Annotated in this window: 51 protein-coding genes and 1 pseudogene (2 of these 52 running past the window's edge); 34 read left to right on the forward strand and 18 right to left on the reverse strand. The window is 59.7% G+C overall.

The genetic code is table 11. The features are described 5' to 3' along the window. The 8 genes and pseudogenes from H0Z09_RS15290 to H0Z09_RS15320 form a co-directional block, all read left to right on the forward strand. A protein-coding gene (locus H0Z09_RS15290) for a sulfite exporter TauE/SafE family protein (protein ID WP_186691286.1) crosses the window boundary here: on the forward strand, positions 1-15 show its end. 753 nt of this gene lie to the left of the window's left edge; only the last 15 of its 768 coding nucleotides appear in the window; its start codon lies off the left edge, out of view; it ends in the stop codon at positions 13-15. Between the two features lie 159 nt (positions 16-174). After that, positions 175-723, forward strand: coding sequence for a sugar ABC transporter ATPase (locus H0Z09_RS15295; protein ID WP_186691287.1), 549 nt, complete (start codon positions 175-177; stop codon positions 721-723). Positions 724-971: 248 nt separating this feature from the next. Beyond that, positions 972-2,441, forward strand: a complete 1,470-nt coding sequence (guaB, locus tag H0Z09_RS15300) for an IMP dehydrogenase (RefSeq protein WP_186691288.1) — start codon at positions 972-974, stop codon at positions 2,439-2,441. An 81-nt stretch (positions 2,442-2,522) separates the two neighbouring features. Then, positions 2,523-4,100 (forward strand): glutamine-hydrolyzing GMP synthase, encoded by a 1,578-nt coding sequence (gene guaA, locus H0Z09_RS15305; protein WP_186691289.1) that lies wholly within the window; start codon positions 2,523-2,525, stop codon positions 4,098-4,100. A 243-nt stretch (positions 4,101-4,343) separates the two neighbouring features. Further along, positions 4,344-4,657 (forward strand): annotated as a pseudogene (locus H0Z09_RS27355) (restriction endonuclease); the annotation flags it as partial. A 256-nt stretch (positions 4,658-4,913) separates the two neighbouring features. Beyond that, positions 4,914-5,459, forward strand: coding sequence for a hypothetical protein (locus H0Z09_RS15310; RefSeq protein ID WP_186691290.1), 546 nt, complete (start codon positions 4,914-4,916; stop codon positions 5,457-5,459). Further along, positions 5,452-6,390 carry a hypothetical protein gene (locus tag H0Z09_RS15315; RefSeq protein WP_186691291.1) on the forward strand — a complete coding sequence of 313 codons (939 nt, stop codon included), beginning with the start codon at positions 5,452-5,454 and terminating at the stop codon, positions 6,388-6,390. Before H0Z09_RS15310 ends, H0Z09_RS15315 begins: the two co-directional genes overlap by 8 nt. Continuing rightward, positions 6,387-7,403, forward strand: a complete 1,017-nt coding sequence (locus H0Z09_RS15320) for a beta-ribofuranosylaminobenzene 5'-phosphate synthase family protein (RefSeq protein ID WP_186691292.1) — start codon at positions 6,387-6,389, stop codon at positions 7,401-7,403. Before H0Z09_RS15315 ends, H0Z09_RS15320 begins: the two co-directional genes overlap by 4 nt. 521 nt (positions 7,404-7,924) lie before the next feature. Here the strand turns inward: H0Z09_RS15320 and H0Z09_RS15325 are convergent. From H0Z09_RS15325 to H0Z09_RS15335, 3 genes are all read right to left on the reverse strand, one after another. Continuing rightward, complete coding sequence (locus H0Z09_RS15325) at positions 7,925-10,228, reverse strand: autotransporter outer membrane beta-barrel domain-containing protein (RefSeq protein ID WP_186691293.1); 2,304 nt, start codon at positions 10,226-10,228, stop codon at positions 7,925-7,927. A gap of 468 nt (positions 10,229-10,696) precedes the next feature. Beyond that, positions 10,697-11,536: an alpha/beta hydrolase gene (locus tag H0Z09_RS15330; protein ID WP_186691294.1), complete on the reverse strand. Its 840-nt coding sequence runs from the start codon at positions 11,534-11,536 to the stop codon at positions 10,697-10,699. A 143-nt stretch (positions 11,537-11,679) separates the two neighbouring features. After that, a complete protein-coding gene (locus tag H0Z09_RS15335; protein WP_186691295.1) occupies positions 11,680-13,752 on the reverse strand; it encodes a TerD family protein in 2,073 nt (690 codons plus the stop codon). A 455-nt stretch (positions 13,753-14,207) separates the two neighbouring features. Here H0Z09_RS15335 and H0Z09_RS15340 point away from each other — a divergent pair, with 455 nt between their 5' ends. Continuing rightward, positions 14,208-14,900: a hypothetical protein gene (locus H0Z09_RS15340; protein WP_186691296.1), complete on the forward strand. Its 693-nt coding sequence runs from the start codon at positions 14,208-14,210 to the stop codon at positions 14,898-14,900. Next, complete coding sequence (locus H0Z09_RS15345) at positions 14,893-15,618, forward strand: Fic family protein (RefSeq protein WP_186691297.1); 726 nt, start codon at positions 14,893-14,895, stop codon at positions 15,616-15,618. The genes H0Z09_RS15340 and H0Z09_RS15345 overlap by 8 nt, the downstream gene beginning before the upstream one ends. A gap of 49 nt (positions 15,619-15,667) precedes the next feature. Here the strand turns inward: H0Z09_RS15345 and treR are convergent, their stop codons facing one another. Then, the gene (gene treR / locus H0Z09_RS15350) at positions 15,668-16,372 is read right to left on the reverse strand and encodes a trehalose operon repressor (RefSeq protein WP_076949858.1); all 705 of its coding nucleotides are present in this window, start codon (positions 16,370-16,372) and stop codon (positions 15,668-15,670) included. Between the two features lie 252 nt (positions 16,373-16,624). On the opposite strand from treR, the gene treP reads away from it, so the two are divergent. From treP to H0Z09_RS15375, 5 genes are all read left to right on the forward strand, one after another. Then, positions 16,625-18,067 (forward strand): PTS system trehalose-specific EIIBC component, encoded by a 1,443-nt coding sequence (gene treP, locus H0Z09_RS15355; RefSeq protein ID WP_186691298.1) that lies wholly within the window; start codon positions 16,625-16,627, stop codon positions 18,065-18,067. A gap of 64 nt (positions 18,068-18,131) precedes the next feature. Then, a complete protein-coding gene (treC, locus tag H0Z09_RS15360; RefSeq protein ID WP_186691299.1) occupies positions 18,132-19,778 on the forward strand; it encodes an alpha,alpha-phosphotrehalase in 1,647 nt (548 codons plus the stop codon). A gap of 68 nt (positions 19,779-19,846) precedes the next feature. Next, positions 19,847-21,067 carry a carbohydrate porin gene (locus H0Z09_RS15365; protein ID WP_186691300.1) on the forward strand — a complete coding sequence of 407 codons (1,221 nt, stop codon included), beginning with the start codon at positions 19,847-19,849 and terminating at the stop codon, positions 21,065-21,067. Positions 21,068-21,282: 215 nt separating this feature from the next. Continuing rightward, positions 21,283-23,799, forward strand: a complete 2,517-nt coding sequence (gene ptsP, locus H0Z09_RS15370; protein ID WP_186691301.1) for a phosphoenolpyruvate--protein phosphotransferase — start codon at positions 21,283-21,285, stop codon at positions 23,797-23,799. Positions 23,800-23,801: 2 nt separating this feature from the next. Beyond that, on the forward strand, positions 23,802-24,074 hold the full coding sequence (locus H0Z09_RS15375) for a PTS transporter subunit EIIB (RefSeq protein WP_186691302.1): 273 nt from the start codon (positions 23,802-23,804) through the stop codon (positions 24,072-24,074). A gap of 126 nt (positions 24,075-24,200) precedes the next feature. Here H0Z09_RS15375 and mltF read toward each other — a convergent pair whose 3' ends face one another. Then, complete coding sequence (mltF, locus tag H0Z09_RS15380) at positions 24,201-25,661, reverse strand: membrane-bound lytic murein transglycosylase MltF (protein WP_186691303.1); 1,461 nt, start codon at positions 25,659-25,661, stop codon at positions 24,201-24,203. 286 nt (positions 25,662-25,947) lie between these two features. Between mltF and purL the strand changes: the two genes are divergently transcribed. The 4 genes from purL to H0Z09_RS15400 all read left to right on the forward strand — a co-directional run bounded on the left by purL (position 25,948) and on the right by H0Z09_RS15400 (position 31,587). Further along, positions 25,948-29,844, forward strand: a complete 3,897-nt coding sequence (gene purL, locus H0Z09_RS15385; protein WP_186691304.1) for a phosphoribosylformylglycinamidine synthase — start codon at positions 25,948-25,950, stop codon at positions 29,842-29,844. Between the two features lie 4 nt (positions 29,845-29,848). Then, positions 29,849-30,160, forward strand: coding sequence for an NGG1p interacting factor NIF3 (locus H0Z09_RS15390; RefSeq protein WP_186691305.1), 312 nt, complete (start codon positions 29,849-29,851; stop codon positions 30,158-30,160). A gap of 270 nt (positions 30,161-30,430) precedes the next feature. After that, positions 30,431-30,820 carry a hypothetical protein gene (locus H0Z09_RS27360; RefSeq protein WP_238340254.1) on the forward strand — a complete coding sequence of 130 codons (390 nt, stop codon included), beginning with the start codon at positions 30,431-30,433 and terminating at the stop codon, positions 30,818-30,820. A 488-nt stretch (positions 30,821-31,308) separates the two neighbouring features. Next, positions 31,309-31,587: a DUF6124 family protein gene (locus tag H0Z09_RS15400; protein WP_186691306.1), complete on the forward strand. Its 279-nt coding sequence runs from the start codon at positions 31,309-31,311 to the stop codon at positions 31,585-31,587. Between the two features lie 98 nt (positions 31,588-31,685). Here the strand turns inward: H0Z09_RS15400 and nagE are convergent, their stop codons facing one another. From nagE to H0Z09_RS15435, 7 genes are all read right to left on the reverse strand, one after another. Further along, positions 31,686-33,392 carry an N-acetylglucosamine-specific PTS transporter subunit IIBC gene (gene nagE, locus H0Z09_RS15405; protein ID WP_186691307.1) on the reverse strand — a complete coding sequence of 569 codons (1,707 nt, stop codon included), beginning with the start codon at positions 33,390-33,392 and terminating at the stop codon, positions 31,686-31,688. A gap of 26 nt (positions 33,393-33,418) precedes the next feature. After that, entirely contained in the window at positions 33,419-35,929 is a 2,511-nt protein-coding gene (gene ptsP, locus H0Z09_RS15410; RefSeq protein ID WP_186691308.1) for a phosphoenolpyruvate--protein phosphotransferase, read from the reverse strand. 36 nt (positions 35,930-35,965) lie between these two features. Continuing rightward, complete coding sequence (locus H0Z09_RS15415) at positions 35,966-36,976, reverse strand: SIS domain-containing protein (protein ID WP_186691309.1); 1,011 nt, start codon at positions 36,974-36,976, stop codon at positions 35,966-35,968. After that, a complete protein-coding gene (gene nagA, locus H0Z09_RS15420) occupies positions 36,969-38,075 on the reverse strand; it encodes an N-acetylglucosamine-6-phosphate deacetylase (RefSeq protein ID WP_186691310.1) in 1,107 nt (368 codons plus the stop codon). Before nagA ends, H0Z09_RS15415 begins: the two co-directional genes overlap by 8 nt. A gap of 10 nt (positions 38,076-38,085) precedes the next feature. Then, a complete protein-coding gene (locus tag H0Z09_RS15425) occupies positions 38,086-38,844 on the reverse strand; it encodes a GntR family transcriptional regulator (RefSeq protein WP_186691311.1) in 759 nt (252 codons plus the stop codon). Positions 38,845-39,107: 263 nt separating this feature from the next. Continuing rightward, positions 39,108-39,611: a L,D-transpeptidase family protein gene (locus H0Z09_RS15430; protein WP_186691334.1), complete on the reverse strand. Its 504-nt coding sequence runs from the start codon at positions 39,609-39,611 to the stop codon at positions 39,108-39,110. A gap of 20 nt (positions 39,612-39,631) precedes the next feature. Next, positions 39,632-40,180 carry an NUDIX hydrolase gene (locus H0Z09_RS15435; RefSeq protein ID WP_186691312.1) on the reverse strand — a complete coding sequence of 183 codons (549 nt, stop codon included), beginning with the start codon at positions 40,178-40,180 and terminating at the stop codon, positions 39,632-39,634. 146 nt (positions 40,181-40,326) lie between these two features. Here H0Z09_RS15435 and H0Z09_RS15440 point away from each other — a divergent pair, with 146 nt between their 5' ends. The 5 genes from H0Z09_RS15440 to purT all read left to right on the forward strand — a co-directional run bounded on the left by H0Z09_RS15440 (position 40,327) and on the right by purT (position 43,567). Then, complete coding sequence (locus tag H0Z09_RS15440; protein WP_033898592.1) at positions 40,327-40,929, forward strand: CoA pyrophosphatase; 603 nt, start codon at positions 40,327-40,329, stop codon at positions 40,927-40,929. Positions 40,930-40,965: 36 nt separating this feature from the next. Next, positions 40,966-41,490 carry a gamma carbonic anhydrase family protein gene (locus tag H0Z09_RS15445; protein WP_076949839.1) on the forward strand — a complete coding sequence of 175 codons (525 nt, stop codon included), beginning with the start codon at positions 40,966-40,968 and terminating at the stop codon, positions 41,488-41,490. Beyond that, a complete protein-coding gene (locus tag H0Z09_RS15450; protein WP_186691313.1) occupies positions 41,487-41,702 on the forward strand; it encodes a DUF1289 domain-containing protein in 216 nt (71 codons plus the stop codon). The genes H0Z09_RS15445 and H0Z09_RS15450 overlap by 4 nt, the downstream gene beginning before the upstream one ends. Positions 41,703-41,855: 153 nt before the next feature. Further along, on the forward strand, positions 41,856-42,323 hold the full coding sequence (locus H0Z09_RS15455) for a VUT family protein (RefSeq protein WP_186691314.1): 468 nt from the start codon (positions 41,856-41,858) through the stop codon (positions 42,321-42,323). 62 nt (positions 42,324-42,385) lie between these two features. After that, on the forward strand, positions 42,386-43,567 hold the full coding sequence (gene purT / locus H0Z09_RS15460) for a formate-dependent phosphoribosylglycinamide formyltransferase (RefSeq protein ID WP_186691315.1): 1,182 nt from the start codon (positions 42,386-42,388) through the stop codon (positions 43,565-43,567). A gap of 106 nt (positions 43,568-43,673) precedes the next feature. Here the strand turns inward: purT and H0Z09_RS15465 are convergent, their stop codons facing one another. From H0Z09_RS15465 to ccsA, 3 genes are all read right to left on the reverse strand, one after another. After that, positions 43,674-44,984 (reverse strand): MFS transporter, encoded by a 1,311-nt coding sequence (locus H0Z09_RS15465; protein ID WP_076949835.1) that lies wholly within the window; start codon positions 44,982-44,984, stop codon positions 43,674-43,676. A gap of 275 nt (positions 44,985-45,259) precedes the next feature. Beyond that, positions 45,260-46,498, reverse strand: a complete 1,239-nt coding sequence (locus H0Z09_RS15470; protein WP_186691316.1) for a transporter associated domain-containing protein — start codon at positions 46,496-46,498, stop codon at positions 45,260-45,262. A 12-nt stretch (positions 46,499-46,510) separates the two neighbouring features. Next, positions 46,511-47,314 carry a cytochrome c biogenesis protein CcsA gene (gene ccsA / locus H0Z09_RS15475; RefSeq protein ID WP_186691317.1) on the reverse strand — a complete coding sequence of 268 codons (804 nt, stop codon included), beginning with the start codon at positions 47,312-47,314 and terminating at the stop codon, positions 46,511-46,513. A gap of 259 nt (positions 47,315-47,573) precedes the next feature. Between ccsA and ffh the strand changes: the two genes are divergently transcribed. From ffh to rplS, 5 genes are all read left to right on the forward strand, one after another. Further along, the gene (ffh, locus tag H0Z09_RS15480; protein ID WP_186691318.1) at positions 47,574-48,950 is read left to right on the forward strand and encodes a signal recognition particle protein; all 1,377 of its coding nucleotides are present in this window, start codon (positions 47,574-47,576) and stop codon (positions 48,948-48,950) included. 251 nt (positions 48,951-49,201) lie between these two features. After that, positions 49,202-49,453, forward strand: coding sequence for a 30S ribosomal protein S16 (gene rpsP, locus H0Z09_RS15485; protein WP_003175899.1), 252 nt, complete (start codon positions 49,202-49,204; stop codon positions 49,451-49,453). Between the two features lie 5 nt (positions 49,454-49,458). Next, positions 49,459-49,995: a ribosome maturation factor RimM gene (rimM, locus tag H0Z09_RS15490; protein ID WP_076949830.1), complete on the forward strand. Its 537-nt coding sequence runs from the start codon at positions 49,459-49,461 to the stop codon at positions 49,993-49,995. Next, positions 49,977-50,750, forward strand: coding sequence for a tRNA (guanosine(37)-N1)-methyltransferase TrmD (trmD, locus tag H0Z09_RS15495; protein WP_178115171.1), 774 nt, complete (start codon positions 49,977-49,979; stop codon positions 50,748-50,750). Before rimM ends, trmD begins: the two co-directional genes overlap by 19 nt. A 45-nt stretch (positions 50,751-50,795) precedes the next feature. Further along, the gene (gene rplS, locus H0Z09_RS15500) at positions 50,796-51,146 is read left to right on the forward strand and encodes a 50S ribosomal protein L19 (protein ID WP_003175895.1); all 351 of its coding nucleotides are present in this window, start codon (positions 50,796-50,798) and stop codon (positions 51,144-51,146) included. A 106-nt stretch (positions 51,147-51,252) separates the two neighbouring features. Here rplS and H0Z09_RS15505 read toward each other — a convergent pair whose 3' ends face one another. Continuing rightward, the gene (locus tag H0Z09_RS15505) at positions 51,253-51,636 is read right to left on the reverse strand and encodes a hypothetical protein (protein WP_186691319.1); all 384 of its coding nucleotides are present in this window, start codon (positions 51,634-51,636) and stop codon (positions 51,253-51,255) included. A 190-nt stretch (positions 51,637-51,826) separates the two neighbouring features. Here H0Z09_RS15505 and xerD point away from each other — a divergent pair, with 190 nt between their 5' ends. The 4 genes from xerD (at position 51,827) to thrC (ending at position 56,505) form a co-directional block, all read left to right on the forward strand. After that, on the forward strand, positions 51,827-52,723 hold the full coding sequence (gene xerD / locus H0Z09_RS15510; RefSeq protein ID WP_186691320.1) for a site-specific tyrosine recombinase XerD: 897 nt from the start codon (positions 51,827-51,829) through the stop codon (positions 52,721-52,723). 141 nt (positions 52,724-52,864) lie between these two features. Then, positions 52,865-53,596: a thioredoxin fold domain-containing protein gene (locus H0Z09_RS15515; RefSeq protein WP_076949827.1), complete on the forward strand. Its 732-nt coding sequence runs from the start codon at positions 52,865-52,867 to the stop codon at positions 53,594-53,596. A gap of 128 nt (positions 53,597-53,724) precedes the next feature. Next, entirely contained in the window at positions 53,725-55,029 is a 1,305-nt protein-coding gene (locus tag H0Z09_RS15520) for a homoserine dehydrogenase (protein ID WP_076949826.1), read from the forward strand. A gap of 66 nt (positions 55,030-55,095) precedes the next feature. Further along, positions 55,096-56,505: a threonine synthase gene (thrC, locus tag H0Z09_RS15525; RefSeq protein ID WP_076949825.1), complete on the forward strand. Its 1,410-nt coding sequence runs from the start codon at positions 55,096-55,098 to the stop codon at positions 56,503-56,505. Between the two features lie 87 nt (positions 56,506-56,592). On the opposite strand, the gene H0Z09_RS15530 is transcribed toward thrC, so the two are convergent. Continuing rightward, positions 56,593-56,793, reverse strand: a complete 201-nt coding sequence (locus H0Z09_RS15530) for a hypothetical protein (protein WP_186691321.1) — start codon at positions 56,791-56,793, stop codon at positions 56,593-56,595. Between the two features lie 312 nt (positions 56,794-57,105). Between H0Z09_RS15530 and H0Z09_RS15535 the strand changes: the two genes are divergently transcribed. Next, positions 57,106-57,390 (forward strand): DUF3509 domain-containing protein, encoded by a 285-nt coding sequence (locus tag H0Z09_RS15535; protein WP_076949824.1) that lies wholly within the window; start codon positions 57,106-57,108, stop codon positions 57,388-57,390. 186 nt (positions 57,391-57,576) lie between these two features. On the opposite strand, the gene H0Z09_RS15540 is transcribed toward H0Z09_RS15535, so the two are convergent. Further along, on the reverse strand, positions 57,577-57,671 hold the 3' portion of the coding sequence (locus H0Z09_RS15540; RefSeq protein WP_186691322.1) for a CaiB/BaiF CoA-transferase family protein. It continues 1,105 nt past the right edge of the window; only the last 95 of its 1,200 coding nucleotides appear in the window; its start codon lies beyond the right edge, outside the window; the stop codon is at positions 57,577-57,579.

The raw sequence follows: 57,671 nt of genomic DNA on the forward strand, positions 1-57,671 counted from the left end.
TATTTGAGTGCTTGACCTGATTTTTTCAGGGATTAAGCTGCCAGCCTTCAAGGCCCTATCGCGGGCAAGCCCGCTCCCACATTGATCGCGTTTCTCCTGTAGGAATGCAGTCCAATGTGGGAGCGGGCTTGCTCGCGAAGGCGTCAGACGCCTCACCGCAGGGCTCCAGGTACCATGAACTCCCAAAGCATCCTTGTCCCGAAAATCTCCACCTTGCCCGTCCACGAACCCCGCGCCCGGGCGATCGTGCGCTGGTTGGTGCGCAAGAACATCGTCAAGGAAGAACTCACCACCTGCGGGGGCACCGGCAACCGCATGGGCTATGCCCTGGCCGACGGTGCCCGCGCGGTGGTGCTGCACCCCGAAGCGTTGCCGTTCAACGAGCCGATCAATGGCCTGGAAATCATCTACAAGCGCTGCATCTACACGCCGGCCAAGGGTTTTCTCGAAGAAGCCGGCTGCCCCGAATGCCTGAAAGAGGTCGGCGAAGCGCTGTTCGACAGCCTGGAAGACTGGATGCCCGGCCACACCGACAATTTCACCTGCCCGTTGTGCGGGCATGAAGATGACATCAACGGCTTCCTGTTCCTGCAGGAATGCGGGTTTTCCAACCTTGGATTTATCTTCAACAACTGGGCGGAGGCGGGGTTCAAGCAGAGCTTTATCGATGAATTTGCCGATTGGCTGGACCAGAAGATCGCCTGGGTCAAAGTCGAGCTTTAACCCCTCCTCTCCGTGATCGTTCCCACGCTCCGCGTGGGAATGCCGCCTTGGACGCTCTGCGTCCCGCCTTAAAGTCCTGACGCGGAGCGTCACAGGATGCATTCCCACGCAGAGCGCGGGAACGATCAGGTGGAGCCAGATTTCTCCATCTATCACTATTCCCAAATATGTCAGAGTTTTACATTGAGACCTGAAGGGTGTCTGAGTATAATGGCGCGCTTCCATTTTCCCGCTCGGGAGCCCCCGCGATGCTGCGTATCAGCCAAGAAGCTCTGACATTCGACGACATTCTCCTAGTGCCCGGTTATTCCGAGGTGCTCCCTAACGAAGTCAGTCTCAAGACCCGCCTAACCCGTGGCATCGAGCTGAATATTCCCCTGGTTTCCGCTGCCATGGACACCGTCACCGAAGCCCGTCTGGCCATCGCCATGGCTCAGGAAGGCGGCATCGGCATCATCCACAAGAACATGACCATCGAGCAGCAAGCTGCCGAAGTGCGCAAGGTCAAGCGTTACGAAGCCGGTGTGGTGAAAGATCCAATCACCATCGAAGCCGACGCCACCGTGCGTGACCTGTTCGAACTGACCCGCCTGCACAATATCTCCGGCGTTCCGGTACTGCACGATGGCGACCTGGTCGGCATCGTCACCTCCCGTGACGTGCGTTTCGAGAACCGTCTTGAAGTCACCGTTCGCGAAGTGATGACGCCTAAAGAGCGCCTGGTCACGGTCAAGGAAGGCGCCGACAAGAACGATGTGCGCGAACTGCTGCACAAGCACCGCATCGAGCGCGTGCTGATCGTCGATGACAAATTCGCGCTCAAGGGCATGATGACCGTCAACGACATCGAAAAAGCCAAGGCTTACCCGCTGGCCAGCAAGGATGACCAAGGTCGTCTGCGCGTCGGCGCCGCCGTCGGTACCGGCAAAGACACCGGCGACCGCGTTTCGGCCCTGGTCGCTGCCGGTGTTGACGTGGTGGTGGTCGACACCGCCCACGGTCATTCCAAAGGTGTGATCGACCGCGTGCGCTGGGTCAAGCAGAACTTCCCTGAGGTACAAGTGATCGGCGGCAACATCGCCACCGGCGCCGCCGCCAAGGCCCTGGCCGAAGCTGGCGCGGATGCGGTCAAGGTCGGTATCGGCCCTGGCTCGATCTGCACCACGCGGATCGTCGCCGGTGTAGGTGTGCCGCAAATCAGCGCCATCGCCAACGTCGCCGCGGCCCTTGAAGGCACCGGCGTGCCGTTGATCGCCGATGGTGGCATCCGTTTCTCCGGTGACCTGTCCAAGGCCATCGTGGCCGGTGCCTCCTGCGTGATGATGGGCTCGATGTTCGCCGGTACCGAAGAAGCGCCGGGCGAGATCGAACTGTTCCAGGGCCGTTCGTACAAGGCTTACCGCGGCATGGGTTCGCTGGGCGCCATGTCCCAGGCGCAAGGTTCTTCCGACCGTTACTTCCAGGACTCCTCGGCAGGCGCCGAGAAGCTCGTCCCGGAAGGCATCGAAGGCCGTGTGCCGTACAAGGGCACCCTGAGCGCGATCATCCATCAACTGATGGGCGGCCTGCGCTCCTCGATGGGCTACACCGGCAGCGCCGACATCGAAGAAATGCGCACCAAGCCAGAGTTCGTACGGATCACCGGCGCCGGCATGGCTGAATCCCATGTCCACGACGTGCAGATCACCAAGGAAGCGCCAAACTACCGCGTAGGTTGAAGCTTCCAGCAAAACGTTAAGTAACCGGGGCTGTTCTTTCAGCCCCGAGTTGTTTCTGATTCATTAGACGAGACTGACTTCATGGCCCTCGACATTCACGCCCACCGCATCCTGATCCTCGACTTCGGTTCCCAGTACACCCAACTGATCGCCCGCCGCGTGCGTGAAATCGGCGTGTACTGCGAGCTGCACCCGTTCGACATGGATGACGAAGCGATTCGCGAATTCGCGCCCAAGGGCGTCATCCTCGCCGGCGGCCCCGAGTCCGTGCACGAAGCCGACAGCCCGCGTTGCCCGCAAGCGGTATTCGACCTCGGCGTGCCGGTCTTCGGTATCTGCTACGGCATGCAGACCATGGCCGAGCAACTGGGCGGCAAGGTCGAAGGCTCCGAGCTGCGTGAATTCGGTTACGCCCGTGTCGACGTGGTCGGCAAGAGCCGCCTGCTGGACGGCATCGAAGACCACATCGACGCCGACGGCCTGTTCGGCCTCGACGTGTGGATGAGCCACGGTGACAAGGTCACCAAAATGCCGCAGGACTTCCACATCCTGGCCAGCACCCCGAGCTGCCCGATCGCCGGCATGTTCAGCGACGAGCGTCGTTACTACGGCGTGCAGTTCCACCCGGAAGTGACCCACACCAAGCAAGGCGGGCGCATCCTGTCGCGCTTCATCCTCGACATCTGCGAGTGTGAAGCCCTGTGGACCCCATCGAAAATCGCTGAAGACGCCATCGCCAACGTCCGCGCCCAGGTCGGCACCGACAACGTGCTGCTCGGCCTGTCCGGCGGCGTCGACTCCTCCGTGGTCGCCGCCCTGCTGCACAAAGCCATCGGCGACCAGCTGACCTGCGTCTTCGTCGACAACGGCCTGCTGCGCCTGCACGAAGGCGAGCAAGTGATGGCCATGTTCGCCGAGAACATGGGCGTCAAGGTGATCCGCGCCAACGCCGAAGAGCAGTTCCTCAACAACCTGGCCGGCGAGTCCGACCCGGAGAAGAAGCGCAAGATCATCGGCCGTACCTTCATCGACGTATTCGATGCCCAGGCCAAACACCTGGACAACATCAAGTACCTCGCCCAAGGCACCATCTACCCCGACGTGATCGAATCGGCCGGCGCCAAGAGCGGCAAGGCGCACGTGATCAAGTCCCACCACAACGTGGGCGGCCTGCCCGAGGAAATGAACCTCAAGCTGGTCGAACCGCTGCGCGAACTGTTCAAGGACGAAGTCCGCCGCCTGGGCCTGGAACTGGGCCTGCCGTACGACATGGTCTACCGCCACCCCTTCCCGGGCCCGGGCCTGGGCGTGCGCATCCTCGGTGAAGTGAAAAAGGAATACGCCGACCTGCTGCGTCGCGCCGACCACATCTTCATCGAAGAACTGCGCAAGGCCGACTGGTACCACAAAGTCAGCCAAGCGTTCGTGGTGTTCCAACCGGTGAAATCGGTGGGCGTTGTAGGTGACGGCCGTCGTTACGCGTGGGTTGTGGCCTTGCGTGCGGTGGAAACCATCGACTTCATGACCGCGCGCTGGGCGCACCTGCCTTACGAACTGCTTGAGACCGTTTCCGGTCGCATCATCAATGAGATCGAAGGCATCTCGCGCGTGACGTATGACGTGTCGAGCAAGCCGCCGGCGACGATTGAGTGGGAGTGAGCCTACGTCTGGCATAGACCGGCACGATCTAGCAAAAGATGCCCCAAAGCCCGCGTAACTGCGGGCTTCTTGCATTTTATGGCAGGTTTTGGAATCACCAGGCAACTCCTTTGCATGGTGCAGAGGATGGTAGTATCTAGATGAAATGCAATGCGCTGCTCTCAATGTAATTAGGGGGGATCGAGCTGGTTGCATGGTATTTATTTTCGATTGAGCATTGACTTCCGAATACCTCTGAGAGCACAAGGCAAGAAAGTCTTCCAGTCACGGCCTGACTTGATGACGCAGGGACATAAAAGCTGGGTTTTATATACGAAATGGAAACGCTTGGATACTTGGCCGGAAAGCAAGAACTATGGGCTGAGCTAATTGGATTTCTATCAGTCGTTTGCGCATTGCCACAAATACTAGGAGGGCAGGGGAATTTGGTGCTGATCTATCCGAGGTGGGCAGCATTTCAGGAGGCGCTGCCGGTGTTTGAGTTTTCGCCGAAAATGAGGTTGCTGATGGTGCCGTTTGGCCTAATAAAAGGGCAGGTGCTTGGAGCAACGAATTGAAGAACGCTCGATCTGGGCTGTTTCGGCACGCCCCTTTTTTTCGCTACATGTTTTTATTAGGTATAGATATTTAATATGCTTTGAGTAAAAAAGCAAGACGCTCCAAGAAGTCAGGGCGAGACGCTATCGGTGATGTTCATGCTGTTATATTATTTGCCATATAATAGAGTCGGGCTTCATCAGAAGCATATACTCGTGTTGTTTATCCTAGACTTTATCAACATAAAACCAGCTTTAACATAGTCAAGGAGGATAGATGAGAGATAATGACTGTGGTTTACTATTGGTTGGACTCCATTCGTCTGGTAAGACCACTTTGTCGCAAGCTTTTTCATCGACCGGAGATTATTTGATTTTCGAGCTTGGAGACGGTGTTCGCGAGATTGCGCGTAGACGATCTCAGACGAATTTAGTCCGAATAGCATCGGAAGTTCTTGCAGGGAATGACCCCGTTTTGCTAGCTAAGATGGCCGTAGCAAAAGCTAGAATTTTCAATGGTGTAGTGCCGGTTTTTGTTGGGGCTAGAACAACAGAGGAACGCGACTATCTTGTTAGCTGCTATCCGAGGCTTTTGGTTATAGGCCTAAATACTTCGTCTTCAACTAGGCTTGCTAGATGGAATAAAAGACAGATGATGGTCACTGATAAATGGGAAGAGCGCGAGCAATGGGAGAGGTCCTGGTGTACTGAGTTGCTCGTGGAGGAGTCTTGTTTACAGCTGTCCGGAGAAAATGCAATTCCTGAAATGTGCTCCACAATAAGTGACGAAATTAGAAAAAAATGGGGGGTTAAGGATGTCTAGTAGTCGAGAGTTAAGGTCGAGAAGTACAGCTACTTATATAGTTATTTCTATACTCGTGGGTGCGTTGGGGATCATCGCTACTCTTTGGGGCGGGGCAAGTGTGCCAGATGAAGCGTTCGGTTCTACACCGCTAGTTCAGCGATCAGTGTTTATGTTTTCTTTAGGCACCTCCTTGTTGGCTGCAGGTGTAGTTAGTTTAGGTTTTGCTATAACAAGGCTTTATGATGATAAGGATTCAACGAAAATTCAGGATGGATTGACAAGGTATGAAGATCTTTTGCTGACATTTAAAGAATCCCTTGATGGCGTTGAAACGGTAAGTCGAGGTGCTGCAAAAAGGTGTGTATTTGAGAGTGCAATTAGTCCAGTTTTTCGAAAGGCTCTTGAGGCTGGCTGTCGTCGGGATGCTGCGCGTGTGGATGTTGTTGGTCTTAAGTTGAGCCGATTTCTGACCGAGCAACTTGACTATCTTAAGCAATATTCTACTACCCATCCGGTAGAGGTAAGAATGTTGCTGCAAGAGCCAGACACAAATGAATTTAAATTGTTGTGCCAACTTGAGTCTAAAAATGAAATTGAAGTAAAGAAAGATGTTGCTAAGAGTCTGCGGATGTTGACTAATATGGATGGCTCTGGGGCGGCACTAGACTTTCGTTTTGGAGGTTTGGCAATCTCTGTTAAGTTTTACTCAGGTTTTCAGCCCGTAGCCTTTTTTCGTGTAAACGATACAGTGTCAGTACGACCGCGTATTCGCGCTCATGGGGCTGGAACTCTTTTTTATGAAACATATAAGCAGAGCGAAGGCAGGGAGTATTACGGTCTGTTTACCAATCATTTCGATAATTGTTGGCACGAATCGGAGGCTAAAGTTCCTAAGTCTATTGAGATGTTGCTTGAGCGTGTACGAGATGAAAATGCAGGTAAGATATGAAGGAAGCTAAAGTAAATGCGTTCGGGAGATTGCATTTTGGTTTGGTCAATCTTTCGGAGGTCGGAGAGTACATAAATGGCGGGGCGGGGGCGATGATCTCGCCTCCGGTCTTTTCAGTGACAGCATCTAGTAGCTCTAAATTCATTGTTTTTCCTATTCGATATGAAGGAGAGGTACGTGATTTATGTCGTTGTTTAAATATTACTTCTGGGCTTAATGTTCGTATAGATTTAGATGTGCGCATGTGTCAGCACGTCGGTTTAGGATTTCATACGCAGTTAAGGTTAGCAATCGCGACGGCGATTCTTTTTGCGCTAGATTTAAGTATTGATACTGTGAGCTTATCCAAGACTGTGATGCGTGGAGGAACCTCAGGTATAGGCTCATTAGGTTTTTGGTTTGGAGGCTTATTATTTGATCGTGGTCGAAAAAGAACTGCAGTTGATGACTTGTTTTTGCCATCATCAATGACCAAGGATTATGATGTTTCTCCTCTGGCGTATCATAAAAATAAACTTCCATTCTGTCTGGTAATCGTTAAGCCTGCTTTTTGGGAGAAGATCTATGGTGAAAAAGAAAAAGATTTGTTCGAGAAATTGACACCTATACCAGAAAGCGAGACTCATAAGTGTCGTGCATTAATATTTGGCGATCTGAAGCAGGCGGTTGTTCGTGAGGATTTTAATGGGTTCTGCCAAGCTCTAGATGGTATATCCTTCGTCGGATTCAAGAAGAGAGAGATAGCTTATCGTGGGGAACGCCTCACGGAGATTTTTGAATTAATGAGGAAGTCAGGCTTGAGTGGTGTAGGTATGAGCTCTTGGGGACCCATATGTTTTGGTTTCATACTAAATCAAGAGGACGCTGAAAACGTAGCTCTGCGGCTTAACTGCCACACTTTAATTGAAGATGCATGGGTTGCCGAGTTTGCAACCGGTGCAACGGTTCAGATTGATAATGGGAATGTAGTATCTGTGTTTGAAAAAGCAAATTTTAGAGATTGTGATTTTTAATGCTCTTTTCGACGTTATATTGCACGTTGTTTGGGGTCGCCTAATCATACAAGGTTCTTAGGTCACATAATTTAAGCTAACCTAAAACTGCACCTAAGCCGATGTAGGCCCTTCGGAAAAACCACTATTTTTGCAGATGGATAGCACACCAGTTTATTTTAGTTGCTCGCCAGATAACTGATCGCCTTAGCATGCGCATTTTGCGCAGAGACTTAAGGATGCTCTGAAGTACAGCCTATTTCTCGGCTGCTGAGCAATCGGCGCTTTCAAAAACGGCGTAACAGCTCCATGAACCCCACATTCGGGTTTTGGTCCTGCGTGGTATTTTTCATGTTTTTCGATTCTATCATGTCTATATGCGTCGTTTTGTAAGGCCTTGAGTGGTCGATTGATAAAAGAGCGGGAGTAAGGTTGATCTTCAAATACCTGTTTTATAAGTAGAAAATAAGAGATCGCTTTACCATCAGCCTCAAATAACAAAACCCGCCTTGGCGGGTTTTGTTGTATGACGAAGCCGTTAATCAGAAGTCGTAACGCACATTCGCAGTAAAGGTGTCCGCGTCGAAACCACTGCTGGTCAGGTAGTTGTACATACCGCCCACGGTCCACGCGCCCACGCGGTAGTTCGCGCCCAGTCCCAGCTCATAGCTGTCGCGCGCGGGTGTTGCGCCTGTGGTGGTGAACGGGGTGCCGCCGAGTACGAAGGTGGAGGTGGTGTTGGCCTTGTCGCCGATGAAATCGTGCCAGGCCATCAGCTTGGCTTCGGGTTCCAGGCTGCCCGCGCCTACGTCAAAAGCGGCCGCCAGACGGGCGCCCAGGCCGATTTCGCCGGTTTCATAGCGCTGCTTGCCGACGTTGAGGGCGGCCGAGCTGCCTTTTTCACGGTACGAATCAATCGATACGTTGGCATAGCGCGCACCGACCTGTGGTTCGAGCAGCCACTGCTTGTCGAGCTGGAAGGTGTAGCCTGCCAGTGCGTTGACGCCGAAGATTTCACTGTCGTAGTTGCCCTTGGCGCGGGTGCCGGCGATGTAGCGTTTGGACTCGTTGTCATTCCAGCCATACATCAGCGAGGTGTCGACGAAGAAGTTGTCACGGGCCCAGTTGCCGTACAGGGTCAGTGCATGGCCGCTGACGTCGGTCTTGTTGCCCAGGTCGGATTTGACGTCGCTGGCCAGGTAGCTGTAAGCCAGGCCCACGGTGGTGTCGGTGTTGAGCTTGCCATCGGCACCCACGGCGATGCCGTTGGTGTTGGCGTCGTAGCCGTCGATGCCGTGGCGACTGTCCTGGTTGGCATCGCTGGACAGCGCTTGCAGCCATACCCCTTGTTCTGCCAGGACGTCACCCGAGGACAGGCCGCTACGCGCTTTGCTGGCGCGGCGGTTGATGGCGCTTGCGACCAGGTTTTGGCTGTTGGTGGCGGCGTTGATCGCCCCACGGCTGACATCCGGAGTCAGGGTTTCGGCAAGTTTGGCCAGGTCTTCGCTGGTGGCGGCGTTGGCGAAACGCTGGAATACCGGGTCGCTTTCGTCCATCTGGCCCAGGACCGTGTTTTTGAACGGCTTGATGGCGTTCACCGCGTTGCGCGAACCACGCGCACCCAGCAGGTCCTGTGTGATTACCTCATCGCTGCGGGTGGCAACCAGTGCTTTCACGTCCTGACCTTCAATACCGAAGCTCCTCACCTCAAGCAGCGCCGAGGAGGACACCACGGACAGGTTCTGCGGGTCTTCCCAAGTGCCGGAATTGATGAGGGTGTAGCGGGTGCCCTGGGCCGGCGTGCGGAAGTCGTCGGAGCGAGCCTGCAGTTCGATCTGGCTGCCTGCAGAGAAGTAGGTATTGCCGGTGACTTTCAGGATCGGCGCGTTGGGCAGTGTGTTGTTGTCCAGCAGCAGGCGCAGGCGCGCAGTGGCGCTGTCCATGTCGAGGTCGCCCACAATCGTCGTCTGCGGACGAAGCAGCGTCAGGCGGCCGCCGTCGATATCGACGAAACCGGCGCGGATGGTCGAGCCATCGAACATCGCATCCCCTTGCACCAGCACACCACTCAGGCCCAGCACATCACCCTTTACTTGCCCCCCTTGCCAGTAGAAATACGAAGGGGAGGAATTGTCGTCCGCCGAAATGGCTGCCGTGCCGCCTTCGATCAGGCCGCCTGTCTGCCTGATGGAAAAGAGGCTGGAACCGCCGGAGGTGTCGAGACTGCGAAAGCGGATACCGATGCCTTCGGCGGAGATAGTCCCGCTGTTGTTGACATCGCTCGTGAAGGGAGCGCCTGTCATCTGACCGGTAAAGCGGGCTTTCTCGATATCGATACCCATAGAGTCGATGCCACGCGCGGTGATAGTGCCCGAGTTATTGACGCGCGCCTGGGTCGAGGTGATCAGCATGCCTTCGGCTTTTTCGCCAGTCACAGTGATGTTGCCGTTGTTGTTCACTTCACCCGCGATGGTCGCCAGATATACATCCAACCCGACGACGGCGTTGCCGCTCACCGTAATGTCGCCATTATTTACCAGGTCACCAGCGACGTTGGAATTGAGGGTCATGGCGATGCCGGACGGAAAGTCTGTGGGGTTCGCGGCCGTCAGGTTTATTTTGCCCTGGTTGACCAGGTTGCCCGCCAGGGTCACATTGCGCAGCTCTACACCTGAGTTTTGCGACGTGCCGGTGAAGGTAGCGTTATTGAAGACATCGCCGGAGCTGAGGTATGCCCCTGTGCTCAAGTCGTAGTTGAGGTCGGGCACGGGGGCGGCATGCACGGCGGTAGTGGCAGTTGCGACGGACAGGGCCAACAACGAGCGACGCAGATGGGAAATGTTCAAGGCAGTATCCTTACAGGGCAGAAAACTGACAGGGAACTACCTACGCGTCAGCGTCTTTTTTTGGCTTCCCTGCCAGCTTGTCAGTGAAATGCTGATTCAAGCGCGCTGAAATTTACACGATGCTTGTAGGGCAATTCATCATAAAAATGACCAATGACAGAAAATTAGCCAAAAAATGCGACGCTCCAGCTATTTTTTGAGTCCTTATTGGGTTATCCAGCAATAATCGGAGCTTAGGGGTGCCGTTGCGGTCTCGCCTGGTGAAGCGCTAAGGGGATTGGTTTCTACACAACTTTGTAGTGAGCGGGCTTGTCCCGCGCTGGGTGGCGAAGCCGCCCCCATTAGAGGCTCCGCCGAGTACCAGGTAAACCCAGGTCGCTTGGTTTGGGGCCGCTTCGCAGCCCAGCGCGGGACAAGCCCGCTCACTACAGATGTTCGCAAGCCCTCAAAGTGGATTACCTGTTTTTTCTAGGGGGGAGGGCACCCGGGTGTTTCTGAACGGACCGGCGCGCCGTTGATTTCAGATCGCTCATGCGCCAGCGGCGTTTTAACCCATCTGCTCCACGCCGCTTCCCACCCACTGTCATGGCCTGCTCCGGGTACATGGACGCTTTGGGAGAGGGGCGAGCCCAGCGCCTGTTGGTAGCTGGCAGCTAAACCAGCTGGAATAATCAGGTCCTCTTCCCCGATCATATGACGCTGGGGTATCAAGACGAGTCGATCACGATAGTCCAGCGGATCCAGTGAACCGTCGAGTGGCGACAGCCCTTTCATCGTCGCCCACAGGCGCGGACTGAGATTGCCGGCAAGGGTTTGTACCTGGGTAACATCACTGCGCTGCGCCGCCAACAATAAGGCGAGAACGGCTCCACCTGAATACCCCACCAGTTCAAATTCGCTGTTGCCATATCGCCGTTTCAATTCGTCCAGCGCCTGGCTGAGGCGGGTGACCACTTCCTGGGAAAAACGTCGATGAGTCCAGAGCGCGGGTTGGCAGGCTGCGGTCATCAGGAACTGGCAGGGGCGTGCAAGGTAGGCATTCGGTGTTGGATCACTGACCGCCAGCCGGGGCACTAACAGATTGTGCGGGCTCGGATCCAGGCTGGGTTGAGTGGCCGTCGCCCACGCATGGCCATCGCCCTCCAGGTAGACACGCAGGCGCGTCGTCCTTTCTGCAGTGCGTGGCGCAAGTATGAGGAGCGGAAAGGCATGCCCCGGCAGGACCTCCAATTGTCGGCCGTGTTCGTCAGCCAGTTGTTGCAGTGCCTCGCGCGGCGACTGGCAGGCGATGAGAAGCGCGCTGACCATTATTACTATCGAGGCTTTGTAGAAGCCGGTCAGTGTTCGACGACGGGGAGAGTATCTGCTCGTCATATGCGACCTAGGCAATGGAGGCATCGCCATTGAAGGAAGAAAGAACTGCCATGTTCAATGAGCGCCAAAGGCTGGTATCAAAGAAACCCTGATCGAATCAAATCCGTATCGAACGGTGTTACCCCTTGATCAGGCGCAAACACCGCCTGTGCCTGCTGCGGTGAAGCCACGCGTTCTCCCCGTGCGCGAGCATGTAAATCGAACAGGGTCTCCAGATCCGGCCTTGGTGTATGCACCAAAGCTCGCAGCATCAACGATACCCCACTGAGGTTGTTCTGGACATTGTTCCACCGCGCCGATGAAGTGAGCCCCAAATCGGCCCAGATCATGCGCCGTTCCTGCACATCCATCACGAATGGCAGACAGATCGCTGTGTCGGATGCGATATCGATACGGTCGAATACGGAGCGCGGCTCGAATACTTCACCCGACGCCACATCGGCGCGGGCCATCCAACCCGCGAAGCATTCTGGAAGATCGCAGTACGGTTGTTCGGTGTATGAGTTGATAGAAGTGACGACATAGCGGATACCTTTCTTGACGAGCACATCAAGGTCAAGATCGATGAACTCCGAAGCCCCTTTGGGCGCGTCGACGATGTCGCCGCTGTGGTAGCCGCCGTAACCCTTAAGGTTGTAGTAAGCGACCGTTTCCTTGAACACGAAGTTGGCGTCGAAAAATGCTGAGGACAAGTCGATGTCCGTGCGTCCGTCACCGTTTTTCCACCACAGGAAGAGGCGGATGAAGCGTGTCTCAGGCATAGGCAACCGACTGCCCCGCACCAGCGTACGTAGTGACTTCGATGAGGCACGTTGCGCCAGCGGCACCTTGTATTCGCGGAGTGCTGGATCGATGAAGCAGCGGCCCAGTGGCGGTAGCGACGCAAAGCGCGTGACGAGAGCGTCCTCGCAGATTCTGGCTGCACGCGCCACTACATCGCAAGCGAGCGGTTCGCGTCGATCCTTGATGCCATAGATTTTGGCAAGTGCGCCTTTCGGGGTGAAGGCCCGCAGGGGCAGGGGGCGCGGAGCACGCAGTTGGGCCAGCAACTGCAGCAGGACAGCTGAAGACACTTGCGCTGCAACCGCCTCGAAAGCGTCGAGAACCGACTCGGGTTCCGCCGCACGCCGCAGGGTCGCATCCAGCCGCCGTGCGAATTCGCCAGGACGGCTCTGCAGTATGGGCGTAAGCGCGGCTATGTGACGCTGGGTAAACAATGTCTCGACACGTGACCCAAATGAGGCTGGCGCTTCGTTGCGACGTGCTGCTGTGATGGCCGCTAGCGCTTGTGGGTATTTATCGGCGTAGTCGCCCGGGTGCAGTACCTCAGCCAGGCGTTTCCATCGCTCGGCATGTCGCATCACATCTTCTACAGCGTTGGGTATTTGGTCGAGCAGGCGCAACAGCAGGCGGCGTATTGATCGCTTCATCGCGGTGAAACGTGTCGAAGCGGTCGCCAGTGACACGTCTCCTCCATTCAGCGCGACCGCGAGTCGTAGCACGTCAGTCGCCGTTTCGACGTTTCGCTCAAGGAACGCATCCACCCGTGTATCGCCGGCGACATGCAAGATCAGTGCGCCGCCAACCTGTGCACGGATCTCGCGGAACGGGACGACCTCAGGCAGCAGACGGAACACATCGCTTTTGTACTCGCGGATAAACCAGACGACATCGGCAGCGTCGTTTTCGGAGAGCGAGGTGCGCGCTGAAACCAGCGGCGCGAGCAGTGACTCGAACTCAAAGACGCTTCCCGGTTCGATAACACGGGATATGAAGTTGCCTTCCAGCAATGCAGGTCGAGAGTGTTCAGCGGGTGGTAAACGCCAAAGCGTCAGGTAGTGCATGACGGCGTTAAGGTACAACTCTGCCTCTGAGGCCTTCAGAACCTGCTCTGGAAAGTCAGGATAGAACGGCCGATGGTGTACATGAGCGCCCGTTTCCCGCCGGAGAACGCCGACAATTTCGCGCAGCCAGTGCTTGAGCTCTGCCGCTGACAACGTGCCGATTTGCTCAATCAGAGGCTCTGATAACACGCATCGGAACGCCGTGACTTCCCGGACAGCCGACGCAACCTGAGCGCGCGTGGCACCGCCAGTGCCAGTCGGGACGTGAACTTTGCTACGGCGACGCAGGAACAGATCCTGATTCATGCTTGATTTTCTCCCTGGCCGCCGTCGTGGACGAGCTGCAGCATTGTTCTGCTGATGTAAAAACGCCTGCAAGAAGCAGGCGCGGTGTGGAGAGCGGAACCCCTAGGTCATAGGAGGTTAGAAGGAAGGTGTTCCATAGCCACACGGGCATTCTAGGTTGGGTTGAATCTATTTGTCAGCTCGCTTCGGATCTCAAAGGTAACAAGCTGCTTCGCCAGGAAAATAAGGAACGTTGTGCGACCCGGTGCAAGCAAATGGACTTGCCACAGGCTGTTTCGCGCCCTTTCTTTCAAACTCAGACCCGTACAAACTCTACTTCAAGCCAGGAATGGTTGGAGAATTTCCCGAGCTTGCCCATAATCGAAATGAAGCAAAGCTACCTTATGTTTCTTGATCGAATTAACACGCTGATGCCATTGCTCGCTGTGAGCGGTCGCAATCCTGGAGGCCTATACATGAAGCTGGAAGAACGTATGCAGAGTGCCATTAATGGCGTGCTGGGCAACGTGATCCTGCGCATGGATATCGCGGCGCTTGGAGGGCATTCACAGGTTTCTGTGGCGTTGGATGAGTTGATGCGCAAAGGCGTGATAGTGCGCATGGGCATTGGCATTTATGCGAAAGCTAGTCGTCACCCTGACACAGGCGTTGTTACCCCTGTAGCCGACCTTGAAACACTTGCCGTTGAGGTGTTTCAGCGGCTGGGCGTGAGTGCGTCGGTGCAGGTCGCCAAATCCGGAACCGGGCGTCTGGTCGCGTCAAAGGACGCGAGAATCTGCGTAAAAGGTAGCCGTCGAATTCGACGCAAGCTGTCTCTCGGTGGGCGATCAGTGGTTTACGTCAATGAGCTCCCATCTTCCAGAAAGGCGAAAAGCTCGGTAAGGCGTCATCCGAAAACGGGTGCCTTGATCATTCCGAAGTCGGGACTACGGCGTTACGTAATGGATCTGGCGGACTCATGCCAAGTCGCCTATGTCAGGACTTATGCGGATGAGTGGGCGGAAAATGTTTCTCGGCTGGCAGGGGATGATGTTCGTACCGACGTCATTGAAAACCTGGTTATTGCGCTGAAGAAAGAGAAAAAAGTCACCGGTCTGGAAGCGGTTCACTTGCTGACCAACTACTTGAGGGAAAAGCAGCGTGTTTGATCCATTCAAGGATTTTGACACGAAGGGCTACCTCAGAAACGTCGTGGGTGAAAAAGACCTCAACATCGTCAAGCAGTTAGAACATGATCTGTTCATGGCGAACCTTGCTGACGCGATGGCCTACCTGGCTAAGAAAAGCACGATCACTTACCGCGATTTTCTAAAGGTCCACGCGTTGCTGTTTGGCGATATTTATCCGTGGGCGGGCAGCGACAGAATGACGACGTCTCCTGACTTGGCGATCTCTAAAGCGGGCACCTGTTTCTGTCTCCCTTACGAAGCCAAAAGAGCCGTTGAGGAAGGGCTTCGTTTAGGTCAGAACAAAGCTGTTCTTAAAAAGTCGCCCGGCCTGGTGATGGGCTTTTTCGCTTACGGGCATCCATTCCTTGATGGCAATGGAAGAACGATGCTGGTGGTTCACTCTGTCCTTTGTCATCGCGCAGGGTTTTCAATCAATTGGAGTCGGACGGACAAGACGGCCTACCTGTCTGCCTTGAGTCAAGAGATCGAGAGGCCTGATAAAGGCATTCTGGATGAATACTTAAAAGAGTTTATTGAGCCTGCGCTTGAGCCGGGCGTATGGGAAGCCGCTATTCATTCCGTCCGCGGCTTGAATGGCTTGGTAACGACGGACACGGTCGAGGGACGCTCGGACGATCCCACGATATCCCGAAAATATCAGGAGTTTGATCAGCGGCGGGGCTACACCATCGATTAAAGGACGGATGGCTTCCAAGCCATCTGCCCCTTCACCCAGCGCGCAGACCTCACCGCCGCGCAACATCCGAAAAGTAAAACTTATCCAACGTATGCCGCGACTCGGTGTACTCGAACTGCCGCCCATCCTGCAAGAACGTCTGGTTACTCACCACAATCACATGGCTTTGCCCGTCAAGGTCCAGGTGTGCCTGGTCGTCCTTGCTGCGGGGCAGGGCTTCGATGGTGCGCTGGGCGTAGCTGATCTGCAGTTGCAGGGTCTGTTCGATAAACGCGTAGATCGATTGTTCGGCAATCACGCGGTCAAGGCCGGGAATCACGTCGGCGACGAAGTGGTTGATGTCGAGGATCACGCGTTTGCCGCCGATACGCCGCACGCGCTTGATGCGCGTGATCAGTGCGCCGGGTTCGGCTTCGATGTGTTGCAGCAGTGCGCCTTCGAGCGGCAATTGGGTGAATTCGACCACTTCGGTGTGTACGTCGTCGCCCAGGTCGGCGTGGGTTTCGTGGAAGCTGACGATGCCGCCCAGTTGGAACTCGATCGGGTTGGGTGACAACACGAACGTGCCCTTGCCATGGATCTTTTGCGCAAAGCCGCGCTCTTGCAACTGCTCGATGGCCCGGCGCACGGTACCGCGGCTGGCCTGGTAGCTGTCCATCAGTTCGGTTTCGGAGGGAAGGCGCGTGCCGCGCTGCAGGCGTTCGGTGGTGATGCTGGCAAGCAGATCCGTATAGATCTGGTTGTATTTGCTCATGGCGTTGGCTCTGTGCCCGGCGTGATGAAGGTGTACTGCGCGGTCAAGGCAGGAACCTTAGTGGCACCGTGCAAGTTTGTCCATTAGACCCTTTGATTCATGCGGTTTGCAGCGGTTCGACGGCCTGCAAAATTAAACAATGTGTAACTCGTACAGACGAGTTATTGCTTTAACTCGTCTGTACGAGTACTTTTGCTTTCGGCGTGCTGCCAATGACTGCCCCCAATAAAAAAATCAAAGTGGAAACCAAGCATGAGCCACGACTATCCGACTATCGCCCGCGAGGTCCTCGAGCACCTCGGGGGCCGCGACAACGTTGAGCAAGCTGCCCATTGCGTGACCCGCCTGCGCCTGGCGCTCAAGGACCCGAGCCGGGTCAACGGCAGTGCGTTGAACCAGGTCGACCTGGTCAAGGGTTCGTTCTTTACCGGTGGCCTGTTTCAGGTAGTGATCGGCCCCGGCGAAGTGGAAAAGGTCTACGCCGCCCTGCGCGAGCAGACCGGCCTCGCCGCCGCCACCATCGCAGACGTGAAGAAGAAAGGCGCCGATAAGACCAACGCCATGCAGCGGCTGGTGCGGGTGTTTTCCGATGTGTTCATGCCGATCCTGCCCGCGTTGATCATTGCCGGCCTGTTGATGGGCGTGAACAACCTGATGGGCGCCAAGGGCATGTTCATCGAGGGCCAAACGCTGCTGGAGGCCTACCCGAACCTGGACGGCCTGTGGAGCCTGATCAACCTGATGGCCAACACCTCGTTCGTGTTCCTGCCGGCGCTGGTGGGGTGGTCGGCGGCCAAGCGTTTTGGCGGCAGTGAAATCCTCGGCATCGTGCTGGGCCTGATGCTGGTGCACCCCGATCTGCTCAATGCCTGGAACTACGGCAAGGCCGTGGCCGGCCTCGACGGCCAGAGCCTGCCGTACTTCGATATTTTCGGCTGGTTCCAGATCGAAAAGGTCGGGTATCAGGGGCAGATCCTGCCGATCCTGATGGCGGCCTATGTGATGAGCGTGATCGAGAAATGGCTGCGGGCCAGGGTGCCCAACGCGATCCAGCTGCTTGTGGTGCCGATCACCACCATCGTCGTCAGCGGTGTACTGGCCCTGGCGATCATCGGCCCGGTGACCCGTCACCTCGGCATCCTGATCACTGAAGGCATGGTCACGCTGTTTGACCTGGCGCCGATGGTCGGCGGGGCGCTGTTCGGCCTGCTCTATGCGCCGCTGGTGATCACCGGCATGCATCACATGTTTCTTGCCGTGGACCTGCAGCTTATTTCGACCCAGGGCGGCACCTTTATCTGGCCGATGATCGTCATGTCCAACCTGGCCCAGGGCAGCGCGGCGCTGGCGGTGTTCTATACCAGCCGCAATGCGCGGGACAAAAGCATGGCCTCGACTTCGGCGATCTCGGCGTATTTCGGCATTACGGAGCCGGCGATGTTCGGGGTGAACCTGCGCTTCAAGTTCCCCTTTTATGCGGCGCTGATGGGCTCGGCGTTGGGCAGCGTTTTCCTGTCGCTGAACAAGGTGCAGGCGTCGGCCATCGGCGTCGGGGGGTTGCCTGGGTTTATTTCGATCGTGCCGCAATCCATCGCGGTGTTTGTGATCGGCATGGTCATCGCGATGGTGGTGCCGTTTGTTTTGACCTGTGGGTTGAGCATGAAGATTGTTCGGCCTGGGTACAGGGTCGCCTGATCTGACGCCTTCGCGAGCAAGCCCGCTCCCACATTTGACCGCATTACAAGTTGAAGGAACCCCCATGCAAAACTGGCAACATTCGGTGATCTACCAGATCTACCCCAAAAGCTTCCACAGCCACGCGGGTAACGCCACCGGTGACCTGCTGGGCATCGTGGACAAGCTCGACTACCTGCAATGGCTGGGCGTGGATTGCCTGTGGATCACCCCGTTCCTGCGCTCGCCGCAGCGCGACAACGGCTATGACATCAGCGACTACTACGCCATCGACCCGAGCTACGGGACCATGGCCGACTGCGACCTGCTGATCAGCGAAGCGGCCAAGCGTGGCATCAGGCTGATGCTCGACATCGTGGTCAACCACACGTCCATTGAGCACGAGTGGTTCCAGCAAGCGCGCAGCAGCCTCGACAACCCGTACCGCGACTTCTACATCTGGCGCGACCAGCCGAACAACTGGGAGTCCAAGTTCGGCGGCTCGGCCTGGGAATACGAGGCGCAAACCGGCCAGTACTTCCTGCACCTGTTTGACCACACCCAGGCCGACCTCAATTGGGACAACCCCAAGGTGCGCGCCGAGGTGTTCAAGCTGATGCGCTTCTGGCGCGACAAGGGCGTGGGCGGTTTCCGCCTGGACGTGATCAACCTGATCTCCAAGCCCGCCGATTTCCCCGAAGACAACAGCGACGGCCGCCGCTTCTACACCGATGGCCCCAACGTGCATGCGTACCTGCAGGAGATGCACCGCGAAGTCTTCGAAGGCCACGACCTGATCAACGTCGGCGAGATGTCGTCCACGCGCCTTGAGCACTGCATCCGCTACTCCAATCCGGCGTCGAAAGAGCTGTCGATGACCTTCAACTTTCATCACTTGAAAGTCGACTACCCGAACCTGCAGAAATGGGTGAAGGCCGACTTCGACTTCCTGCAACTCAAGCGGATCTTCTCCGACTGGCAAATGGGCATGCAGGCCGGTGGCGGCTGGAACGCGCTGTTCTGGTGTAACCACGACCAACCGCGGGTGGTCTCGCGCTTCGGCAATGACGGTGAACATCGCGTGGTCTCGGCCAAGATGCTCGCCACCGCGTTGCACTTCCTCCAGGGCACGCCGTTTGTGTACCAGGGCGAAGAGTTGGGCATGACCAATCCGGGCTTTGACAGGATCGAGCAATACCGCGATGTGGAGACCCTGAACATCTTTCGCCTCAAGCGTGATGCGGGCGAATCCGAGGCCTCGAGCATGGCGGCGATCATGCAGAAGTCGCGGGACAACGGGCGAACGCCGATGCAGTGGAATGCCGGGGCCACCGCTGGTTTCAGCACCGGCGAACCCTGGATCGGCATTGCGGCCAATGCCTCGAGCATCAACGTCGAACAGCAACGGGATGACCCGGATTCAGTGCTGCATCACTACCGCGCGTTGATTGCCTTGCGCCGCCATGAACCGCTGATCCAGGAAGGCGTTTATCGGCCACTGCTGCAGGACCATCTGCAGGTCTGGGCGTACCTGCGCGAAGGTCACGGCGAGCGCCTGCTGGTGCTCAATAATTTCTACGGCACGCCCTGTGAAATCCATCTGCCGCACAGCGTCATCAACCCGGCAAGCGAGCAACGCCTGCTGATCAGCAACTACCCCGACTGCCCGGTGCGTACGGGCACGGTGGCGCTGCGCCCTTACGAATCCTTTGTGCTGCACCTCAAGGATTGAGACCTGCTGTAACCCCGTGTGGGAGCACGGGTCGCTTTGAAAAACATAATAAAAAATCGGAGTGCTTTATGAAAACAACAATAAAGCTGGGCCTCGTTGCGTCTTGCCTGAGCCTGCCGTTGGGCGCTCAGGCCCTGGAATTCGCGGGGTATTTGCGCAGCGGTGTGGGGACTTCAACCGGCAGCGGCCCGCAGCAGTGTTTCCAACTGCCGGGGGCGCAAACCAAATACCGTTTGGGCAACGAATGCGAGCAGTACGGCGAGCTGGAACTGCGCCAGGACCTGCTGACCTTCGACGACGGCTCGGTGCTCAGCGTCGACGCCATGGCATCGCTCTATAACAAATACGACCGCCAGTTGAAGTTCCAGGGCGAGAACAACGGTACCGCGCGCATGCCGCAGATGTATGCGCAGTGGTCCAACCTGCCCAGCCTCAATGGCGGCTCGCTGTGGGCCGGGCGGCGTTACTACAAACGCAACGACATCCACATCTCCGACTTCTACTATTGGAACCAGAGCGCCACCGGCGGCGGTATTGAGGATGTGCTGATCGGCGACCTCAAGTACAGCTACGCCATTTCCCGCAAGGACAACCTGTACCAGAAGGAATACGCCACCCGTCACGATTTCAACGTCGCGGGCTTCAAGACCAACCCCGGCGGTGAGCTGGAACTGGGCTTGAGCTACATCGAAAAAGCCGGCGGACGCGACACCAACAGCGGCTGGGCACTCACCGCGCAGCATGAGCAAAAGCCCTTCCTCGGCGGCAAGAACAAGTTCGCCTTGCAGTACGGCGAAGGCCCCGGCACCGGCCTGGGTTACACCGGCAATACCTTCCTGGAGCGCAGCAGCAAAAGTTACCGCGCCGTGGAGTTTTTCGACTGGCAGGTGACGCCGCGGTTTGGTGGGCAAGTGGAGGCGGTGTACCAGAAAGACATTCGTCCGGGCAGTCGGGACCAGACTTGGATGTCCCTCGGTGTACGCCCGGCGTATGCCATCAGCGAGCAGTTCAAACTGGTCGCCGAGCTTGGGCATGACCAAGTCGACGCTACCGGCGGCACGCGCAAGTTGAGCAAAGTTACCTTCGCCCCGACCTGGTCGCCCAAAGGCCCGGAATTCTGGGCGCGGCCGGAAGTGCGTTTGTACTACACCTATGCGACCTGGAACGAAGCGGCCAAGCGCGCGGCGAATGAGTTGGCGGCGGGGTCGGCGTTGTCCGACACCGGCTCCTATGGCACGGCGCGGCATGGGTCGAATGTGGGTGTGCAGGTCGAGTACTGGTGGAAATAAACCTGCGGGTGTACGCGGACCAACTGTGGGAGCGGCGGTGCGACGATTCGTCTTGCTCGCGAAAGCGGTGGGGCAGTGAATACATCTGTCGACTGACCCACCGCCTTCGCGAGCAAGTCGAATCGTCGCACCGCCGCTCCCACAGGTTGATCCTCGTCAACCCAGGGTTTGTATCCAGCCGATAATTTTTACAGAACAAAACAGCAGGTGAAGCCATGACCGCAACTCAACCCCTGGAACTGCTGGCGCCTCTATCCGGTGTGCTGCTGGCGCTGGATAAGGTGCCCGACCCCGTGTTCTCCAGCCGCCTGATCGGCGACGGCCTGTGCATCGACCCCACCTCGCAGACCCTCTGCGCGCCGCTGGCCGGGGTGATCAGCAATATCCAGGACAGTGGGCATGCGCTCAGCATCACCGATGACAACGGCGTCCAGGTGCTGTTGCATATCGGCCTGGACACCGTAAACCTGGCGGGCCAGGGCTTCACGCGGCGGGTGCAGGAAGGCCAGCGGGTGGAAGCCGGGCAAGCGCTGGTCGAATTCGATGCCGACTACGTGGCGCTCAACGCGCGCAGCTTGCTGACCCTGATGCTGGTGGTCAGTGGCGAGCCGTTTACCGTACTGGCAACGGACCTTGTAGAAACCGGTCAGCCACTGATGCAGTTATCCCCGGCATCGTCCGTTGAAGCGCTGGACGAAGAGGAGGGCGATGCGCTGTTCTCCAGGCCTGTGACCCTGCCCAACGCCAACGGTTTGCACGCGCGCCCGGCGGGGGTGTTCGCCCAGGCGGCGAAGGGGTTCACGGCGAGTATTTATCTGCACAAGCAAACCCAGAGCGCCAACGCCAAGTCGCTGGTGGCGATCATGGCGTTGCAAACCGTGCAGGGCGATTCCTTGCAAGTGAGTGCGGTAGGGGAAGACGCCGAGGCGGCGATCAACGTGCTGGCTGCTTTGTTGGCTGAGGGCTGTGGCGAGGCGGTGGCGCGCACGGCGGAGCCGGTCGCAACGGTGTTGTCGACGACGTTGCTGCGCGGCGTGTGTGCATCGCCGGGTTCGGCCTTTGGTCAGGTCGTCCAAGTGACCGAACCCGAGCTGGATATCACTGAAGCGGGGGCCGGTGAAGCGCTCGAACGTGCCGCGTTGGCGCGGGGCCTGCGCACCGCAACCGAAGCGCTGCAAGCCCTGCAACACGAGGCTGCCGGCGGCGCCCAGGCGGATATTTTTCGTGCCCACCAGCAATTGCTCGAAGACCCGACCTTGCTGGACCAGGCCCATGGCCTGCTGGCGGAAGGCAAGAGTGCCGCCTTTGCCTGGAACCGTGCCACGGTCGCCACCGCCAAACTGTTCCAGGGTTCGGGCAATGCGTTGCTTGCCGAACGTGCGGCCGACCTGGCGGACGTCGGCCAGCGCGTGCTGAAACTGATCCTGGGCAGTACGGACAGCGCCTGGGACTTGCCGGAGCGCGCGATACTGATCGCCGAGCAACTGACGCCTTCGCAGACCGCCGGTCTGGATACGCGCAAGGTGCTGGGGTTTGTCACCGTCGGCGGCGGCGCGACCAGCCACGTCGCGATTCTGGCCCGCGCTCTGGGGCTGCCGGCGATCTGCGGTGTTTCGGCCCAGGTCCTGGACTTGGCCAACGGCAAGCAGGTGCTGCTCGACGCCGACAAAGGCGAGCTGCACCTGGACCCGGACCTGGCCGATATCGAGCAACGGGAAGCGGCCCGCCAGCAACAGGCGCTGCGTCACCAGCGCGACGTGGCGCAAGCGTTCTTGCCGGCAACCACCCGCGACGGTCATCACATTGAAGTCACCGCCAACGTTGCCTCGTTGCAGGAAGTGCAGCAGTCGTTGAGCCTCGGCGGCGAAGGCGTCGGCCTGTTGCGTTCGGAGTTTCTCTACCTGGACCGCAACCGCGCGCCGAGCCCCGACGAACAAGCGGCGACTTACACGGCAATCGCCTGCGCCCTGGGCGGTGAGCGCAACCTGGTGGTGCGCACCCTGGATGTCGGTGGCGACAAACCTTTGGCCTACGTGCCGATGGACGCCGAGACCAACCCATTCCTCGGCCTGCGCGGTATTCGCCTGTGCCTGGAGCGCCCGCAACTGCTGCGCGAACAGTTCCGCGCGATCCTTGCCAGTGCCAGCTTTGCGCGACTGCATATCATGCTGCCGATGGTCAGCCTGCTCTCGGAGTTGCACTTGGCGCGCGCAATGCTTGAAGAGGAGGCGCTGGCGCTCGGGCTCACCGAGTTGCCGAAGCTGGGCATCATGATTGAAGTGCCGTCTGCCGCATTGATGGCGGATGTCTTCGCGCCCCATGTGGATTTTTTCTCGATTGGCACCAACGACCTGACCCAATACACCCTGGCCATGGACCGCGACCACCCGCGCCTGGCGAGCCAGGCCGACAGCTTCCACCCGGCGGTGCTGCGGCTGATCGCCACCACCGTCAAGGCCGCCCATGCCCACGGCAAATGGGTGGGCGTGTGCGGTGCGTTGGCATCCGAGACGTTGGCGGTACCGGTGTTGATCGGGTTGGGGGTGGATGAACTCTCGGTCAGCGTACCGTTGATCCCCGCTATCAAGGCTGCCGTGCGTGAGCGGGGCCAGGCCGACTGCCAGGTCATCGCCCGCCAGGTACTGGGCCTGGAAGAAGCCGGTCAGGTACGTGAGGCCTTGCGGCTGTACCACGCCGCCACCGTTGAAACCTTATCTGTCGTGGAGCACTGAGCATGCTAGAGAAATTGCAAAGGGCGTTCTGGAAGGCGCTGACCCCGGATTTGATCGCCGAAGCCGTCGCGGCGCCGGGTGTGTTGTCGGCAGATGTGCTGAGTGCGCTGGGCGGCGCGGGCAACCTCACGTCGCAGCAGCGTGTGGCGCTGACGCGGGTGCGGGTGCAATTGCTGGATGTTGCGAAGTGTGATGCTGTGGCCTTAAAGGCTGCGGGCGTGACGGGGGTAATGGTATTGGCGGGCGGGGTAGTGCATCTGCTCACCGGTCTTTAAACCCAAGCGCGGATCAAAATGTGGGAGCGGGCTTGCTCGCGAAGAGGGAGTGTCAGTCACCGGATGTATCGACTGTTCGGCCGCTTTCGCGAGCAAGCCCGCTCCCACATGGGTTCTGCTGTGTTCTTACAGTTGCGGGGTATCTTCCGGCGGCTTGGTCTTGTCCACACCCGGCACATGCAAGTTGCCTTCGACCACCTGGTTACCCTCCAGCTGCGGCTGGGTCACCCAGGTCAGGATGTCGTAGTACCGCCGGATGTTCGCCACAAAGTGCACCGGCTCGCCGCCGCGCGCGTAGCCGTAGCGGGTCTTGCTGTACCACTGCTTCTGCGACAGGCGCGGCAGCATCTTTTTTACGTCCAGCCATTTGTTCGGGTTCAGGCCCTCACGCTTGGCCAGGGTGCGCGCGTCTTCCAGGTGGCCGGTGCCGACGTTGTAGGCGGCGAGGGCGAACCAGGTGCGATCCGGCTCCTTGATGCTGTCGTCCAGTTCGTCCTTGATCTTGGCCAGGTACTTGGCGCCGCCCATGATGCTTTGCTTGGGGTCCAGACGGTTGGACACGCCCATCGCCTGGGCGGTGTTCTGGGTCAGCATCATCAGGCCGCGCACGCCGGTCTTGGAGGTGACGGCCGGCTGCCACAGCGATTCCTGGTAACCGATGGCGGCCAACAGGCGCCAATCGACCTTTTCTTCCTTGGCATAGGCGCGGAAGTGTTTCTCGTATTTGGGCAAGCGTTGCTGCAGGTGCTGGGCGAAGGTGTACGCGCCCACATAGCCGAGTACATCGACGTGCCCGTAATAGCGGTCTTTCAGGCGCTGCAACGTGCCGTTCTTCTCGACTTTATCCAGGTAACTGTTGATTTCGTTGAGCAGGCTGTTGTCGTCACCGGCCGCCACGGCCCAGCTCTGGTTGCTGGCGTCGCCCAGGTCGAACGCCACGCGCACGTTGGGGAAGTACACCTGGTTCATCGCCACTTCGTTGGAGTCCACCAGGGTCAGGTCGATTTGCCCTTCGTCCACCATGCGCAGCAGATCGACCACCTCAACGGCGTCGGATTCTTCGTATTCAATCGCGGGATTCTGCTTTTTAAGCGCCGCCAACTGTTCGGCGTGGGTGCTGCCCTTGAGCACCATGATCTTCTTGCCCACCAGGTCCGCCGCATTCGTCGGGCGCGATTGGCCGTTGCGGTAGATGATCTGCGGGGTGACTTCCAGATAAGGGTGCGAGAAACGGACCTGCGCCTGGCGCTGTTCGCTGCTGACCAGGCCGGCGGCGGCAAGAACCGGGCCGTTGGGTTTGCCCAACTGGCCGAACAGGTCGTCGAGGTTGTCGGCGGTTTCGATTTCAAGCTTTACCCCCAGGTCATCGGCAAAGCGCTTGACCAGTTCGTATTCGAAACCGGTTTCACCGTTGCGATCCTGGAAATACGTAGCCGGACTGTTCCGGGTGATCACCCGCAATACGCCATCCTCCTTGATTCGCTCGAGCGTGCTGGGTTTATCAACACAGGCGCTGAGCATCAGGAAGAGTCCGGTGGCGATGAGCCATTTGGCGCATCGCGGGCGCAAAGCAGTTGGGGAGAACATCTGCGCAGTATACGCAAACGGCCCACGGCGCCATATCTCGACAGCGCGGGACTTGTCTGCTAGCGCCTGCAAAACTGTGCTGCAGCCCGCAGAAACGCGGCTTGGCGCACGATTGTGACGGTTAAAATAACTGTGCGGAATGCCCCTTATGAGCCTTTGAACGAGGTGTAATCCGGCCAACTGACGTCCGGCGGCGGCCACCGGTAGCGTTTCGGGTGCCGTTGGCGGCGGTTTACGCTAGAATGCACGGCCTCAAAGCACACCCCTTCCCGAGGCTGTCCCGAAGATGTTGATCCTGCGCGGCGCTCCTGCCCTTTCTGCCTTTCGCCACAGCAAACTCCTTGAGCAACTGAGCCAAAAGGTTCCAGCGGTTACAGGCCTGTATGCTGAATTTGCTCACTTCGCCGACGTGGACGGCGTGTTGACCGCCGACGAACAGCAAGTGCTCGCACGCCTTCTGAAGTACGGCCCAAGCGTTCCCGTTCAAGAGCCGACCGGCCGCTTGTTCCTGGTTCTGCCACGGTTCGGCACCATCTCGCCGTGGTCGAGCAAGGCCAGCGACATCGCCCGCAACTGCGGCCTGGCGAGCATCCAGCGCCTGGAGCGTGGTATCGCCTTCTACGTCGCCGGCCAGTTCAGCGAGGCCGACGCCGAGCTGATCGCCAGCAGCCTGCACGACCGCATGACCCAGATCATCGTCAGCCAGCTGGAACAGGCTGCCGGCCTGTTCAGTCACGCCGAGCCCAAGCCGCTTACCGCGATTGACGTGCTCGGCGGTGGCCGCGCCGCCCTCGAGAAGGCCAACACCGAACTGGGCCTGGCCCTGGCCGAAGACGAGATCGACTATCTGGTCACTGCCTTCAATGGCTTGAAGCGCAACCCCCACGACATCGAGCTGATGATGTTTGCGCAGGCGAACTCCGAGCACTGCCGTCACAAGATCTTCAACGCCAGTTGGGACATCGACGGCCAGAGCCAGGAAAAAAGCCTGTTCGGCATGATCAAGAACACCTACGTGATGCACAGCGAAGGCGTTCTGTCGGCTTACAAAGACAACGCCTCGGTCATCGTCGGCAGCGTCGCCGGCCGTTTCTTCCCGGACCCTGAGACCCGCCAGTACGGCGCGGTGCAAGAGCCCGTGCACATCCTGATGAAGGTCGAAACCCACAACCACCCGACCGCGATTGCCCCGTTCCCGGGCGCAGCCACCGGTTCCGGCGGCGAGATCCGTGACGAAGGCGCCACCGGCCGTGGCGCCAAGCCCAAGGCGGGCCTGACCGGTTTCACCGTGTCCAACCTGCAGATTCCGGGTTTCGAACAGCCGTGGGAAGTGCCCTACGGCAAACCCGAGCGCATCGTCACCGCGCTGGACATCATGATCGAAGGCCCGCTGGGCGGCGCCGCGTTCAACAACGAGTTCGGGCGTCCGGCGCTGACCGGCTACTTCCGCACCTTCGAACAATCCATCACCACCCCGCGTGGCGATGAAGTACGCGGTTACCACAAGCCGATCATGTTGGCCGGCGGTATGGGCAACATCCGTGAAGAACACGTCAAGAAAGGCGAGATTCTGGTCGGCTCCAAGCTGATCGTGCTCGGCGGCCCGGCCATGTTGATCGGCCTGGGCGGCGGCGCAGCCTCCTCCATGGCCACCGGCACCAGCTCGGCCGACCTGGACTTCGCTTCGGTACAGCGCGAAAACCCGGAGATGGAGCGCCGCTGCCAGGAAGTCATCGACCGTTGCTGGCAGTTGGGTGACAAGAACCCGATCAGCTTCATCCACGACGTCGGCGCCGGCGGTTTGTCCAACGCCTTCCCCGAGCTGGTCAACGATGGCGAGCGTGGCGGCCGTTTCGAACTGCGCAACATTCCAAACGACGAGCCGGGCATGGCCCCGCACGAAATCTGGAGTAATGAATCCCAGGAACGCTACGTACTGGCCGTCGGCCCTGAAGATTTCGCACGCTTCCAGGCCATCTGCGAACGCGAGCGCTGCCCGTTTGCCGTGGTCGGCGAAGCCACTGCCGAGCCGCAGCTGACCGTGACCGACAGCCACTTCGGCAACAGCCCGGTGGACATGCCGCTCGAAGTGCTGCTGGGCAAAGCCCCGCGCATGCACCGTTCGGCGGTACGTGAAGCCGAGCTGGGTGATGATTTCGACCCAAGCACCCTGGAACTGGCCGACAGCATCGAACGCGTGCTGCACCACCCGGCCGTGGCGAGCAAAAGCTTTTTGATCACCATTGGCGACCGCACCATCACCGGCCTCGTGGCCCGTGACCAAATGGTCGGCCCATGGCAGGTTCCCGTGGCTGACGTTGCCGTCACCGCCACCAGCTTCGACGTTTACACCGGTGAAGCCATGGCCATGGGCGAGCGCACGCCGCTGGCCTTGCTGGACGCGCCGGCGTCGGGCCGCATGGCGATTGGTGAAACCCTCACCAACATCGCCGCGTCGCGTATCGGCAAGCTGTCCGACATCAAACTGTCGGCCAACTGGATGTCGGCCGCCGGCCACCCGGGTGAAGACGCGCGCCTGTACGACACCGTCAAGGCTGTCGGCATGGAGCTGTGCCCTGAGCTGGGCATCACCATTCCGGTGGGCAAGGACTCCATGTCCATGGCCACCCGTTGGAACGAAGACGGCACCGACAAGAGCGTCACCTCGCCGCTGTCGCTGATCGTCACCGGTTTTGCGCCGGTCACCGACATCCGCCAGACCCTGACCCCGCAACTGCGCATGGACAAGGGCACCACCGACCTGATCCTGATCGACCTGGGCCGTGGCCAGAACCGCATGGGTGCCTCGATCCTGGCGCAGACCCACGGCAAGCTCGGCAAGCACGCCCCGGACGTCGACGACGCCGAAGACCTTAAGGCCTTCTTCGCCGTGATCCAGGGCCTCAACGCCGACGGTCATCTGCTGGCTTACCACGACCGTTCCGACGGTGGTTTGCTGACCAGCGTGGTCGAGATGGCCTTCGCCGGTCACTGCGGCCTGAACATCGTGCTCGACAGCGTTGCCGAGGACGCCGCCGAGATCAACGGCATCCTGTTCAACGAAGAGTTGGGTGCCGTGATCCAGGTGCGCCAGGACGCGACCCCGGACGTACTCGCCCAATTCAGCGCCGCCGGCCTGGACGACTGCGTGGCGGTGATCGGTCAGCCGATCAACAACGGTGAGGTCAACATCTCCTTCAACGGCGACACCGTGTTCGCCGGCCAGCGCCGTCTGCTGCAACGCCAGTGGGCCGAGACCAGCTACCAGATCCAGCGCCTGCGCGACAACGTCGACTGCGCCGAGCAGGAATTCGACGCGATCCTGGAAGAAGACAACCCGGGGCTGAGCACCATGCTCAGCTTCGACGTCAACCAGGACGTCGCCGCGCCTTACATCAAGAAGGGCATCCGCCCACAAGTTGCCGTGCTGCGTGAGCAGGGCGTCAACGGCCAGGTCGAAATGGCGGCGGCGTTCGACCGTGCCGGCTTCAATGCGATCGACGTGCACATGAGCGACATCCTCGCCGGTCGCGTTGACCTCAATGAGTTCAAAGGCCTGGTGGCCTGCGGCGGTTTCTCCTACGGCGATGTGTTGGGTGCCGGTGAAGGCTGGGCCAAGTCGGCCCTGTTCAACAGCCGTGCCCGCGACGCGTTCCAGGGCTTCTTCGAACGTAACGACAGCTTCACCCTGGGTGTGTGCAACGGTTGCCAGATGATGTCCAACCTCAGCGAACTGATTCCGGGCAGCGAGTTCTGGCCGCACTTTGTGCGCAACCGTTCCGAGCAGTTCGAAGCCCGCGTCGCCATGGTGCAGGTGCAGGAATCCAACTCGATCTTCCTGCAAGGCATGGCCGGTTCGCGCATGCCGATCGCCATCGCCCACGGTGAAGGCCATGCCGAATTCGCCAGCGAAGAAGCGCTGCTCGAAGCCGACCTGTCCGGCACCGTGGCCCTGCGTTTCGTCGACAACCACGGCAAGGTCACCGAGACCTACCCGGCCAACCCGAACGGCTCGCCGCGCGGGATCACCGGCCTCACCAGCCGCGACGGCCGCGTGACCATCATGATGCCGCACCCGGAGCGCGTATTCCGCGCCGTGCAGAACTCGTGGCGCCCGGAAGAGTGGAACGAAGACGGCGCCTGGATGCGCATGTTCCGCAACGCGCGCGTGTGGGTGAACTAAGGCCGTGTACAAGCTCGCCTTCTTCGTACCCGACAGCCACGTGGAGACGGTAAAAACCGCCGTCTTCGCAGCGGGTGGCGGGCGCATCGGCAACTACGACCACTGCGCCTGGCAAGTGCCGGGCCAGGGCCAATTCCGCGCGTTGGACGCCAGCCAGCCGTTTATCGGGCAGGTTGGCCAGGTTGAAGTGGTTGAGGAATGGAAGGTTGAGCTGGTGGTGGCGGATGAGTTGATTGTGGCTGTCGTGGCTGCCTTGAAGCTGAGCCACCCGTATGAGACACCGGCGTATGAGGTGTGGCAGTTGGCGGATTTTTGATCTGCCGGCTGTAGAAACAAGAAACCCGCTGGGCCAGTTTGGCCAGCGGGTTTTTTGTTGCCCGCGATGGCGTCCGCACAGGCGCCCCAGAACTTTCCCACAAGCCTTTCAGGTTGTCCCTCGGAACCTGGCTCAATAGCCTCAGTCGGTCGCTGTCAGTTCAGTGACCGGGATGATCATATCTTGCACGATTATCTGGAGACTGCAGATGGCGAAGCCTTTTAGCGATCCCGCCCTCTCGTCCGCCTTGGACACATTGGTCAAAAGCCCTTGAATCAGGCTGATGACGATGCCCTTGTCAGTGCAGCGAAAGCTGTGTGGTATTCGGATGCGAATCTTTTGGACGAGATGATGGCGTTTCTGGAGGAGCACTCCAGTGAGATGGAGCTTCGTCGCGCAGGTTATTTGCTTGAGCGCTTTACACGCTTTTCGTGTGCGACAGATGGTCGGGTGAAGGAGGCGTTGAAGGCGCTTGAGCAGTTTTCAGCGTCAGCTTCCAAGCAAGACGTGAAACCACAAGGCGCTGTTGCGCTGCGTAGTCGTCGTGATGACCTGGCAGTGTCCTGGGGACTGAGTGAGGGGCTGGGGTTGAAGGCTCAAGCGCTGATGCCCTTCCAGACTCGCCATTACGAAGCGGAACAACGTACGGCGTCTGCCTAGACGCAGATTACAAAAATAACGAGAGTGTGAAACAGGAAACCCGCCGGGCCAGTTTGGTCAGCGGTTTTTTTGTTGTCTGTGATGGCCTATTCGCGAGCAAGCCCGCTCCCACATTCGACCGCGGTTACCCTGAAGAAATGCAGTCAAATGTGGGAGCGGGCTTGCTCGCGAAGGCGTCGGCACATGCGCCTCAGATCTTTCTTACAACCCTTTCAGGTTGTCCCTCGGAACTCGCACAACTAACCTTCGCCAGTCGCTGACAATTCAGCGACCGGGACTGCAAGCCCGCCGAAACCTTACCTATGACTTATAAGCGCCTTTATAATTGCGGCGCTTTTTCATGGTCGCCATTTATGGTGGCTGTGTGCGGGAGGCCTGAAGGCCTACCGAGGTTTCTGGTAAGACTCGGTCTTGCAGGCCCGTACACAGCCGCCACCCATCAACTGCAAGTGATGGTGGCAGCTCCTGTTTCTTACCGGAGGTTTATCATGATCAAAGACAGTCCAAATCCCCCATCCAACTCTCTACCCGCTGACCAACTCTTCACCGTGAGGCTCAGCCTCGATAGTGAAACCCTGCTCGCCAATGCCGCCCAGGATATTGCGTCGGTACTGGCTCTAACTGGGCATCAGGCCTTTGAGGTCGATGGCGTCCAACGAGATATCGCGCTGGCAGTCCACCGGATGCTTGAAGGTATCCAATTGATGGTGGAGCGAGTGTTGGATTTGAATGAGGTGCCTGAACTCAAGTCATCAGGCATCAGTTAAGTCCATTCGCGAGCAAGCCCGCACATGTTGATCTGTGAATACACTCAAAATGTGGGAGCGGGCTTGCTCGCGAAGAGGCCAGAACAGCCACTACACCGCTAGACCCTGGCGCCGACCTCGCGGCCATTGACCAACCTTTCCAATGCGTCACCCAACCCGGACGCCTTGTCACCAATCAACAGGTGCCAAACACCGCTCTCAAGCTGGCTCACACCTTGGCAACCCAGCGCGGTCAGGTCCGCTTCGGACAATACCGAATCATCGCCCAACTCCACCCGCAGCCGGGTCATCGCCACCGCTTCCAACTGGCGCACATTCCCCCGGCCGCCCAAGGCACTCAGCCATTTCTCAGCTTCCTGCACATTCACCGTCAGCGGCTTATCCACAGGCGCAGCCGTCACCGGTGCGCTGGCAACAAACGACGGCATCGCCAAGCGAATCTCGTCGGCAATGCTGTCCGCCATCGGGCCAACTACCACCTGCAGACTCCCGCCGTTACCCGGCCGAACCACGGCCATGGCGCCCAGCGCTTTCAACTCTGCGTCCACCGCCTTGTTACGATCCACCATGTCCAAGCGCAGACGCGTAGTGCAAGCGCCGACACTGAGCAGATTCTGCGCGCCGCCCAGCGCACGGATATACGCACTGGCCCTTTGGTTATCCGTCATCACCTCAGCCTGTACCGCCTGGATATCTTCCCGTCCCGGCGTCTTGAGGTTGAACCGGCGAATGCAGTAGTTGAACACGCTGTAATAGATCAGCGCATACGCCAACCCCACCGGGAACACCAGCCAACCATTGGTCGACTTGCCCCACCCCAGCACCATGTCGATAAACCCACCGGAGAAGGTAAAGCCCAGATGGATATTCAGCATATTGGTCACCGCCATCGACAGGCCGGTGAGCACCGCATGGATCAGATACAGGAACGGCGCAAGAAACATAAACGCAAATTCGATCGGCTCGGTCACCCCGGTCAGGAACGAGGTCAGTGCCATCGACAAGAAAATCCCGCCCATCACTTTGCGCCGCTCCGGCAAGGCATTGCGGTACATCGCCAGGCACGCGGCAGGCAGGCCAAACAGCATCACCGGGAACATACCGGTCATGAACTGGCCGCCTTTCGGATCGCCGGCGAAGTAGCGGGTCAGGTCGCCCGTCACCACCGCGCCGGTTGCCGGGTCGGTGAAGGTGCCGAACACAAACCACGCCATATTGTTGAGGATGTGGTGCAAGCCAGTGACGATCAGCAGGCGGTTGAACACGCCAAACACAAACGCGCCGAAGCTGCCGCTCTCCATCAGCAACACGCCGAAGCTGTTGATGCCCTGCTGGATCGGCGGCCAGATCAGGCCAAAGATCACACCCAGACCCACCGCTGAAAACCCGGTGACAATCGGCACGAACCGCCGCCCGCCGAAGAACGCCAGGTATTCCGGCAGCTTGATGTCCTTGAAGCGGTTGTACAGCCCGCCGGCCATCAACCCGCTAGCGATCCCGGCGAGCATGCCCATGTTGATGGAGGTGTCCATCACCTTGAGCGTGGAGATCATCACCAGGTAGCCGATCGCGCCAGCCAAGCCCGCCGTGCCGTTGTTATCGCGGGCGAAACCCACGGCGATGCCGATGGCGAAGATCAACGCCAGGTTGGCGAAGATCGCCTGCCCGGCATCGTGCATCACCGCGATATTCAAAAGATCGGTGTCGCCCAGGCGCAGCAACAGTCCGGCGATCGGCAAAATCGCAATCGGCAGCATCAGTGCACGGCCCAGGCGTTGCAGCCCTTCAATAAAGTGTTGGTACATGGCGTGTCTCCCTATTCTTGTTGTTTTCAGCTCAGCGGCCAGTGGTGTTGACAGGCTTGGCGAACCGCCTTGGCGCTGCTCAGGTCGAGCAGGCCTTGGCTGAGTTGCCGGCATTGCGCCGCGTCCAGGTGGCGGACGCGGTCCTTGATTTCGCCGATCTGCGGCGGGCTCACCGACAGCTCGGTAACCCCCAGGCCGACCAGCACGGGCGTGGCCAGCGGGTCGGAGGCGAGGGCCCCGCACACGCCGACCCAACGCCCGTATTTCGCCGCGCCGGCGCAGGTTTGCGCGATCAGCCGCAGCAAGGCCGGGTGCAGCGCATCGACGCGGGCGGCAAGGCCCGCGTGGTCGCGGTCCATGGCCAGGGTGTACTGGGACAGGTCATTGGTGCCGATGGACAGGAAGTCCGCATGCTTGGCCAACTGCTCGGCCATCAGCGCAGCGGCGGGCACCTCGATCATCACGCCCAGTTCGGGACGCTGCGTCAGTTCCAATTCCACGCACAGCTCATCCAGGCGCTGGCGGATCTGCAGCAATTCATCCACTTCGCTGACCATTGGCAACAGAATGCGGCAACGCTCCAACGGGGAGACTTGCAGCAACGCGCGCAGTTGCTGGTCGAGCAGGTCGGGACGCACCTGAGCCATGCGAATACCGCGCAGGCCCAACACCGGGTTGGCCTCCACCGGCAGTGGCAGATAATCGAGCTGTTTGTCGCCGCCCACGTCGATGGTGCGGATGATCACCGCCTTGTCGCCCATGGCATCCAGCACGGCTTGATAGGCGTGGCGTTGCTCCTGTTCATCCGGCGCGGTGCGGCGGTCGACGAAGAGGAATTCGGTGCGCAACAGGCCGACGCCATCGGCGCCGTTTTCAAAGGCTACCTGGGCTTCGGCGCTGGAGGCGACATTGGCGGCCACTTCGATGGTCACGCCATCAAGGGTGTTCGCCGGCTGCCGGGCCTGGGCCTGTTGCTGTTGGCGACGCAGCTTTTGCGCGTCACGAATCTGGTGTACTTCGGCGTGGCGCGCGTCGGTGGGGGCCAGTTCCAGCCGGCCGTTGACGGCGTCCAGCACGACGCGCTGGCCTTGGGGCACGTCGAGAATGTCAGCGCCCAGCGCAACCACGCAGGGTAAGCCTTTAGCACGGGCCAGGATCGCCACATGGGAAGTCGCGCCGCCCTCGGCCATGCAGATACCGGCGGCTTCTTGCGCGCTCAGTTGCAGCAAATCGGACGGGGTCAATTCATGGGCGCTGACGATCGCCGCTGCGGGCAATTCGAAGTGCCAGGCTTCGCCCAGCAGCGCACGTAACACACGCTGTTGCAAATCACGCAGGTCATTGGAGCGTTCGGCAAACAGCGGTTTGCCCAGGGCCAGCAAGACTGCGCATTGCGCTTGAATTGCATCGCGCCAGGCATGAGTCGCCGCGCTGCCTTTTTCGATGGCGCCTGTCGCCGCGTCCAACAGGGCGGGGTCTTCCAATAGCGCGAGGTGCGCTGCGAAGATGTCCTCTTCCTCGACATTCTTGCGCTGGCGAGCGTACTCAAGTGTATTGCGGATTTCGCTGCGCACTTGTTCCAGGGCTGTGTCCAGGCGTTGAAGTTGTTCTTCGGCAGAATGTTCACCGGTGTCTGCCGGCAGTTCAATGCCGTTCAGACGGAACAGCGGACCGCACGCCAGTCCTGGCGCGGCGCACACACCTTGCAGCACGCCGACTTCGGTACTGACCTGGCGAGGAGCAACGACGGCCGGTGCGTGGTGCTGTTCTTTGACGGCGGCAGTCAAAGCCGCGACCAATGCTTGCAGCGCCGCGTCGGCATCGTTGCCGCGACAGCTCACACGCACTTCATCGCCTTCGCCGATCCCCAGGCCCATCAAGCCAATCAGGCTGTCGCACGAGGCCGACTTGTCGCCAAAATGAAGCTGCGCCTCGCTGCTGAAACCCTGGGCGGTCTTGCGGACCAGCGCGGCCGGACGTGCATGCAAGCCCCCGCGATGAGTAATACGTACCTGTGCACTGGCTTCCTCTTCCGAGTTATCCACAGACGCTTGAGCCGAGGCGGGCGAGCGCGCCACGATCTGCAGCAACGGCTCACCGAGCTTGACCGTCTGCCCGGCGAGCGGCTGCAATTCAAAGCGTTCGCCATTGGTCAGGATGATCAAACTGACCAGGCTTTTGCACTGGCGCGCGATACGGTCCAGATCGAACTGCACCAACGGCTGGCCCTTGCTGACGCGGGCACCGTCCTTCACCAGCAGGGTAAAGCCTTCGCCATTGAGTTCCACCGTGTCGATGCCCACATGCATCAGCACCTCGGCACCGTTGTCGGCACGAATGGTCAACGCATGCCCGGTGCGGGCGACATGGATGATCAGCCCGTCACACGGCGCGTGCAGGCAGTCGTTCAACGGGTCGATGGCAATGCCGTCGCCCATGGCGCCGCTGGCGAACACTTCGTCGGGAACACGGCCCAGGGTCAGCACCGGCCCGCTTAAGGGGGCGCCAAGGGTCAATGCATTATTGTTGTAAGACATGGGCACGGTACTCATCAGGAAAACACGGCAATCGACTCAGTGAGTGCGAGTGACTTTGCTCAGGTGGCGCGGTTGGTCCGGGTTCATGCCCCGGGCGACCGCCAGACCTGCCGCCATGACGTAGAAACTCTGGATCGCCAGGATCGGGTCCAGGCTGGGGTGTTCGGCACGGCTCAGGGTCAGGTCGCGTTCGGCGATGTCGTCCGGCGCGGCCAGCAGCACGCGGGCGCCGCGCTGGCGCATGTCGGCGGCCAGGCTTAACAGGCCGGCTTGTTCGGCGCCGCGTGGGGCGAATACCAGCAGCGGGTAATCCTTGTCGATCAGGGCCATCGGGCCGTGGCGCACTTCGGCGCTGCTGAAGGCCTCGGCCTGGATCGCCGAGGTTTCCTTAAGCTTGAGCGCGGCTTCCTGGGCGATGGCAAAACCGGCGCCACGGCCGATGACCATCAGTTGCTGGCAGTCGCGCAGGGCATCGACCGCCTGCGACCAATCCTGCTGCGCGGCTTCGCGCAGGCCATCGGGCAGGGCGCGGCAGGCTTGCAGCAGCTCGGGCTCTTCGTTCCAGTGGCCAATCAACTGCGCGCTGGCGCTGAGGGTGGCGATAAAGCTTTTGGTCGCGGCCACGCTGAGTTCCGGCCCGGCGCACAGCGGCACATGAAATTCACAGGCGGTTTGCAGTGGCGAATCTTCAGCGTTGACCAGCGAAATGCTCAAGGCGCCGCGTTTGCGCAGCAGGCGCAGGCTATCGACCAGGTCCGGGCTCTGGCCCGACTGGGAGAACCCGAACGCCACCTGGCCGCTGACTTTCATCGGCGCCTGCAACAAGGTCACCACCGACATCGGCAACGACGCCACCGGAATGCCCACATGCTGCATGGCCAGGTAGGCGAAGTAGCTGGCGGCGTGGTCCGAGCTGCCACGGGCAATGGTCATCGCCACTTGCGGCGGCTGGCGGCGCAGACGGCCGGCGATTTCCTGCAAGGTCGGGTCCAGGCGCTGCAGTTGTGCCGCGACGGCGTCACAGGAGGCCAGTGCCTCTTCAAGCATTCTTGAACTCAATGGTTTCTCCTTCGACCATGACGTCGGTGAGTGTCAGGGAGCGGTCCAGGCGCACGCAGTCGGCAAAGCTGCCGGGTTGCAGGCGGCCGCGTTCCTCCAGGCCCAGGTAGTCCGCGGGAAATTGCGACAGGCGTTGTGAGGCTTCGCTGATGGGCAAGCCGATCTTCACCAGATTGCGCAGCGCCTGGTCCATGGTCAGGGTGCTACCGGCCAGGGTGCCGTCGGCCAGGCGCACGCCGCCCAGGCATTTGGTCACGGTGTGGCTGCCCAGCTTGTATTCGCCATCGGGCATGCCGGCGGCGGCGGTGGAGTCGGTGACGCAATACAGGCACGGGATCGCGCGCAGCGCCACGCGCATGGCGCCGGGGTGTACGTGGAGCAAGTCCGGGATCAATTCGGCGTACTTGGCATGGGCCAGCGCGGCGCCGACGATGCCCGGCTCGCGGTGATGCAGCGGGCTCATGGCGTTGTACAAATGCGTGAAGCTGGTGGCCCCGGCGGCGAGGGCGGCGACACCTTCTTCATAGCTGCCCAGGGTGTGGCCGATCTGCATGCGCACGCCGCGTTCGCTGAGGGCGCGGATCAGGGCGTCATGGCCGGCGATTTCCGGGGCGATGGTAATGACCCGGATCGGCGCCAGGCGCAGGTAGGCTTCCACTTCCGCCATCAGCGCGGTATGGGCGAAGTTGGGTTGGGCGCCGAGTTTGCCGGGGTTGATGTAGGGCCCTTCCAGGTGCACGCCGAGTACCCGAGCGCTGCCTGTAGGACGTTGCTTGCAAAATTTGCCGAGCTGGCCGAGCACGCTGGAAATTTCGTCCACCGGTGCGGTCATCGTCGTGGCCAGCAACGAGGTGGTACCAAAACGCACATGGGTGCGGGTGATGGTTTCGAAGGCATCCAAGCCTTCCATGATGTCTTTGCCGCCACCACCGTGCACATGCAGGTCGATAAAGCCCGGCAGCAGGTAGGGCAGGTCGTTTTCAGCCGGGTCGCACGGCGTGCCTTCGAGGGCGGTCACCTTGCCGTGCTCATGCACCAGGCGGCCGCGAATCCAGCCGTTGGGCGTGAGGATGTTGTCTTCGGACATGGGCAGTTCTCTAGAGGCGCAATTCAGCGGAATAATCATCGCGGCGCAGCTCGGCGACGAAGTCGTAGTAGTCGTTGCGGCAGTAGGTGTCGGTGATTTCGATTGGCGTGTTGTCGGCGGTGTAGCCCACGCGGGTCATCAGCAGCATGGCGGTGCCGGGGGCGATGCCCACCAGCTTGGCGAATTCATCCGAGGCATTGATCGCCTGGATATGCTGCAAGGCACGCACCACGGGTTTGCCGATGCCTTCCAGGTATTCGTACAGCGAGTGGCCGATGGCTTGCGGATGCGGCAACACCGAGGCGGGCAGGGTGGTCATTTCAATCGCCATCACCGTGTCATCGGCCTTGCGCAAGCGCTTGAGGCGCGCCACTTTATCGGCGGGCGAGAGTCCCAGGCGAATCAGTTCTTCGTGGGTCGGCTGGGTGATTTCCCGCTCCAGCCATTGAGAGCTGGGCACAAAGCCCTTGAGCCGCAGCATTTCGCTGAACCCCGACAGGCGCGACAGCGGCTGTTCCAGGCGTGGCGAAATATAGGTGCCGGAGCCTTGATTGCGGCGGATCAGCCCCTGGGCAAACAGCACTTCCAGCGCCTTGCGCGCGGTGACGCGGGAGATGCCCAGTTGCTCGCTCAGGACGCGTTCGGACGGCAGGGCCTGCTCGGACGTCCACTGGCCGGCATGGATCGCCGCTTCCAGTTTGCGCGCCAATTGCAGGTACAGCGGCGTGGATTGCTTATCGTCAGGGCGCAGGGCCAGGATGGGGTTCATCTGTCAGGTTTCCGATGCGGTTATTGGAGTGTTGTCGCCCGGTAATGGGCGGAAATTAATACCACTTAAATACCATGTCAATGCGGCCAAAACGGTGCAAGCACTGGTTTATGGGCCCTGCATTGGGGCCTGGTATCAAGTGGTATTAGAGAGGTCTTTGGCGTGCGCAGAACTGCGCAGCCCGCGTGGGCGAACTGGTATTCACCGACGGGCGCCGGGCGGGGCAGCAAATATTTTCGAATTATTTTACGAACGGTATGAGATTACGGACGAATCTCGATGAGGGTGCCATCCTTGACCAGATTCCAGACTTCGCGCATATCCACGTTGCGCATGCCGATGCAACCGTCGGTCCAGTCCAGGGTGTGGAACCACTGCTCCGGGTAATCCTCGGTGTCGGGAGTACCATGGATCATGATCATGCTGCCGGGCTTCACCCCTTCGCGGCGCGCGCGTGCGGCGTCGCTGATATTCGGGTAGGAGATATGCATGGACAGGTTGAAGCGGTCGCTGGTCTTGCGCCAGTCGATCCAATACAGGCCTTCCGGCGTGCGGCGGTCGCCCTCGATCAGCTTGTGGCCTTTGGGGTTCTTGCCCAGGGAGATGCGATAGGTCTTGAAGGGCTTGCCGTCGTTGATCAACTGCAGTTGATGAGCGGACTTGAGCACCAGGACTTTTTCCACAGGCAGGCTGCCCGGGGGTTGCAGGGTGGAGGCCGGGGCCAGCGTGGCGAACGACAGGCAAAGCAGGGCAAGCAGCCAGCGCACTGAAAACGGTATCCGTGGTGTCATGGGGCGGGCTTGCCAAGCGGCGGCACGGCCTCGCTGCGCACCGGGAATGACCCAAGCCGGCGGTCGGCGAAGAAGTATTCCAGGGTGCGCCCGACCGTGCGGAAAGCCAGCTCCGACCACGGGATGTCGGCTTCGTCGAACAACTTCACCTCAAGGCTTTCTATGCCTGCTGCGAAATCCAGGTCGAGCAGGTCGGCGCGGTAGAAGATATGCACCTGGTTGATGTGCGGCACGTCGATCAGCGTATAGATGCTCAGGTTGTGCACGCGGGCGCAGGCTTCTTCCAGGGTTTCGCGCAGGGCGGCCTGTTCGACGGTCTCGCCGTTTTCCATAAAGCCTGCGGGCAAGGTCCAGTAGCCCAGGCGCGGCTCGATGGCGCGGCGGCACAGCAGCACTTTACCGTCCCACACCGGGACGGTGCCGGCGACGATATTGGGGTTCTGATAGTGGATGGTCGAACAGTGATCACACACAAAGCGCAGACGGCCGTCGCCTTCGGGGATGCGCTGGGTAACCGGTTTACCGCACTGGCTGCAGAAATTCATGCTGGGGTTCCTGGAAAGTGCGCCTATCTTGGCGTGGCGGGCAGGGCGCTGCAAGTTGTCGTTTAGCGACACCACGCCGGTTTTGGGCTTGGGCACCCGCCCGCTTTGGTGCATGATGCAAGGTAGCCAACAGACCGAGATGACTCATGCTGGACGAGCTACTTCGCCGGGTAAGCAATCACACCCCCCACACGCTGGAAACCGACGGACGTTTCCCCGAGGCCGCGGTGCTGGTGCCGATTACCCGCAGTGACGAACCTGAGCTGATCCTGACCCTGCGCGCCAGCGGCCTGTCGACCCATGGTGGCGAAGTGGCCTTCCCCGGCGGGCGCCGCGATCCCGAAGACCCGGACTTAATCTTTACCGCGCTGCGCGAGGCCGAAGAAGAAATCGGCCTGCCACCCGGGCTGGTCGAGGTGATCGGCCCATTGAGCCCTTTGATCTCCCTGCACGGCATTCGCGTGACGCCCTACGTCGGCGTCATCCCCGATTATGTCGAGTACCTGGCCAACGATGCCGAGATCGCCGCGGTTTTCAGCGTGCCTCTGGACTTTTTCCGACAGGACCCGCGCGAACATACCCACCGCATCGATTACCAGGGCCGCAGTTGGTACGTGCCCAGCTATCGGTTCGGCGAATACAAGATCTGGGGGCTGACGGCAATCATGATTGTCGAACTGATCAACCTGCTCTATGACGACGCCCAGATCAGCCTGCACCAACCACCCAAGAGTTTTATCAATATCTAAGCCATCGTTTAAATGGCAACGCCGTGAGGGAACACCATGAAATACCGCCTGGGCGACGCCCGCGTCGAGACGCATCCACAGAGCTGGGTGGCCCCCAATGCCACCCTGGTGGGCAAGGTCAGGCTGGAAGAGGGCGCCAACGTCTGGTTCAACGCGGTATTGCGTGGCGACAACGAACTGATCCTGATCGGCAAGAACAGCAACGTGCAGGACGGCAGCGTCATGCACACCGACATGGGTTACCCGCTGACCCTGGGCACCGGCGTGACCATTGGCCATAACGCCATGTTGCATGGGTGCACAGTGGGCGATTACAGCCTGATCGGCATCAATGCGGTGATCCTCAACGGTGCAAAAATCGGTAAGCATTGCATCATCGGCGCCAATTCGCTGATCGGTGAAGGCAAGGAAATCCCCGACGGTTCGCTGGTGATGGGCTCGCCGGGCAAGGTGGTGCGTGAGCTGACCGACGCGCAGAAGCGCATGCTCGAAGCCAGTGCCGCGCACTATGTGCATAACTCGCAGCGCTATGCGCGCGACCTGGTCGAGCAGGAAGAATGACGGCGGTTGAACGTCCGGTTGCTTCGCCCTGCGTGAGTATTTGCGCGCTGGACGATGATGATATCTGCACGGGTTGCCAGCGCACGGTGGACGAGATTACGCGCTGGAGCCGCATGGACAATGCCGAGCGCCGGGTGGTGTTGGGGTTGTGTCATGAGCGGGCGGTGGCGGGTGGGTTGGTGTTTATGGTGTCCGGGAAATCTGGCGGCTGATAGACCGCTTTCGCGAGCAAGCCCGCTCCCCACATTTGAATGTATTCACAAATCAAAATGTGGGAGCGGGCTTGCTCGCGAAGAGGCCCACTCAGACGACATATTTCTGATTGTGAAGTACCCTGTGCGGCATTACCCACAGGTCCATCCCCCATGCTCTTCCTGATCGCCTACATCAGCAGCGTCGTGCTGATCAATTTCGCCTTCTCCACCGCCCCGCACCTGGATGTCATCTGGTCCGCCTGGGGCGGCCTGGTGTTTATCCTGCGCGACATGGTGCAAACCCGCTTCGGCCACGGCGCGATCATCGCCATGCTGGCCGCGCTGGTGCTGTCGTATATCACCTCAGACCCGTCCATCGCCCTGGCCAGCGCCACGGCGTTCGCGGTGTCCGAATGCATCGACTGGCTGGTGTTCAGCATCACCAAGCGCCCGTTGCACGATCGCCTGTGGATAAGTTCGGCGCTGAGCATTCCCCTCGATACCTTTATCTTTTTCGGCCTGATCGGTGCGCTGACCCCGGCAGTGGTGGGCACTGCCCTGGCGTCTAAATTCGCCGGGGTCACGGTGGTATGGCTGATCATGGCCTGGCGCATTCACAAGCGCGCCGTCGCCAACTGAGGCCGCCGTTCATGTAAAATGCCGGCCTTTCTCCCCATGATCCGCTCCCCTGAGGACCTGAGATGACCCGAATCGGAACTCCATTGTCGCCAACCGCGACCCGCGTTTTGCTGTGTGGCTGCGGTGAGCTGGGCAAGGAAGTGGTAATCGAGCTGCAACGCCTGGGCGTTGAAGTGATTGCCGTGGATCGCTACGCCAACGCGCCGGCCATGCAGGTGGCGCACCGCAGTCATGTGATCAACATGCTCGACGGCGCCGCGCTGCGTGCCGTGATCGAAGCGGAAAAACCGCACTTCATCGTGCCGGAAATCGAAGCCATCGCTACCGCCACGCTGGTCGAGCTGGAAGCCGAAGGCTTCACCGTGATCCCGACCGCGCGCGCCACCTCGCTGACCATGAACCGTGAAGGCATCCGTCGCCTGGCTGCCGAAGAGCTGGACCTGCCGACCTCGCCGTACCACTTCGCCGACACCTTCGAAGACTACAGCAAGGCCGTGCAGGACCTGGGCTTCCCGTGTGTGGTCAAGCCGGTGATGAGTTCGTCGGGCAAGGGCCAGAGCCTGCTGCGCAACGTTGACGACGTGCAAGCAGCCTGGGACTACGCGCAGGAAGGCGGGCGGGCGGGTAAAGGCCGGGTGATCATCGAAGGCTTTATCGACTTCGACTACGAAATTACCCTGCTGACCGTGCGCCACATTGGCGGCACCACCTTCTGCGCGCCGGTTGGCCATCGCCAGGAAAAGGGCGACTACCAGGAATCCTGGCAGCCACAGGCCATGAGCCCGGTGGCCCTGGCCGAGTCCGAGCGCGTCGCCAAAGCCGTGACCGAAGCCCTGGGTGGCCGTGGTCTGTTTGGCGTGGAGCTGTTCATCAAGGGTGACCAGGTGTGGTTCAGCGAAGTGTCGCCGCGCCCGCATGACACGGGCCTGGTGACTCTGATTTCCCAGGACTTGTCGCAGTTTGCGCTGCACGCGCGGGCTATTCTCGGCCTGCCGATCCCATTGATCCGCCAGTTCGGGCCTTCGGCTTCGGCGGTGATCCTGGTGGAAGGGCAGTCGACCCAGACCGCCTTCGCCAACCTCGGCGCGGCGTTGAGCGAGCCGGACACGGCGTTGCGTCTGTTTGGCAAGCCTGAGGTGAACGGCCAGCGTCGGATGGGGGTGGCGTTGGCGCGGGATGAGTCGATTGAAGCGGCTCGGGCCAAGGCGACCCGTGCTTCCAAGGCTGTTGTGGTAGAGCTGTAACCGAGGCGCGCCCTTCGCGAGCAAGCCCGCTCCCACATTTCGACCGCATTCCTACAGGATATATGCGGTCAACTGTGGGAGCGGGCTTGCCCGCGATAGCGGTCTATCAGGCGACCTTGTTCAAATCATTATCCCGCGTCTCTTTCAGGCACAGCACCGCAATCAAGCTGAGCAACGCTGCCGCCGACACATACCCCCCGACATAACTCAGCCCACCCATCGCCACCAGCTTGGTCGCGAAGAACGGTGCCGCTGAAGCCCCCACGATTCCACCCAGGTTATACGCCGCCGAAGCCCCGGTATAACGCACGCGCGTCGGGAACAATTCCGGCAGCATGGCGCCCATCGGCGCGAAGGTTACGCCCATCAGGAACAGCTCCAGCGCCAGGAACAACGCCACGGCCCAGGTCGAACCGTGGGTCAGCAGCGGCTCCATGGTGAATCCCGAAAGAATCGCCAGGACTGCACCGACGATCAGCACCGGCCTGCGTCCCCAGCGGTCACTGGCCAGGGCCGCCAGAGGTGTCGCCAGCCCCATGAACAGCACTGCAAAGCACAGCAGACCCAGGAAGGTTTCGCGGCTGTAGCCCAGGGTGGAAACGCCGTAGCTCAGGGAAAACGCGGTGGTGATGTAGAACAGTGCATAGCACACCACCATCGACAGGGCGCCGAGCAATACCGGCAACCAATGTTGGCTGAACAGCTCGAACAGCGGCACTTTCACCGGCGCTTCTTTCGCGACGGCGTTGGCGAATACCGGGGTTTCATGCAGCTTCAGGCGTGCATACAGGCCAACCATCACCAGCGCTGCGCTGAGGATGAACGGGATGCGCCAGCCCCAGCTGCGAAATTGCTCGTCGTTCAGGCTCATGGCCAGGATCAGGAACAAGCCGTTGGCCGCCAAAAAGCCAATCGAAGGGCCAAGCTGCGGGAACATGCCGAACCAGGCGCGTTTGCCCTTGGGTGCATTTTCGGTGGCCAGCAGCGCTGCGCCGCCCCATTCCCCGCCGAGGCCCAGGCCCTGGCCGAAACGCAGCACACACAGCAGGATCGGCGCCCAGGCGCCGATGCTGTCATAGCCCGGCAGCAAGCCGATCAGCGTGGTACACACGCCCATCAGCAGCAAAGACGCCACCAGCGTGGATTTACGCCCGATGCGGTCACCAAAGTGGCCGAACAGCGCCGAGCCCAGTGGACGGGCGATAAAGGCGATACCGAAGGTCAGGAACGATGCCAGCATCTGCGCGGTGCCGGACGATTGCGGGAAGAACACCGGGCCGATCACCAGCGCAGCGGCCGTGGCGTAGATGTAGAAGTCGTAGAACTCGATGGCGGTACCGACGATGCTCGCCGTGGCGACCCGTGCCGTCGAGTTGGTCGGGGCGGCGGGCGCGGCCTCGTTATAGGTGGTGCTCATGGCGGTATCCCTGACGGTCATTGCGCGTTTGGACGCGGATTATTATTGGTCGTACACCCATGGGGCCGGATAGCACGCGGTCGGGCGGGGCTTTGGTCAGCCGCTGGGATTATAGGAAGGGGTTTTGCGATACAACAAGTGGCTCGCAGGGATCTTGAATTGAAACCGGTTCAATGTGGGCGCTGGCTTGCCTGCGATGGGATCGCCTCGGGTTACCTGAAAGACCGAGCCGCCGGCATCGCAGGCAAGCCAGCTCCCACATTGACCGAGTTGACTCAGGCGGCGACGGGCATACGGCTGGTATGCCAGATCAACACCTTGCTCACCCGGTTGTCCTCGGTCTCGAGGATTTCCAGGCGGTAGCGCCCGATCTTCAGGCACACCGCGCAATCGGGGATGGTTTCCAGCGCCTCGGTCACCAGGCCATTGAGCGTCTTGGGCCCATCGCTGGGCAGGTGCCAGTTGAGGCTCTTGTTCAAGTCACGGATCGAGGCGGCGCCATCGATGATGTAGCGGCCATCGGGCTGCGCCTCGATATGCGGATTGTCGCCACTCTGCTCGCTTTCGAATTCGCCGACGATTTCTTCGAGGATGTCTTCCAGGGTCACGATGCCCAGCACTTCGCCGTACTCGTCCACCACCATGCCCAGGCGTCGCTGCTGTTTGTGGAAGTTCAACAGTTGCAGTTGCAGCGGCGTGCTTTCCGGGACGAAGTACGGCTCGTGGCAGGCGGCGAGCAAGGCCTCCTTGGTCAGGCTGGCATCGGCCAGCAAGTGCTGGATCTGCCGGGTGTTGAGCACCGCCTGGACCTGGTTGATGTCGCTGTGGAACACCGGCAGGCGCGTACGCTCGGACGTGCGCAATTGCTCGATGATCTCCTCGACCGAGTCGTCCAGGTTGATGCCGTCGACTTCGCTGCGCGGCACCAGGATGTCGTTGACCGTGATGTTGTCCAGCGCGTGGATGCCGGGCATGCCGGGGGTACGGTCTTCGTCGGCCTCGGGTTCCGGTTCGTCGTCGTGGTCGGGCAGCGGGTCGTCACTCTTTTTCACCACGCCGGATGTGCGTGCGAATGGACGCAGCAGCAACAGGCTGATGCCATTGAGCAGCCAGGCCAGCGGATAGAGGATTTTAAGCGGCACGCCCAACAGCGTATTGCCAAAGCCCAGCACCGCTTGGGGATGGCGCACGGCGAGGGCGCGAGGCAGGTAGTCGGCGAGTATCAGCAGGAGTGCGCAGGAGATCAGCCAGCCGAGCCACGGACCGTTCTGCGCCCAGGCATAAATTGCCAGCAGGGTGCAAAGGATCACCACCGCGGCACGGCACAGGCTGTTGCACAGGATCAGGCTATGGCGCGGGAAGCTCAGGCGGGCGGCAGCCTTGTCGCCCTGGCGTGTTCCAGGGCGCAGGGCCAGCACGTGTTGCTGTGCGGCTTCGATGGCGGTAAACAGCGCTGCCCATAACACCAGCAGGGCGATTACGGCGAGCATCGGCTCCAGGGGCAAGTTGTCCATGATCGCTGCTCGTCAGATATGCAGGATATATTCGCGGACCAGCTTGCTGCCGAAATAGGCCAGCATCAGCAGGCAGAAGCCGGCCAGGGTCCAGCGGATTGCCTTGTGCCCGCGCCAGCCGAGGCGGTTGCGGCCCCACAGCAGTACGCTGAACACCACCCAGGCCAGGCACGCCAGCAAGGTTTTGTGCACCAGATGCTGGGCGAACAGGTTTTCGACGAACAGCCAGCCGGAGATCAGCGACAGCGAGAGCAGCGTCCAGCCGGCCCACAGGAAACCGAACAGCAGGCTTTCCATGGTTTGCAGCGGCGGGAAGTTCTTGATCAGCCCGGACGGATGCTTGTGCTTGAGCTGGTGGTCCTGCAGCAGCAGGAGCAGGGCCTGGAACACCGCAATGGTGAACATCCCGTAGGCCAGGATCGACAGCAGGATATGCGCGAGGATGCCCGGCTCTTCATCGATCACCTGCACGGTGCCGGTGGGGGCGAAGTGCGCCAGCAGCACCGTCAGCATGCCCAGCGGGAACAGCAGCACCAGCAGGTTCTCGACGGGAATGCGGTAGCAGGCCAGCAGGGTCAGTGCGATGACGGCGGCCGCAATCAGGCTGGCGGCGCTGAAAAAATCCAGGCCCAGGCCGACGGGGGTCATCAGGTGCGTGAACAGGCTGGCGGCGTGGGCCAGCAGGGCGAGGACGCCCAGGCCGACCAGCAGGCGTTTGTCCGCCTTGGTGCCTTGGGCCAGACGAGTGCCCTGATAAAGAGTCGCAGCGGCATACAAAATGGCGGCGGCGAGGCTGGGTAGCAAACTGGGTGACAAAGGGAGCATAAATCCTGATAGGCAAGCCCGAAAGGCGCTGAGTTTGGCATACCCGGGCCGTGCACGAAAGACTCCCGGGCCAGACAGCGGGTGTGCATGGGCGCAGTCTTCGCTATAATCCGCGACCTGCCCACGCCGCAGGCTCGCCGAGCGCTGTGTTTAATAGCGATTTACCACAGCCTGGGCCGCCATTACCTCGGTCTATCACTGCATTTCGATGACCATGCATTTCGATGAATAGGGCCTGAAAGGATCGCGCATGTTTGAAAACCTGACTGACCGTCTCTCGCAGACGCTGCGCCACGTAACCGGCAAGGCCAAGCTGACCGAGGACAATATTAAAGACACCCTGCGTGAAGTGCGCATGGCGTTGCTGGAAGCCGACGTGGCCTTGCCGGTGGTGAAGGACTTCGTCAACTCGGTCAAAGAGCGCGCGGTGGGCACCGAAGTGTCCCGCAGCCTGACACCGGGCCAGGCCTTCGTGAAGATCGTCCAGGCCGAACTCGAAAGCCTGATGGGCGCGGCCAACGAAGATCTGAACCTCAGCGCCGTGCCACCGGCCGTCGTATTGATGGCTGGTCTGCAAGGCGCGGGTAAGACCACCACCGCCGGCAAGCTGGCGCGCTTCCTTAAAGAGCGCAAGAAGAAGTCGGTGATGGTGGTGTCGGCCGACGTTTATCGCCCGGCGGCCATCAAGCAGCTGGAAATGCTTGCCAACGAAGTGGGCGTGACTTTCTTCCCGTCCGACCTGAGCCAGAAGCCGGTCGACATCGCCACCGCGGCGATTAAAGAAGCCAAGCTCAAGTTCATCGACGTGGTCATCGTCGATACCGCCGGTCGCCTGCACATCGATGAAGAGATGATGGGCGAGATCAAGGCGCTGCATGCCGCGATCAACCCGGTCGAGACGCTGTTCGTGGTCGACGCCATGACCGGCCAGGATGCGGCCAACACCGCCAAGGCCTTCGGTGATGCACTGCCGCTGACCGGCGTGATCCTCACCAAGGTCGACGGCGACGCCCGTGGCGGTGCGGCGCTGTCGGTACGCGCCATCACCGGCAAGCCGATCAAGTTCATCGGCATGGGCGAGAAGAGCGAAGCGCTCGAGCCGTTCCACCCGGAACGTATCGCCTCGCGCATCCTCGGCATGGGCGACGTGCTCAGCCTGATCGAACAGGCCGAAGCGACGCTCGACAAGGACAAGGCCGACAAGCTGGCCAAGAAGCTGAAGAAGGGTAAGGGCTTCGACCTCGAAGACTTCCGTGACCAGCTGCAACAGATGAAGAACATGGGCGGTCTTGGCGGCCTGATGGACAAGCTGCCCAACATCGGCGGTGTGAACCTGGCGCAAATGGGCAACGCCCAGGGTGCGGCAGAGAAGCAGTTCAAGCAGATGGAAGCCATCATCAACTCCATGACCCCGGCCGAGCGCCGCGACCCTGAGCTGATCAGCGGTTCGCGCAAACGCCGGATCGCCATGGGCTCCGGCACCCAGGTGCAGGACATCGGACGCTTGATCAAGCAGCACAAGCAGATGCAGAAGATGATGAAGAAATTCTCCACAAAAGGCGGAATGGTCAAGATGATGCGCGGCATGGGCGGTATGTTGCCCGGCGGCGGCATGCCGAAAATGTAAAGTATTCGAGCGCAAGCCCGGCTTGCGCTCCGACCCACAGGGATGTGGGATCTCCAGCAAACCCGCCGTTGGCGGGGGCTGACCTGCCGTTTTAACCGACGGCTCTATAGCAGATCTGAACCGCACGCCGATAGGCGCCGGAAAAAGACATTTGCAAAAGTCCGGATATTCCTTAGAATATGCGGCCTTTCGGGCACCTATGCCCGCTGTGCATTTAGATTTGCAGCACCGACTACAGGAACGATGTTCACATGCTAACAATCCGTCTTGCCCTTGGCGGCTCCAAAAAGCGCCCGTTTTACCACTTGACCGTAACCGACAGCCGCAACCCGCGCGACGGTTCGCACAAGGAACAGGTTGGTTTCTTCAACCCTGTTGCTCGTGGTCAAGAAGTTCGTCTGTCCGTGAACCAAGAGCGCGTAGCCTACTGGCTGAGCGTGGGTGCACAGCCATCCGAGCGCGTTGCAAAGTTGTTGAAGGACTCGGCTAAGGCCGCAGCCTGAGCAATATGAACGCGACGCCAACTGTTGCTGATGATTTGATCGTTATCGGCAAGATTTACTCTGTTCATGGCGTTCGCGGCGAAGTGAAGGTGTATTCCTTTACTGATCCGACTGAAAACCTGTTGCAGTACAAAACCTGGACGCTCAAGCGCGAGGGTAGTGTGAAACAGGTCGAGCTGGTCAGTGGACGCGGGAGCGACAAGTTCCTGGTCGCAAAGCTCAAGGGTCTCGATGATCGTGAAGAAGCGCGTCTTCTGGCTGGTTATGAGATCTGCGTGCCGCGCAACCTGTTCCCTGAATTGACCGACGGCGAGTACTACTGGTACCAGCTGGAAGGTCTGAAGGTCATCGATCAACTCGGGCAACTGTTCGGGAAAATCGATCATCTTCTGGAAACCGGCGCCAATGATGTAATGGTGGTCAAGCCTTGCGCTGGCAGCCTGGATGATCGCGAACGCCTGTTGCCTTATACGAAGCAATGCGTGTTGGCTGTTGACCTGGAAGCGGGCGAGATGAAGGTGGAATGGGACGCGGACTTCTAAGCGTGGCTAATTTGCGCATTGAAGTGATCAGTTTGTTTCCCGAGATGTTTTCCGCCATCAGCGAGTACGGCATCACCAGTCGGGCGGTGAAACAGGGGCTGTTGCAGCTCACCTGTTGGAACCCGCGAGACTACACGACGGATCGACATCACACTGTGGACGATCGCCCATTTGGCGGTGGCCCGGGCATGGTGATGAAGATCAAGCCCCTGGAAGACGCGTTGGCCCAGGCCAAGGCCGCCGCCGGGGAGAAGGCGAAGGTGATTTACCTGTCCCCTCAAGGCCGCCAGCTGAAACAGGCTGGGGTCCGCGAACTGGCGAATGAGGATGCACTGATCCTGATTGCCGGTCGCTATGAAGGCATTGACGAGCGCTTTATTGAGGCTCATGTCGATGAAGAGTGGTCGATTGGGGACTATGTATTGTCTGGCGGCGAGCTGCCGGCAATGGTCCTGATAGATGCGGTTACACGACTGCTGCCTGGAGCTTTAGGGCATGCGGACTCCGCGGAGGAAGATTCCTTCACGGATGGTTTGCTGGATTGCCCGCACTACACCCGACCGGAGGTGTATGCGGATCAGCGTGTTCCCGACGTATTGCTAAGTGGCAATCACGCACACATCCGGCGTTGGCGTTTACAGCAGTCCCTTGGTCGGACCTATGAACGACGCGCCGATCTTCTGGAAAGCCGCTCGCTTTCTGGAGAAGAGAAGAAGCTGCTCGAGGAATACATCCTCGCGCGGGACGATAGTTAACAACGTATCGATGGTAGGTCCATTGACTTACCTTAGGAGCACAGCATGACTAACAAAATCATCCTTGCACTCGAAGCAGAGCAGATGACCAAAGAGATCCCTACCTTTGCCCCGGGCGACACCATTGTCGTTCAGGTGAAAGTGAAGGAAGGCGACCGTTCGCGTCTGCAAGCGTTCGAAGGCGTGGTAATCGCCAAGCGTAACCGTGGTGTGAACAGTGCTTTCACTGTTCGTAAAATCTCCAACGGTGTTGGCGTAGAGCGTACTTTCCAGACCTACAGCCCGCAGATCGACAGCATGGCTGTGAAACGTCGCGGTGACGTACGCAAAGCCAAGCTGTACTACCTGCGTGACCTGTCCGGTAAAGCAGCTCGCATCAAGGAAAAACTGGCTTAAGTCCAGCTTCCCGATGCAGAAAAAAGCAGCCTGCGGGCTGCTTTTTTGTGCCTGAAATTTATCCATTCCCCACGTGACCGAGGCTGTATTTCAACACTCGGTCATTTTAATGTGAAGGCTTTTGTTGTGACTGCCTCTTGTCGTTGTACGCGTTGAAGATCACGGTATCCGAGTGGCCGATGAACACACCATCGGCATGCTTGGCCGGGCGTTTATGGTCGGTGATAACGGTCAGCAATTCCTCTTTGCTCAACAGTGTTTTCGCGAAATCAGCGTCTTGTTTGTTATAGCCTGGGCTGTCCTTGTCACGCTGCGCGACCTCTGTAAGAGAATGCCTCGTAACAAATTGATGGCGGTTCCTCGGGTCAGCAAAGCGTTCGAAGTTGTTCTCCAGGTGTTTTATGAGTGCGCTGTCGCTGTAGTTCGCGTAGGGATTATCAGTCGATAGATGGGGCGCGGGTGCGGTTTTGAGCTGGTTGTTAATGTACATAAGGTCTCCGAGGTCCTAGAGATTGGCCGTCATTGAAGGGGGAGTCTTGTAATTGGCTGTTACTATGTCGTAGGAAGTCTCGATGCGGTTCCATCGCTGCGCGGCGAAAGACACGTTTGAAAAAACACCGTGCTCCAGCCCAGCTTTCTTAATTAAGCTGCTTCTTTTATTCGGCGAATTCGAACTGCCCATGCCCGCGATTGACCACCCTCTGATTGACCGTTTCCTGGATGCCCTCTGGCTGGAAAAGGGCCTGTCGGACAACACCCGCCAGGCTTATCGCAGTGACCTGGCCCTGTTCAACGGTTGGCTGCAGGAGAAAAACCTCGAGCTGATCAATGCCGGCCGTGAGTTGATCCTCGATCACCTGGCCTGGCGCCTTGAGCAAAACTACAAGCCACGTTCAACTGCGAGATTTCTCTCCGGGGTGCGTGGCTTTTATCGCTATCTGCTGCGTGAAAAGCTGATAGCGGTCGACCCGACTCTACAAATCGACATGCCACAGTTAGGTAGGCCTCTTCCCAAGTCTTTGTCAGAAAGTGACGTGGAGGCCTTGCTCGCAGCGCCCGACCTCAGTGAACCCATCGGCCAGCGCGACCGCGCCATGCTGGAGGTCCTGTACGCCTGCGGCCTGCGGGTCACGGAGCTGATCAGCCTGACCCTGGAACAAGTCAACCTGCGCCAAGGCGTGTTGCGGGTGATGGGCAAGGGCAGCAAGGAGCGGCTGGTGCCGATGGGCGAGGAGGCGATTGTGTGGGTCGAACGCTATATGCGTGATGCACGCCATGAGCTGCTTGGGGGGCGCCCCAGCGATGTGCTGTTCCCCAGTCAGCGCGGGGAGCAGATGACACGGCAGACGTTCTGGCACCGCATCAAGCACCAAGCCAAGGTCGCCGGGATCGGCAAGGCATTATCGCCCCACACGTTGCGCCATGCCTTCGCCACCCATTTGCTCAACCACGGCGCGGATTTGCGCGTGGTGCAAATGCTGCTCGGCCACAGCGACTTATCCACAACCCAGATCTACACCCATGTGGCGCGCGCGCGCTTGCAGGAAATGCACGCCAAGCACCACCCACGCGGTTGAAAGCCGCCAATTTATCCAGCCACCGGCTGCCCCGCGGCCCAACTGTGGTAGGCTTTGCCGGTTAGCAAAGGCGACGGTCCACCCCCGAGTTTTCAATCGGCGTTTCTGTACCCGTCCCAGCATCTGCCTTCAGGAGTTCCCATGCGCTTGACCCAGATTATCGCCGCCGCAGCCATTGCGTTGGTGTCCACTTTTGTTGTCGCCGATGACGCTGCCGAGCAGACCATCCGCAAGAGCCTGGCCAACCTGCAACTCGATACGCCAATCGAAAGCATCAGCGCCAGCCCGATGGCCGGCTTGTATGAAGTCAAGCTCAAGGGCAGCCGCGTGCTGTACGCCAGTGCCGACGGCCAGTACATCGTCCAGGGCTACCTGTTCCAGTTGAAGGACGGCAAGCCGGTCAACCTGACCGAGAAAGCCGAGCGCCTGGGCGTGTCGAAGCTGATCAACGGCATCCCCGTGGCTGAAACCGTGGTTTACCCGGCCATTGGCGAGACCAAGACCCACATCACCGTGTTCACCGACACCACCTGCCCGTACTGCCACAAGCTGCACGCCGAAGTGCCTGCGCTGAACAAGCTGGGCGTGGAAGTGCGCTACGTCGCGTTCCCGCGCCAGGGCCTGGGTTCGCCGGGTGACGAGCAACTGCAAGCCGTGTGGTGTTCGGCCGACAAGAAAGCGGCCATGGACAAGATGGTCGATGGCAAGGAAATCAAGGCGGCCAAATGCGATAACCCGGTGTCCCGGCAGTTCGCCCTGGGCCAGTCCATCGGCGTGAACGGCACACCGGCCATCGTTTTGGCGGACGGCCAGGTCATTCCGGGCTACCAGCCGGCACCACAAGTTGCCAAACTGGCGCTCAGTGCCAAATAAACCAGCATCGTCGAACCTTTGACGATCATGGCCCGTGGACAAGTCGACGGGCCGTTAATTGAAAGCCGCGGTTGTGCGGCTGTTTTCCACGGCCGACCTAGCGTCGGCCGTTTCATGGGGAGTTTTCAGTGAAACCGGTCAAAGTAGGCATCTGTGGGTTAGGGACCGTCGGTGGCGGTACCCTCAACGTACTTCAGCGTAACGCTGAGGAAATTTCCCGCCGCGCAGGCCGTGGGATTGAAGTGGCGCAAATTGCCACGCGTTCGCCAAAGCCTCAGTTCGAAACGACCGGTATCGCGATTACCAACGATGTCTTCGCCGTGGCCACCAACCCTGAGATCGACATCGTCATCGAGCTGGTGGGCGGCTACACCGTGGCCCGCGAGCTGGTGCTCAAGGCCATCGACAACGGCAAGCACGTGGTTACCGCCAACAAGGCGTTGATCGCCGTGCACGGCAACGAGATCTTCGCCAAGGCGCGCGAGAAGGGTGTGATCGTCGCGTTCGAAGCGGCGGTGGCCGGTGGCATCCCGGTGATCAAGGCGATCCGTGAAGGCCTGTCCGCCAACCGTATCAACTGGGTCGCCGGCATCATCAACGGCACGGGTAACTTCATCCTTACCGAAATGCGCGAGAAGGGCCGTACCTTCGAAGACGTGCTGGCCGAAGCCCAGGCCCTGGGCTACGCCGAAGCCGACCCGACCTTTGACGTGGAAGGCATCGACGCGGCCCACAAGCTGACCATCCTGGCGTCCATCGCCTTTGGTATCCCGCTGCAGTTCGACAAGGCCTACACCGAAGGTATCACCAAGCTGACCACCGCCGACGTGAACTACGCCGAAGCCCTGGGCTACCGCATCAAGCACCTGGGCGTCGCACGCAGCACGCCAGCGGGCATCGAGCTGCGCGTGCACCCGACGCTGATTCCGGCCGACCGCCTGATCGCCAACGTCAATGGCGTGATGAACGCGGTGATGGTCAATGGCGACGCCGCCGGTTCGACCTTGTTCTACGGCGCCGGCGCCGGCATGGAGCCGACCGCTTCGTCAGTGATCGCCGACCTGGTGGACGTGGTGCGCGCCATGACCAGCGACCCGGAAAACCGCGTACCGCACCTGGCCTTCCAGCCGGATTCGCTGTCGGCCCACCCGATCCTGCCGATCGAAGCCTGCGAAAGCGCCTACTACCTGCGCATCCAGGCCCAGGATCATCCGGGCGTGTTGGCCCAGGTGGCCAGCATCTTGTCGGAGCGCGGGATCAACATCGAATCGATCATGCAGAAGGAAGTCGAGGAGCAAAACGGCCAGGTGCCGATGATCCTGCTGACCCACCGCGTGCTCGAGCAGCACATCAACGATGCCATCGCTGCCTTGGAAGCCCTGCAGGGCGTGGTGGGCCCGGTGGTGCGGATTCGCGTCGAACACTTGAACTAACCGATTTGTCCAAGGGGCCCCGTGCGTTCGGCGGCCCCTGTTCTGGAATGTTTAGAGGAACCAGTCATGCGTTATATCAGCACCCGCGGCCAGGCACCGGCCCTGAATTTCGAAGACGTCTTGCTCACAGGCCTCGCTACCGACGGCGGCCTGTACGTGCCGGAAAACCTGCCACGCTTCACCCAGGAAGAAATCGCCTCCTGGGCCGGCCTGCCGTACCACGAGTTGGCGTTCCGGGTGATGCGCCCGTTCGTCACCGGCAGCATTCCGGATGCGGATTTCAAGAAGATCCTCGAAGAAACGTACGGCGTGTTTTCCCACAGCGCCATCGCCCCCCTGCGCCAACTGAACGGCAACGAGTGGGTGCTGGAACTGTTCCACGGCCCGACGCTGGCGTTCAAGGATTTCGCCCTGCAACTGCTCGGTCGCCTGCTCGACTACGTGTTGGAAAAGCGCGGCGAGCGCGTGGTGATCATGGGCGCTACGTCCGGTGATACCGGATCGGCCGCCATTGAAGGCTGCAAGCACTGCGAAAACGTCGACATCTTCATCCTGCACCCGCACCAGCGTGTGTCCGAAGTGCAGCGTCGCCAGATGACCAGCATCTTCGGTGAGAACATCCACAACATTGCCATCGAAGGCAACTTCGATGACTGCCAGGAAATGGTCAAGAACAGCTTCGCCGACCAGAGCTTCCTCAAAGGCACGCGCCTGGTGGCGGTGAACTCGATCAACTGGGCGCGGATCATGGCCCAGATCGTCTACTACTTCCACGCATCGCTGCAGTTGGGCGGCCCGGCGCGTTCGGTGTCGTTCTCGGTGCCGACCGGCAACTTCGGCGACATTTTCGCCGGCTACCTGGCGCGCAACATGGGCCTGCCGATCAACCAGTTGATCGTGGCCACCAACCGCAATGACATCCTGCACCGCTTCATGAGCGGCAACGGCTACGTCAAGGAAACCCTGCACGCCACGCTGTCGCCGTCCATGGACATCATGGTCTCGTCGAACTTCGAACGCCTGTTGTTCGATATGCACGGTCGTAACGGCGCGGCCATTGCCGAGTTGATGAACACCTTCAAGCGCGGCGGCGGTTTCAGCGTTGAGCAAGAGCGCTGGACCGAAACCCGCAAGCTGTTCGATTCCCTGGCCGTGGACGATGCGCAGACCTGCGAAACCATCGCGCAAGTTTACGCCCAGACCGGCGAGCTGCTCGACCCGCACACCGCTATCGGCGTGAAGGCTGCCCGCGAATGCCGTCGCAGCCTGGATATCCCGATGGTGATCCTGGGCACTGCGCACCCGGTGAAATTCCCGGAAGCGGTGCAGAAGGCGGGCGTTGGCAAGGCGCTGGAGCTACCCAAGCACCTGGCGGACCTGTTCGAGCGTGAAGAGCGCTGCACGGTGCTGGCCAATGACCTGAAGGCTGTGCAGGCGTTTGTGAGCCAGCATGGCAACCGGGGCAAACCGCTGTAAGGCAGGCCGCGTCGACAAGAACGCCGCTTTCCCTTCCTTGGGTCAGCGGCGTTTTTTGTTTGTGGCAGGCCCGGTTGGCGCGACTGTCTATGCGAGTATTTTCAGTACGAGGGCCAGTACGCTGCTGAAAATAGTAAACATCGCCATCACGACTCCCAGGGGGTACCAGAAATTCTCACGGGTTATCTTGTGAGCTTCGGCGTTGAGTTTGCGTTGCTCGGCATAGATACGTGAAATGTCAGCATGAATCTTTTCTAGCGCGGCCTGCTCTTTGTCGTGTTCCAACATCGTCTTCATCCTTCGCAATAAGGGCCTTTTGACATGCGCTCTTGCCCGCACGGCAGAGTGATCAGCGCTCACCGAGTATAGGATTCACCCCCGGCCTGCGCGCCCGGGAACCCAAAAACAGCAGCCCATTGCGTAAGCAGTTATGTGCCGCCGTTTTTTGCCTGTCATGTTGCAAGCGCATGCTGGATACGTCATCCCCCGACAACCCTTGAAAGACGAAAAAGCGAACTTTCCTACGTCACAACCAGTCACTTAGGATAGATGCAGCACCCGTTGAAACGATTGTTCCCGAACTATTGAGTGGTGATCGAGATGGAAAGTATCAGCCTATTGCTCGAAGAAGCACTGAGCCCTTATCAGGTTACGCTGACCACCTCTGGTGTGCAGGACGAGTGCCTGGTGACCGTGAAGAATCCTGCCGGCGCTATCGTGGTCGAACGTGAAGTCGACCGTGCGCAACTGATGGACAAGCGCATGCTGGTAGACGTGGTCGACTGCCTGTTGCGCGATATCAAAATTGCCGAAGGGCGCTTGGAACCCTCGGTCATCGCGGCTATGCGTAGCGCCGCCCAGACCCGCGGTGCTGTCGCCGCATGAAGAATTGTTTAAGCGTGGAAACTTCCCATAACGTGGCCGGTCAGAGGTTGTAACAGCAAGAGCAAGCATTGTGCTCCGGTGCTTGTGGCTTGTTGTACTGGTCATTGTAAGGCCACGTTTAACCCCGAAGTGTCTCCCCACGCTTCGGGGTTTCTTTTTGCCCGGGTTTTCTCACATGCCCTGGCGTCAGATGGCGCCTTGTTCGCGCAGCCGCGTGATGGCTGCGGCGTCGTACCCCAATTTACCGAGCACCAGGCTGTTGTGCTCGCCCAGTTGCGGCC

The organism is Pseudomonas sp. SWRI18 (assembly GCF_014268345.1).
In the GTDB taxonomy this organism is placed as follows: Bacteria; Pseudomonadota; Gammaproteobacteria; order Pseudomonadales; family Pseudomonadaceae; genus Aquipseudomonas; species Aquipseudomonas cedrina.

Excerpts from the sequence above, each read along its gene's own strand:
- guaA (WP_186691289.1), top strand. The coding sequence starts at position 2,523 with ATGGCCCTCGACATTCACGCCCACCGCATCCTGATCCTCGACTTCGGT.
- nagA (WP_186691310.1), bottom strand. The coding sequence starts at position 38,075 with ATGTCCGAAGACAACATCCTCACGCCCAACGGCTGGATTCGCGGCCGC.
- H0Z09_RS15330 (WP_186691294.1), bottom strand. The coding sequence starts at position 11,536 with ATGGTCAGCGCGCTTCTCATCGCCTGCCAGTCGCCGCGCGAGGCACTG.
- H0Z09_RS15440 (WP_033898592.1), top strand. The coding sequence starts at position 40,327 with ATGCTGGACGAGCTACTTCGCCGGGTAAGCAATCACACCCCCCACACG.
- ptsP (WP_186691308.1), bottom strand. The coding sequence starts at position 35,929 with ATGTCTTACAACAATAATGCATTGACCCTTGGCGCCCCCTTAAGCGGG.
- H0Z09_RS15535 (WP_076949824.1), top strand. The coding sequence starts at position 57,106 with ATGGAAAGTATCAGCCTATTGCTCGAAGAAGCACTGAGCCCTTATCAG.
- H0Z09_RS15415 (WP_186691309.1), bottom strand. The coding sequence starts at position 36,976 with ATGCTTGAAGAGGCACTGGCCTCCTGTGACGCCGTCGCGGCACAACTG.
- H0Z09_RS15450 (WP_186691313.1), top strand. The coding sequence starts at position 41,487 with ATGACGGCGGTTGAACGTCCGGTTGCTTCGCCCTGCGTGAGTATTTGC.
- H0Z09_RS15320 (WP_186691292.1), top strand. The coding sequence starts at position 6,387 with ATGAAGGAAGCTAAAGTAAATGCGTTCGGGAGATTGCATTTTGGTTTG.
- guaB (WP_186691288.1), top strand. The coding sequence starts at position 972 with ATGCTGCGTATCAGCCAAGAAGCTCTGACATTCGACGACATTCTCCTA.
- H0Z09_RS15295 (WP_186691287.1), top strand. The coding sequence starts at position 175 with ATGAACTCCCAAAGCATCCTTGTCCCGAAAATCTCCACCTTGCCCGTC.
- H0Z09_RS15445 (WP_076949839.1), top strand. The coding sequence starts at position 40,966 with ATGAAATACCGCCTGGGCGACGCCCGCGTCGAGACGCATCCACAGAGC.
- H0Z09_RS15465 (WP_076949835.1), bottom strand. The coding sequence starts at position 44,984 with ATGAGCACCACCTATAACGAGGCCGCGCCCGCCGCCCCGACCAACTCG.
- H0Z09_RS15425 (WP_186691311.1), bottom strand. The coding sequence starts at position 38,844 with ATGAACCCCATCCTGGCCCTGCGCCCTGACGATAAGCAATCCACGCCG.
- rplS (WP_003175895.1), top strand. The coding sequence starts at position 50,796 with ATGACTAACAAAATCATCCTTGCACTCGAAGCAGAGCAGATGACCAAA.
- H0Z09_RS15455 (WP_186691314.1), top strand. The coding sequence starts at position 41,856 with ATGCTCTTCCTGATCGCCTACATCAGCAGCGTCGTGCTGATCAATTTC.
- mltF (WP_186691303.1), bottom strand. The coding sequence starts at position 25,661 with ATGTTCTCCCCAACTGCTTTGCGCCCGCGATGCGCCAAATGGCTCATC.
- H0Z09_RS15375 (WP_186691302.1), top strand. The coding sequence starts at position 23,802 with ATGCTAGAGAAATTGCAAAGGGCGTTCTGGAAGGCGCTGACCCCGGAT.
- H0Z09_RS15315 (WP_186691291.1), top strand. The coding sequence starts at position 5,452 with ATGTCTAGTAGTCGAGAGTTAAGGTCGAGAAGTACAGCTACTTATATA.
- trmD (WP_178115171.1), top strand. The coding sequence starts at position 49,977 with ATGGGACGCGGACTTCTAAGCGTGGCTAATTTGCGCATTGAAGTGATC.
- H0Z09_RS15435 (WP_186691312.1), bottom strand. The coding sequence starts at position 40,180 with ATGAATTTCTGCAGCCAGTGCGGTAAACCGGTTACCCAGCGCATCCCC.
- H0Z09_RS15340 (WP_186691296.1), top strand. The coding sequence starts at position 14,208 with ATGAAGCTGGAAGAACGTATGCAGAGTGCCATTAATGGCGTGCTGGGC.
- ffh (WP_186691318.1), top strand. The coding sequence starts at position 47,574 with ATGTTTGAAAACCTGACTGACCGTCTCTCGCAGACGCTGCGCCACGTA.
- H0Z09_RS15530 (WP_186691321.1), bottom strand. The coding sequence starts at position 56,793 with ATGTTGGAACACGACAAAGAGCAGGCCGCGCTAGAAAAGATTCATGCT.
- purT (WP_186691315.1), top strand. The coding sequence starts at position 42,386 with ATGACCCGAATCGGAACTCCATTGTCGCCAACCGCGACCCGCGTTTTG.
- H0Z09_RS15515 (WP_076949827.1), top strand. The coding sequence starts at position 52,865 with ATGCGCTTGACCCAGATTATCGCCGCCGCAGCCATTGCGTTGGTGTCC.
- rimM (WP_076949830.1), top strand. The coding sequence starts at position 49,459 with ATGAACGCGACGCCAACTGTTGCTGATGATTTGATCGTTATCGGCAAG.
- H0Z09_RS15310 (WP_186691290.1), top strand. The coding sequence starts at position 4,914 with ATGAGAGATAATGACTGTGGTTTACTATTGGTTGGACTCCATTCGTCT.
- thrC (WP_076949825.1), top strand. The coding sequence starts at position 55,096 with ATGCGTTATATCAGCACCCGCGGCCAGGCACCGGCCCTGAATTTCGAA.
- xerD (WP_186691320.1), top strand. The coding sequence starts at position 51,827 with ATGCCCGCGATTGACCACCCTCTGATTGACCGTTTCCTGGATGCCCTC.
- ptsP (WP_186691301.1), top strand. The coding sequence starts at position 21,283 with ATGACCGCAACTCAACCCCTGGAACTGCTGGCGCCTCTATCCGGTGTG.
- H0Z09_RS15400 (WP_186691306.1), top strand. The coding sequence starts at position 31,309 with ATGATCAAAGACAGTCCAAATCCCCCATCCAACTCTCTACCCGCTGAC.
- H0Z09_RS15505 (WP_186691319.1), bottom strand. The coding sequence starts at position 51,636 with ATGTACATTAACAACCAGCTCAAAACCGCACCCGCGCCCCATCTATCG.
- H0Z09_RS15470 (WP_186691316.1), bottom strand. The coding sequence starts at position 46,498 with ATGGACAACTTGCCCCTGGAGCCGATGCTCGCCGTAATCGCCCTGCTG.
- treR (WP_076949858.1), bottom strand. The coding sequence starts at position 16,372 with ATGAGCAAATACAACCAGATCTATACGGATCTGCTTGCCAGCATCACC.
- nagE (WP_186691307.1), bottom strand. The coding sequence starts at position 33,392 with ATGTACCAACACTTTATTGAAGGGCTGCAACGCCTGGGCCGTGCACTG.
- H0Z09_RS15335 (WP_186691295.1), bottom strand. The coding sequence starts at position 13,752 with ATGAATCAGGATCTGTTCCTGCGTCGCCGTAGCAAAGTTCACGTCCCG.
- treC (WP_186691299.1), top strand. The coding sequence starts at position 18,132 with ATGCAAAACTGGCAACATTCGGTGATCTACCAGATCTACCCCAAAAGC.
- purL (WP_186691304.1), top strand. The coding sequence starts at position 25,948 with ATGTTGATCCTGCGCGGCGCTCCTGCCCTTTCTGCCTTTCGCCACAGC.
- treP (WP_186691298.1), top strand. The coding sequence starts at position 16,625 with ATGAGCCACGACTATCCGACTATCGCCCGCGAGGTCCTCGAGCACCTC.
- rpsP (WP_003175899.1), top strand. The coding sequence starts at position 49,202 with ATGCTAACAATCCGTCTTGCCCTTGGCGGCTCCAAAAAGCGCCCGTTT.
- H0Z09_RS15365 (WP_186691300.1), top strand. The coding sequence starts at position 19,847 with ATGAAAACAACAATAAAGCTGGGCCTCGTTGCGTCTTGCCTGAGCCTG.